Raw genomic sequence first — 52385 nt, forward strand, 5'->3', positions numbered from 1 at the left:
GCCCGCGGGTCGCCGGCGCGATCGGACGCGCGGGCGTCGCACTCGAGCGCCGCGCCGCTGCAGCCATCCTCACCGCGCGCTACATCCCGTTCGCGCGCATCGCGGTCAACCTCGTCGCCGGGGCGAGTGGCCTCCGCCCCCGTCGGTACCTTCCGATCACCGTCCTCGCAGGGCTCGCCTGGGCACTGTGGAACGTGGGCGTCGGAGCCGTCGTCGGCCGGTTCCTCCCGGATCAGCCGGTACTCGCGACCGCCGTCTCGATCGTCGTCGCCGTCGGCCTGGGCGTGACCGTCGACCGGATCAGCGCGGCCCTGGCCGCACGACGGCGACGGACGCAGGCCTCACTCGACGAGCTCGCCCCGCGCCTTCTTGCCGACGATGGAGTGCCGCCGGCTGTAGGCGAAGTAGATGATGAAGCCGAGCGCCAGCCAGACGAGGAACCGCACCCAGGTGAGCGTCGTCAGGTTGAGCATGAGCCAGACGCAGAGCACCGCTGAGAGGATCGGGAGGAACGGCGACCACGGGACGCGGAACGCGCGTGGCAGCTTCGGGTACTTCTTCCGCAGGACGATCACGGCGATGCTGACGAGCACGAACGCGGAGAGCGTGCCGATGTTGATCATCTCCTCGAGGATGCCCACGTCGGTCAGGCCGGCGATCAGCGCGACGAGCGCGCCGACGATGAGCTGCACCCGCATGGGTGTCTTCCGCTTCTCGGAGGTGACACTGAGTGAGCGCGGGAGCAGGCCGTCGCGGCTCATGGCGAAGACCACGCGGGCGAGGCCGAGCAGGAGCACCATGATGACGGTCGTCAGGCCGGCGAGGATGCCGATCGAGATCACCTGCGCCGCCCAGTCCGCGCCCACCGCGATGAACGCCGTCGCGAGCGAGGGGTCCTCAGCCTCGGCGAGGGTCGTGTACGGCACCATGCCGGTGAGGACGAGGCTCACACCGACGTAGAGGACGGTCACGATGGCCAGGCCACCGAAGATGCCGCGCGGCAGGTTGCGCTGCGGGTTCTTGACCTCTTCCGCGCTCGTGGCGACGACGTCGAACCCGATGAAGGCGAAGAAGACGAGTGAGGCACCCGCGAGCAGACCGAAGACGCCGTACTGCGCGGGCGCTGCCCCCGTCATGAAGGAGAACAGCGACTGCGACCAGGCGTCGGACGCCCCGCCCTTCGTCGGGACCTCGTCGGGGATGAACGGCGTGTAGTTCGCCGCCTTGACGAAGAAGGCGCCGACGACGATGACGAAGATGACGATCGCGACCTTGATGATCGTGAAGACGCTCGCGACACGCGAAGACAGCTTCGTCCCGAGGACGAGCAGGGTGGTGAAGATCGCGACGATGACGAACGCGCCCCAGCTGACCTTGAGCCCGAAGACGTCGAGCTCGCTCGGCACGTCCCAGCCCCAGAGCAGGAAGACGTTGCTGAGGTAGATGCCCCAGTACTTGGCGATGACGGCGGCCGCCGTGAGCATCTCCAGGATGAGGTCCCATCCGATGATCCACGCGAGGAGCTCACCGAGGGTGGCGTAGGTGAAGGTGTAGGCGGAGCCGGCGACGGGCACCGTGGAGGCGAACTCCGCGTAGCACATGATGGCGAGGGCACAGGTGACGGCCGCGAGGATGAACGCGAGCGACACGGACGGGCCCGCGTAGTTGCCCGCAGCCTTGGCTCCGACGGAGAAGATGCCGGCACCGACCGCGACCGCGACACCCATGATCATGAGGTCCCAGGTGCCGAGGGTGCGCTTCAGGCTGCGCCCTTCGACGCTGGAATCCGCGAGGGAGTCCTCGATGCTCTTCGTCCGCCAGATGCTCATGGTGCTCCTTGCCGTGGTGCGGTACCTCGTGGCCTCGCTCGAAGCCGACTCTCGACCTTGCCAGATGAGCAGGCTGAGGTCGAGTCGCAGACGGGATGTTCTCCAGCTGCAGCGTTCCTGATCGAACACGAACGGGCCGCCATCCCGGAGGATGACGGCCCGTCACGAAGAAGCTCGCGTTATCAGCGCCCTTCGACAGGCTCAGGGACCGTGGGTCTCGTGAGCTGGCGGAGGGTTCAGAGTGCTGCCTAGCGGCGGAGTCCGAGGCGCTCGATCAGCGAGCGGTAGCGCTCGATGTCGACGGCCTGGAGGTAGCCGAGGAGGCGGCGACGCTGTCCGACCAGGAGCAGCAGGCCACGACGCGAGTGGTGGTCGTGCTTGTGCTCCTTGAGGTGCTCGGTGAGGTCCTTGATGCGGCGGGTCATGACCGCCACCTGGACCTCGGGGGATCCGGTGTCACCTGGGTGGGTTGCGTACTCTTCGATGATCGCCTTCTTACGGTCTCCTTCAAGCGCCATAGTGGTGATCCCCTCTCTGTTCGTTGCGCGGTGCCCGTCGCCTGATGCGTGGGCTCTCTTGATCCGCGGCCGTTCGACGGCAACCTTGTGATTCTAGCAGGTTCACATCGTGGGAGGTTCGCGGTGCGTCGAGCGCCGCTTCGCGTTCGCCCGTTCCTCCGCTTCGCTGGCTGCAACCCGGCGTCGGCGACGCAGCACGAGGATGAGGGCGAGCGCGATGAGGTCCAGGATCAGGAAGGCGAGGAGCAACCAGACCCAGAGCGGCGGTCCGGCACCGGCGTTCGGCGCGGGTTCAGCCGCCGCCTCGGCCGCCTCGGCGGTCGTCGTGGAGTCGTAGACGAGTCGGACCGGGTCGCCGAGCGTGGCCCCGCCGTCGGCGTTCGTCGACACGAGAGCGAGGGTGATGTCGTACTCCCCCGCGTCCGCGCCGCGAAGCCACTGGGTCATGTTGATCCTGGTGGACCATCCGCCGTCGCTCCCGATCTCGATCGGCTGGCCGTCGAAGCGGAACTCGGTCGCCCCCGTCCCGCCGGTGGATTGCAGGTCGCACGACGCGTCATCGGCCGTGGAGCTGCTGAAGCAGGCCTTCGCCGAGTCGTAGAGGTCGATCGAGCGCCAGTAGGACAGCACGACGTCGGCACCTGCATCGGCGGTGCCGGTGACGTCGAATCCGCTCACCTGCTCACCGTCCAGGGTGTAGTCGACGCGGTAGACGGTGTCGCCGTCGGTCGGGCTCTCGATCGTGCCAGTGCCGGCGGCCGACGCGGGAGCGGATGCGGCGAGGGGCAGGACGAGGGATCCGGCGCCGATCGACACCGCCACCACGGCGAGCGCCGCGGTACGAGCGGCACGCTGCAGCAGCGAACCGAGTCGACGCGCTCCGGGGATCACCTGGCCACCATTCCCTCCGGCGACGCCGGACGGCGACGCACGCCACCAGTATCCCAAAGACCGCGGCGCCGAGCCTGGGAACGACGGAGGCGGGGACCGCACCGGGCGGTCCCCGCCCGCATCGGGGTGGTCGGACGCAGTCGTCCGATCAGGCCCCGAGACCGCCGAGCAGCTCGGAGAACGGGCGATCGAGGGCGAACGGGTCGTCCAGGCGCCCGGAACGATCCGAGGCCGCCACGAGTGCGCTCAACTCACCGGCCGCACGGTCGATCCGCGCCGGCAGGGCACCGACCTGCGCGTCGCCCGACCCCCAGTCCTCGGAGGCCGCGAACACGGCGGTCGGCACGGTCACCGCCCGCAGGTAGGCGAACAATGGACGCACGGCGTATTCGAGGGCGAGGGAGTGTCTGGCCGACCCACCCGTCGCACCGAGGACGACGGGCACCCCGGTCAAGGCGGTCGGCTCCACCACGTCGAAGAACGACTTGAACAAGCCGGAGTAGCTGGAGGAGAAGATCGGCGTCACCGCGATCACGCCGTCGGCGGCGGTCATGGCTTCGATCGCCTCGGACAACCGTGGACTGGGGAACCCGGTCAGCAGGTTGTTCGTGATGTCCTGCGCCAAGTCGCGCAGCTCGATCGACGTCGTCTCGACCGTGTACCCGTCCTGCTCGAGGCGCGCCACGGTGGCGTCGCGGAGGCGGTCGGCGAGGAGGCGTGTGGACGACGGTTGACTGAGGCCGGCCGAGACGACGGCGAGCGTGCGCTTCGCGGTCATCGGGTCGCCCCGACCGCCGCCGCGCCGAACGCCGAACCGGATGCGACCCGGCTCGTCTCGACCGCACCGGAGCGCGAAGCGAGTTCCGCCTCAGCGGCCGCGACCATCGACGCGTGCGTCGGCGCCTCCGGCACGTCGGCCGGACGGTCCTTCGCGAACTCCTTGCGCAGCACCGGCACGACCTCGCCGCCGAGGATCTCGAGCTGGTCGAGCACCGTCGCGAGCGGGAGCCCGGCGTGATCCATGAGGAACAGCTGACGCTGGTAGTCGCCGAAGGTCTCGCGCATCCCGGCGTACCGGTCGATGACCTGCTGCGGGCTGCCGACGGTGAGCGGCGTCTGCTCGGTGAAGTCCTCGAGCGTCGGCCCGTGACCGTACACGGGGGCGTTGTCGAAGTACGGCCGGAACTGGGCGACGGCGTCCTGCGAGTTCTTCGCCATGAACGCCTGACCGCCGAGTCCGACGATCGCCTGCGCGGCCGTGCCGTGCCCGTAGTGCTCGAACCGCTGACGGTACAGCTGGATGAGGCGCATGTAGTGCTCCTTCGGCCAGAAGATGTTGTTCGCGAAGAAGCCGTCGCCGTAGTAGGCCGCCTGCTCGGCGATCTCGGGGCTCCGGATGGAGCCGTGCCACACGAAGGGCGGCACGCCGTCGAGCGGTCGCGGTGTGGACTGGAAGCCCTGCAGCGGGGTGCGGAACTGGCCCTGCCAGTCGACGTAGTCCTCTCGCCAGAGGCGGTGGAGCAACGCATAGTTCTCGATGGCGAGGTTGATGCCCTCGCGGATGTCCTTGCCGAACCAGGGGTAGACGGGCCCCGTGTTGCCACGGCCCATGATGAGGTCGACCCGGCCGCCGGCCAGGTGCTGCAGCATGGCGTAGTCCTCGGCGATCTTCACCGGGTCGTTCGTGGTGATGAGCGTCGTGCTCGTCGAGAGGATGAGGTCCGTGGTCTTCGCCGCGATGTAGCCGAGCATGGTCGTGGGGCTCGACGGGACGAAGGGCGGGTTGTGGTGCTCGCCGGTCGCGAAGACGTCGAGACCGACCTCCTCCGCCTTCACGGCGATCGCGACCATCGCCTCGATGCGCTCGTGCTCGGTGGGCGTGATCCCGGTGGTCGGGTCGGTGGTGACATCCCCCACCGTGAAGATTCCGAATTGCATCATGCGCTCCCACTCGTTCTTTCATGCGTTTGCATGGATATCCAGGACAACGGCGTTCACACCCGCGCTATTCCCGGCCCGTTCGGCATCCTGTCCACAGCGCGCCGCGCGAGCCGTACGCCGTGTCGGCCAGCTATGGCAGGATCACCGCATGAACGGCTCACCGAACCCTTCGTCCAGCATGCCGACACCGGCCCCGCGGCACGTGTGCGGCATCGTCCCGCCCTGGTTGCTCGAGCGCATCGCCGAACTCGACGCTCCGCAGCTGGCACGCGCCGCCAGTGCCGCACGGTACTCGCTGCTCGCCACGCGACCATACCGCTTCCCCGAGCCAGGGTCGGAGCGGGCCGCTGATCCCGTGCGCAGCGCCACGGCCGGCAAGCGTCCGGTCGGCACCCCGGAACGCAGCATCCACGACGCCCGGCGGACCGAGACCCTCCCGGGCACGCTCGTCCGCTCGGAGGGTGAGCCCGCCACCACCGACGCCGCGGTCTCCGCCGCTTACGACGGCCTCGGCGACACCCACGCCCTCTTCGCCGAGGCGTTCGCACGCGACTCCATCGACGGCCGCGGGCTGCCGTTGCTCGCCACGGTGCACTACGGCGACGACTACGACAACGCGTTCTGGAACGGCGAACAGATGGTCTTCGGCGACGGCGACGGCGAGGTCTTCCGCAGCTTCACGAGCTCCCTGAGCGTCATCGGCCACGAGCTGGCCCACGGCGTGACGCAGTACACGGCGAACCTCGTCTACGAGGGGCAGCCTGGAGCGCTCAACGAACACGTGTCCGACGTCTTCGGCGCCCTCGTCGAACAGCATGCGCGCGGCGAGGACGCGGCATCGGCGTCCTGGCTCATCGGCGAAGGGCTCTTCACGGACGAGGTCGAGGGCAACGCACTGCGTTCCATGCTCGCCCCGGGCACGGCCTACGACGACGACGTCCTCGGGAAGGACCCGCAGCCGGCGCATTTCGACGACTACATCGAGACGACCGACGACAACGGAGGCGTCCACCTCAACTCCGGCATCCCCAACCGGGCGTTCGCGACGCTCGCCGTCGCCCTCGGCGGCAACGCCTGGGAGCGTGCGGGGCTCATCTGGTACGACACCCTCATCGGCGGCCTGTCGGAGCGCGCCGACTTCGCGACCTTCGCCGCGGCGACGATCGCTGCGGCCGCCGCCAGGTTCGGTGTGGACTCGGAGGAGCACACCGCGGTCGGGCAGGCGTGGGCGCTCGTCGGCATCGAGCCGTCCGCGTGAGCGTCGTGGCAGCGCCCGGGCTCGCGGAGTAGCATCGCGGCATGAAGGTCACGGTGACGAGGAGCGGCGGTGTAGCCGGTCTCACCCGACGCTGGGAGGTCGTCGTCGACGAGCAGCCCGACGTCGACCGGTGGATCGTCCTGCTCGACCGCCTCCCGTGGGACGACACCCCACAAGGACCACCGGTCCCGGATCGGTACGTCTACCGCATCAGATGTGCGCCTAAGGAGGCCACCCTCGGCGAGCAGCAGCTCACCGGTCCCTGGCAGGAACTCGTCGAACGGGTGCGCGCCGTCCAGCCGCCACGCGACTGACGATTCCTCGCCAGTCGGGTGACGCCGACGGCGTCAGTGCTGCGGGAAGCGCTCCGCCAGCAGTTCGATCGTCCGCTCACGTGCGGGCGCCGAGTTCGACGGCGTGCCCTCCCGTGCAGACCCGACGGGCGACACCATGACCTCGTCGACACCGAAGCGGTCGGCGAGACCCTGCAGCTCCGCCGCAGCCTGGTCGGCGTCGCCGATGATCCAGGCAGCGCGCATCTGCTGGACGAAACCGAGCTCGAGATCGCTCTGCTCGGTCGCGGCGGCCTCTTCGACGGTCGCGATGGGTCCGAGCGGCTTGCCGGAACGCAGTCTCGCCATCTGCTGCAGGTTGGGGAGCGCCAACGCTTCCGCCTCGGCGGCCGTGTCGGCGACCACTGCGTTCGCGGTCAGGAAGGTGCGAGGCGCGTCGAGATGTGCGGACGGCTGGAAACTCGACCGGTAGAGCTCGAGGGCCCGAGCCGTCCCCTGGCCGGAGAAGTGGTGCGCGAAGACGTAGGGCAGTCCGAGTGCTGCGGCGAGCGCCGCCGAGTAGTCGCTCGAACCGAGCAACCACACGTCCGGCACACTGCCGGCCTTCGGCGTTCCCCGCAGGGCGTACTCCTCGCCGGAGGTCATCCGCACGCTCGCACCGTCGACGCCGAGGAGGGCGACGATGTCCTGCACGTTGTTCGGGAACCGGTCGACGTCGCTCGTGTTGCCCGACTGGCGGAGCACGGCGGAGATGACCGGGTCGCTGCCCGGTGCCCGGCCGAGGCCGAGGTCGATGCGGCCGGGCGCGGACGCTTCGAGGAGCGCGAACTGCTCGGCGACGACGAGCGGCGCGTGGTTCGGGAGCATCACGCCGCCGGAGCCGACGCGGATTCGCTGCGTGGCGGCAGCCAGGATGCCGATGACGACCGCAGGGTTCGTCGATGCGACGGACGGCATGTTGTGGTGCTCGGCCACCCAATACCGGTGATACCCCAGCTCGTCGGCGCGCTTCGCCAGGGCGATCGTCGCGGCGAGTGCCGCAGCCGTGTCCTGGTCGGTGCGGACGGGGATGAGATCCAGTATCGAGAGTCGCATGGTCACCTTTCGTCGCGCTGCCGAACGGCGACAGACGCATCAGGGTGCAGCGCTCGGACGGCCTGACATATTCCGCCTCGGCGACCGCAGTGGATTCCCAGGGCGATCCAAGCCGGATGCCACACCTGACGCGTACGCTGGACGCCCGCGACCATGAAGGAGCACAGCATGGGATTCCTCGATCGACTGCTCGGACGCCCCGACTCCGATGGACCTGTCCAGGGGACGGGCGGCGCGAGCCCGGCCTCGGCCCCCGCACGGACGGAGGACGAGATCGCCGTCGAACGCTACCGCTACCTCCTGCGGACCGCGCCGCCGGAGACCATCGAACAGGTCCACCAAGAGGCCTTCACGAAGCTCACCCCCGAGCAGCGGGGCATCCTGTACCGACAGCTGTCGGAGGACGCCCCGACCGGTGAGGCACCGGCAGACGACTCCCCCAAGGCCCTCGCGCGTTCGGCCACCCGGGCCGAAGTGCGGCAGCCCGGGACCCTCGAGCGCACCCTCGGTCCGCAGGGCGGCGGGATGAGCTTCGGCAGCATGCTGGCGAGCTCCATGCTCGGCACCATCGCCGGTGTCGTGGTCGGTTCGGCCATCGCGCAGGCGTTCATTCCGGACACCGTCGGAACCGATGCCGCAGCCGATGCCGGCGGCACCGATCAGAGCGGTGCCGAGGCAGGGGCGGGAGACGGCGCGGCGACCGACGCCTCCGCAGCCGACACCTCCGCCGACGGCAGCGGCTGGGGTGACGGTGGATTCGGCGACTTCGGCGGCGGCGGCGGCGGCGACTTCGGATTCTGAGGCCTGACGGCACCCTCGGCGCGCCGACGCGTGTCCGTCAGCGCCGCTGACCACCCGCGGTACGCGCCGGAGCGGCTGTCCGGAGTTCCACGGCCCGCTGGGCGAGCAACTCGATGACCGCTTCGATCCGTGATTCACGGTGTGTGTCCTTCGAGCGCTCGACCCACAGCGCGAGTTCCCGTTGCGCGCTGTTCGGCAAGCCGCGGAAGAACGCCAATCTCCCCGCGTCATCGATCGCTTCTTCGAGGTCCGGCCGCAGCCGCACCACCGTACCGGTCGCCGACAGCGGCGCGGCTCCCACATCAGCGTGTCTGCCCATGCCGCAACGGTAGTGGCTCGGGCCTCAGCCGTCGAGCGGGTCGCTCAGGCGAGTTCCCACGACGCGACGCCACCGCCGACGACGACGAACACCGGGTGCGGCTGCGGTCGCCAGACCTTCGCCCACCGGGACGCGACGTCGGGGCTGCGTCCGAGCAGGTGCCGTCGCAGGTTGCCCCATTCGTAGTCGAGCTGGCCGTCGGTCACGACGAGGGGTTCCGGGAGGACGCCGGCCGCGACGACACGCGCACGGTCGAAGACGATGTCGCGCTCCTGCGCCTCGTCGGCGACACCGTTGAGGTAGGCCGCGATCGCCTCCAGCGGTTCGTCGGCCTCGAGGAAGCGCTGGAGCTGCGGGTGTGCACGAAGGCTCGATCCGGGCTCCTGCAGGACCCGCTGGGCGATCAGCCCCTCACGCCAGGACGAGGTCAGCGCCTGGGCGTCGAAGTACCGGGGATGGATCGACCAGAGACGCATGTCTCCATCCTGCCCGAGGGCGCTGACAACCGACTCCGGGCAGCCCCTGCCCTCGCCGCGGAGCCCTGCCGCGACGCGCGTAGGCTGAGGTGCATGTCTGAGCGCGCTCCATCCCGTCACCCGATGCCCCGGTGAGCGCTGCACCCGGATCCGGGCGGCGCGGGCTCCTCGTCGATCTGAGTCCGCTCCGGGAGAGTCCCGCCTTCGCCCGGCTGTGGATCGGCGGCGCGATCACCGGGATCGGCGGTCAGATGACCATCGTCGCCGTCGGGCTCCAGGTCTACGACCTCACCGCATCGACGTTCGCCGTCTCACTCGTGGGCGTCATCGCCCTCATCCCGATGATCTGCTTCGGGCTCTACGGGGGCATGCTCGCGGACGCGTTCGACCGACGCACGGTCGCCCTGACGGCCGCCGTGGTCACGTGGGTGTCGACGGCGATCATCGCGGTGCTCGCCTGGAGTGGCTCAGAGGTGGTCTGGCCCCTGTACCTCCTCACGACGATCAACGCCGTGTCGACGACCATCGTCGGGACGACGCGGCAGGCGATCCTCCCCCGGCTGCTGCCGGCCCGCCTCCTGCCGTCCGCCGCGGCGTTGTCCGGCATCGCAGCGGGTGTCATGGTGACGGTCGGACCAGCACTCGCCGGCGTCCTCGTGGCCGGCGTCGGATTCCGCTGGACCTACACGATCGACGTCGTGCTGTTCGTCGCCGCCTTCCTCGGGATCGCGTCGCTGCCGAAGATCCTGCCCGAAGGCGGCGTCAGCCGGCTCCCGGGCCTCGCGAGCCTGGTCGATGGCTGGACCTTCCTCCGGACGGCCCCCAACGTCCGGATGACGTTCATCGTCGACATCGTCGCGATGACGTTCGGCAACCCGCGGGTGCTCTACCCCGCCGTCGGCACCCTGTTGCTCGGCGGCGGCGCGATCACCGTCGGGGTCCTGACCGCGGCCGGCGCGGTCGGCACCCTGCTGTCGAGCCTCGTCTCCGGACGACTCGGCCGGATCGACCGCCAGGGCCGCGCCATCGAGCGGGCCATCATCGTCTACGGGCTCGCCATCGCCTGCTTCGGCGCGGTCCTCGCGTGGGTCACGTTCTCCGGAGGCGCGGCGCACGATGCCGCCGACGCGAACCTCCCGGCCATCGTGATCGCGGCGATCGCCCTCGCCGTCGCCGGAGCGGCCGACAACATCAGCTCGATCTTCCGGATGACGATCCTCCAGGCGGCCGTGCCGGATTCCGTCCGGGGCCGGCTGCAGGGCGTCTTCACCGTCGTCGTGACCGGCGGACCCCGCGTCGGCGACCTCTACATCGGCCTCGCCGCGTCGGCCTTCGCGCTCTGGGTGCCGGCGCTCGCCGGCGGGCTCCTGGTCGTCGTGCTCGTCTGGACACTCGTCCGCGTCCAGGGGGCCTTCCGTCGCTATGACGCCCGGACGCCGACGCCGTAGCGCCTAGGCGGGAGCCGTGGCGATCGAGAAGACGTCGCGACCGCTGAGCGAGGCTCGGCCGGGCAGACCCTCGAGCTCGAGCACCAGCCCGAGCCCGGCCACCTCGTATCCGGCGCGCTCGATGAGGTTGACCGCCGCACCGCAGCTGCCGCCCGTCGCGAGCACGTCGTCGAGGATGAGCACGCGCGTCCCGGCCGGCAGCTGCTCGGTGCGCAGCTCCAGGGCGGCGGCGCCGTACTCGAGGCCGTAGTCCTCGCGGAGCACCTCACCCGGGAGCTTGCCCGCCTTGCGGATGGGGACCAGTCGCGTGTGGGTCGCGTACGCGACGGCCGCGGCGAGCAGGAACCCACGGGCCTCGACACCGGCGACGGCGTCGAAGCGACCCTCGAAGCGCGCCGCCAGCTCGTCGATGATCGCGCGGAAGGCGTCGGCGTCGGCGAAGACCGGGGTCAGGTCGCGGAACAGGATGCCGGGCGTCGGGAAGTCCGGAATGGTCGCCGTCAGGCGGTCGACGTACTGGGTTGCGGTGGTCATGTGGTCCTCGTTCGGTCTGGGAGACATGCGACACCCCTCGCCTCCGCGACACGTCGGTCGAGAGAGACGAGGGGTGACCTGCGGATGGTTACTTGACGCCCAGGAGGTCGATCACGAAGACGAGCGTCTGGCCGGAGAGCTGGTGGCCACCGCCGGCCGGGCCGTAGGCGAGCTCCGGCGGGACCGTGAGCTTGCGGCGACCGCCGACCTTCATGCCGGGGATGCCGTGCTGCCAGCCCTGGATGAGGTTGCGCAGCGGGAAGTTGATGGACTGCCCGCGGCTCCAGGAGGAGTCGAACTCCTCGCCGGAGTCGTAGCCGACGCCGAGGTAGTGGACGTCGACGGTCGAGGAGGCCTGGGCCTCGTCGCCCTCGCCGAGGAAGATGTCCTCGATGACGAGTTCGGTGGGGGCCGGGCCCGTGGGGGCGTCGACCTCGGGCTTGGTGCGTGCTGAATCGGTCATGACTCCATCCAAGCAGTTCCGCCCGATCGGTTCATGCGGATTTCGCTGAGCGCGTGACGTCCCGGGCCGGCCCCTGGTGGCGTGGTCGTGGCGCCGCACCCGGTACTTGGGGGTTGCGGGTCGCCGCTCCCGGGTGCATGCTGTGTGCAGATCAACTCATCGCCCGGGCGACTCGCAGGCATTGCCGCAGCACCGGGCGATGAGTCTGTCCGGTGCCGTCGCCCGAGGATCCGCCTCGCATCCCGTTCCGTCGTGTCCGGGCACCCGCAGCTCGGACCGGTATGTCCACAACGCCCGCGCCCGACGCGCCTGCGATACCGTAGACGGGTGAAGTTCGCCCATTTCGTCGCCACAGACCACCAGCCGAGTACCCCCGCAGAGCCGCGGGTCCGACTCGCCGTCATCAGCGACACCGGGGCGGTGTTCCTCGACGAGATCCTCGAGGACGCCCCGCGCGACCTCCAGGAGCTCATCGAGCGCGGCCCGGCCGAGCTGGACCGTGTACGGAGCTTCGTCGAGACGTCGCTCGCCCACGGTGTCAGCGGAGAACCCCTCGACGGGCTTGTCCACGCATCCGCGGTCCTCCGTCCGCCGACGATCCTCGCGGTCGGGCTCAACTACTCGGCGCACTCGCAGGAGCTCAACCTCAAGACCGACAACGCCCCCACCATCTTCGGCCTGTGGGCGAACTCGCTCACCGGTCACGAGGGCACCACGAGCTGGCCAGCGGCGATCAGCGAGCAGGTGGACTACGAGGCGGAGCTCGGTGTCGTCATCGGCCGGGCCGCTCGCGACGTCGATGCGGCCGACGCCCTCGGGTACGTGTTCGGGTACACCGTCGTCAACGACATCACCGCCCGCAACATCCAGTACTCCGAGGCGCAGTGGTCGCGCTGCAAGTCCTTCGACGGGTTCACCCCGACCGGCCCGGTCGTCGTGACCGCGGACGAGATCCCCGACCCGCAGGAGCTCCACATCTCGACCGTCCTCGACGGCGTGACGCTCCAGGACTCCTCGACCAGTCACATGGTCCGCAGCGTCGCGACGCTCATCGAACACTTGTCGGGCTCCGCGACCCTCCTGCCCGGAACGCTCATCTCGACGGGCAGCCCGGGCGGCGCGGGATACTCGCGCGACCCGCAGGTCTTCCTGACCGACGGCGCGACGGTCACCGTGTCCGTCGAAGGCGTCGGATCGCTCACGACGCACTGCACGGTCACCGCCGGGTAGCGACTCCCCCACAGCACACGACGAAGCCGTCCGGACCCTGGTCCGGACGGCTTCGTCGTGTACAGCCGCGTCGGTCAGCGACTCGGGTCGGAGTCCGCGCCCGGGATCGGCAGGTCGATGATCGGGATGGCCGAGGTGATGGCCTCGATCCCCGAGAGCCGCGCGGGCGAGAGCTGCTTCGTCACCTCGTCGCGCGTCATGAGGTTGGCCTCGACCACGAGGTCCGCGACGTTGCGGCCCGTCAGCAGCGCGGTCTTCGCGAGCGCCGCAGCCGACTGATACCCGATGAACGGGGTCAGGGCGGTGATGACGCCGACGGACGCGCCGACCATCACCTCGAGCCGTTCCTCGTTCGCCGTGATGCCGTCGATGCAGTTCACCCGCAGCGTCTTGCACGCCTGTGCCATCCAGACGATGCTCTGCAGCAGCGAGTGGGCGATGACCGGTTCGAAGGCGTTGAGCTGCAACTGCCCGGCCTCGGCCGCCATCGTGACCGTCATGTCGGCGCCGACGACGCTGAACGCCACCTGGTTCACGACCTCCGGGATGACCGGGTTGACCTTGCCCGGCATGATGCTCGATCCGGCCTGTCGGGGCGGCAGGTTGATCTCGCCGAGGCCTGCCTGCGGACCGCTCGACAGCAGACGCAGGTCGTTGCAGATCTTAGAGAGCTTGATGGCACTCCGCTTCAGGGTGCCGCTGAACGACATGAACCCGCCGGCGTCGCTCGTCGACTCGATGAGGTCGGGTGCCGTGGTGAGCGCGAGGCCCGTGATCTGGTTGAGGTGACGGACGACGGCCTCCGCGTAGCGCGGGTCGGCGGTGATCCCCGTTCCGATCGCGGTGGCGCCGAGGTTGACCTCGGCGAGCAGCCAGAGGGTCTCGTGGAGGCGGTCGTAGTCCTCGTTCAGCGTCGTGGCGAAGCCGTGGAACTCCTGCCCGAGGGTCATCGGGACGGCGTCCTGGAGCTGCGTGCGCCCGACCTTGAGGACGTGGGAGAACTCGACGGACTTCGCGCTGCACGAGTCGCGCAGCAGGCCGAGCTCCGTCAGGAGGAACTGCAGCGAGAACGCGAGCGCGATCTTGATCGAGGTCGGGTAGACGTCGTTGGTGGACTGCGACCGGTTGGTGTCGTCGAGCGGGTGCAGGAACTGGTATTCGCCCTTGGCGTGGCCAGCGAGCTCGAGCGCGATGTTCGTGATCACCTCGTTCGCGTTCATGTTCGTCGACGTACCTGCGCCGCCCTGGATCACACCCACGATGAACTCCTCGTGGAAGTCACCGTCGATGATGATTTGGCACGCGCGGTCGATGAGGTTCGCCTTCGCCGGGTCGAGGACCCCGATCTCGGCGTTCGCGCGGGCGGCGGCCTGCTTGACGCTCGCGATGGCGACGACGAGGTCGGGGTAGACGGAGATCGGACGCTTCGTGATGGGGAAGTTCTCGAGCGCGCGTGCCGTGTGGATGCCCCAGTACGCGTCGGCCGGGATCTCCATTGAACCGAGTGAATCCGACTCCGTCCGAGTCTCGTCGCTGTTCGTCCTGTCCGCCATGTCGTCGTCTGCTCCAAGGGTGGTGGGGGTGCTGCTGCTGGTGGTGCTGATCGTCACTCGTGGCTCCGTTGCCTGGTGGGTGGATGTCCCTTCCAGCGTAGCCGGGTGCGATCCGCGATGCCTCTGCGGTGTCTTGGACCCGAGACGGTTCCGTGCCTGCGGTTCAGCGACCGTGGGTCACCGCTTGCGCGAGAACGCCTCCAGCCGCTCGGCCGGGCTCAGGGCGGCCATGCGGTCGATGAACGCCGCACTGAAGGTGTCGGCGGTGGTGTAGTCACCGAGTGGGACCGTGGAGTGGGTGATGCGGTCGTCGTAGACGTGCACGAGGTTGAAGGACTGACCGCCGAACATCCCGTTCACCTCCACGGACGGGAGCGAGAGGTTCATCGAGTAACAGCTCGCGCTGGCGACCTGGACGGGGATGCCGGCGAAGGTGCTCGAGGTGGAGTAGTGCAGATGGCCGCCCAGGATGGCCCGGACGTCGCTCCCGCGCAGCACGGCCTCGAGCCGGTGCTGGTCGCGGAGCTCGAGGATGTCGAAGAACGGGATACTCGACGGCACCGGCGGGTGGTGCATGGCGAGGATGCTGCCGAGCGGCGCCGGCGTGGCCAGCACCGACTCCAGCCACTGCAGCTGGCTGTCCTCGAGCTCGCCGTGGTGCCACCCCGGGACGGTCGAGTCGAGGCCGATGACGCGCAAGCCGCCGAAGTCCCAGACGGCGTCGAGCGGCTGCTCCCCTGCCGGCAGGTCGAGGAGCTCCGTCCGCATGACCGATCGTTCGTCGTGGTTGCCCATGAGCCAGACGATGGTGGTGCCGAGTCGCTCGGCGACAGGCTCGACCCGCTCCCGGAGCCGACGGTAGGCGTCGGCCTCTCCGAGGTCCGCGAGGTCGCCCGTGAACACCATCGCGTCGGGCCGGAGCTGCATGCGCTCGATCTGACGGAGGGCCTGCTCAAGGTTGGCCTGCACGTCGACCGCGTCGTAGAGGCGTCGGCCGTCGGCCAAGAGGTGCGGGTCGCTCAGATGGACGATGACCCTGTCGGGAGCCGGGTACTGACCGAAACGGACGTCGGAAGTCATGGTCCGAGTCTAGGAGTCACCGCCGACGTGCTCCGCCGCGGTCGACCACCCGAGGGCGGCCGACCGCGGACGGTCAGGACGCGACGCCGAGGAGCTGCTCGATGGGTCCGCGGGCGAAGAAGACGAGGAACCCGGCTGCGACGACCCACAGCAGCGGGCTGATCTCGCGCGCCTTCCCGGACAGGGAGCGGAGCACGACCCAGGCGATGAAGCCGGCGCCGATGCCGTTGGCGATCGAGTAGGTCAGCGGCATGACGACGACCGTCAGGAACACCGGGAGCGCGACCGAGAACTCGGTCCAGACGATGTCCTTGATCTGCGACATCATGAGCGTCCCGACGATGACGAGCGCGGCGGCGGCGACCTCGGAGGGCACGATCTGCGTGAGCGGCGTGAAGAACATGGCGAGCAGGAACAGCGCGCCGGTCACGAGGTTCGCGAGGCCGGTCCGTGCCCCTTCGCCGATGCCCGCACCGGATTCGATGAAGACGGTCGAGGAGGAGGACGAGGTCGCGCCACCGGCGACCGCACCGACACCCTCGACGATGAGCGCCGAGCGGAGTCGCGGGAAGTCGCCCTTGGCGTCCGCCACACCGGCCTCCTTCGAGAGCCCGGTCATCGTGCCCATGGCGTCGAAGAAGTTCGTGAACACGAGGGTGAAGACGAGCATGAGCGCGGCGAGGACGCCGATGCGCTCGAAGCCGCCGAAGCTCACCTGGCCGAGCAGGCTGAGGTCGGGCACCCCGACGACCTGGGTGGGCAGGGTCGGGACGCTGAGGTTCCAGCCACCGGGGTTCTCGCCGCCGTTGGAGGCGCCGACCTTGAAGACGGCCTCGGCGATGATGGCGATGATCGTGGAGGCGACGATGCCGATGAGCAGGGCGCCCTTGATCTTGCGTGCGACGAGCACCCCCGTGAGCAGCAGGGAGATGACGAACACGGCGGTCGGCACGGTGGCGACCGAGCCCTCGATCCCGAGGCCGACGGGCGGCGAACCGGCGCCCGTCGAGCGGACGAAGCCGGCGTCGACGAAGCCGATGAACGCGATGAAGAGGCCGATGCCGACCGTGATCGCGATCTTCAACTGGATGGGCACCGCGTTGAAGATCATGGCGCGGAGTCCGGTCGCCGCGAGCAGGACGATGATCAGCCCGTTGATGACGACGAGGCCCATCGCCTCGGCCCAGGTGACCTGACCGACGACGCTGACCGCGAGGAACGAGTTGATGCCGAGGCCGGCCGCGAAGGCGAACGGCAGCCGCGCCACGAGACCGAAGAGGATCGTCATGACGCCGGCGGTCAGGGCGGTCACGGCGGCGACCTGGGCGAAGCCGAGCTCGCCACCGGTGACGTCGGCCGAGCCGCTCAGGATGATCGGGTTGAGGATGACGATGTAGGCCATCGCGACGAAGGTCACGAGGCCGCCGCGCACCTCGCCTCCGACGGTCGAACCGCGCTTGCTGATCTCGAAGAAACCGTCGAGACGCTCTCGGAACGAGCGCGGAGCGGTGGGCGTCGTGGTCACTGGACCTCCTGGGTCTGCATCGAAGCAACCAGCGTACCGGCACGGCGGACCGCCCCGCGACGACCGGGATGCGAGGGTGCCGCTACGATCGGCTGGACCCCTTACCCAGCACCCTCCTCACGGAATCGAGCTCACATGGCGCTGCCCTGGACTCTGCACGGCGACGGCAAGCACGTCCCGACCCACGCGATCGTCGGCCCCGGAGAACGGCTCACCTGGCCGCGGACCATCGGCCTCGGCATGCAGCACGTCGTCGCGATGTTCGGCGCCACGTTCCTCGTCCCCGTGCTGACCGGGTTCCCGCCCACCACGACGCTGTTCTTCTCGGGTGTGGGCACCATCCTGTTCCTCGTCATCACCAAGAACCGCGTGCCGAGCTACCTCGGCTCGTCATTCGCCTTCATCGCCCCCATCTCCGCCGCGGTCGCGAGCCAGGGCATGGGCAGCGCCCTCTTCGGCATCCTCGCGGTGGGGCTCCTCCTGGCGCTCGTCGGCGTCATCGTGCAGGTCACGGGCACCGGGTGGATCGATGCGCTCATGCCGCCGGTCGTCGCCGGTGCCATCGTCGCGCTCATCGGGTTCAACCTCGCCCCCGCCGCGAAGAACAACTTCGTGGCCGCTCCGACCACCGCCCTCGTGACGCTCGCGGCCGTCATCCTGTCGACCGTCGTCTTCCGCGGGATCCTCGGCCGACTGTCGATCGTCATCGGTGTCGTGGTCGGGTACATCGTCGCGGCGATCCGTCAGGAGATCGACTTCTCGAAGATCGCGGACGCCGCGTGGGTCGGCCTCCCCGAGTTCCACCTCGCGGACAACCCGATCTCGAACCCGGCGGTCTGGGCGGTCCTCCCGGCGTTCCTCCCCGTCGTGCTCGTCCTCATCGCCGAGAACGTCGGGCACATCCGGGGCGTCGCGCAGATGACCGACGCCTCGGTGAACAAGCAGACCGGTCGCGCGCTCCTGTCCGACGGTCTGGCGACGATGCTGGCCGGCTTCGGCGGCGGTTCGGGCACGACGACCTACGGCGAGAACATCGGCGTCATGGCGGCGACTCGGGTCTACTCCACGGCGGCCTACTGGGTCGCCGGTCTGTTCGCGGTCCTCCTCGGCCTCTCCCCCAAGGTCGGTGCGGTCATCAACACCATCCCGGCGGGCGTCCTCGGCGGCGTCACGACGGCCCTGTACGGACTCATCGGGATCATCGGCGTGAAGATCTGGCTCGACAACAAGGTCGACTTCTCGAAGCCCGTCAACCAGTTCACCGCGGCGACGGCGCTCATCATCGGCATCGCGGACTTCACCTGGGTGGCGGGTGGCGACGTCAGCTTCAACGGGATCGCGCTCGGCACGATCGCCGCGATCGTCATCTACCACGTGATGACGACCATCGGTCGCTGGCGGAAGACCGCCTGACCCGTCCGGTGCGGGTGCGTCAGCGCGGTGCGCTGGCGTCAGCGCGGGTCGTACGCGTGAGCGCGGGTCTCTCGAGCCCCGCGCTCACGTGTGTGACGCGCGGTCACGCCGGGTAGGTGCGGTTCGCGTCAGCGCACCGCGCTGGCGCCCCCACACGGATCGGTCCCGGACCGGTGGCCCGCGCTCGCGTCAGCGCGGTGCGCCGGCGGATCCGAGGGGTCAGCCCTGGTGGAAGAACGGCACGATCAGGTAGATGCCGAAGAGGACCGCCGCCGCACACAGGGCGAAGCAGGCGTAGGCGCCGGCGCGGGCCAGGTTCTGCTGCGCCGGAGTCAACGGGTTCTTCCGAGCGGCCTTCGCGGCCCGCTTCGCCGCCTTCGCGGCCTCCTCCGGCGTGATGACCGTGATCGCGTCGGTGAACTCGGCCGGCGCCACCACGGGCACGCGCCCGGCGGTGGTCAGGAGCCGGAGCCCGAGGGAGTAGAGACTGACGATCGCGGTCGCACCGACGAGCGACGTCGCGAAGACGATCAGGAATGCTGCCCAGTCGATCACTTCTTCACCTTCTTGGGCTTGGGGTTGCGCTTGATCTTGACCGCACGACCGGAGTCGGCGACCTCACTGACGACGTTGCTGTGGTCGACCTGGTTCCGGCGCGAGATGAGGAAGATGGTGAGGATGACACCGACCCCCACCACGGCGTCGATGATGATGCCGACGAGGCCGAGGTGGGCGACGGCGGCGGCGAGTGCCCCGACGATGCCGGCCGCGGGCAGGGTCATCAACCAGCCGAGGGCGATGCGCCCGGCGGTCCCCCAGCGCACCTTCGATCCGCGTCGCCCGAGACCGGAGCCGATGACGGAGCCGGAGGCGACCTGCGTGGTGGAGAGGGCGAAGCCGAGGTGGCTCGACGCGAGGATCGTGGCGGCGGTGCTCGTCTCGGCCGCGAAGCCCTGCGCCGGCTTGACGTCGGTGAGTCCCGTGCCGATGGTCTTGATGATCCGCCAGCCACCCATGTAGGTGCCGAGCGCGATGGCGAGGGCGCAGACGACGATGACCCAGAGCTCGGGGCCGGTGCCGACCGCCTGCACCCCGACCGCGATGAACGTGAGCGTGATGACACCCATGGTCTTCTGTGCGTCGTTCGTACCGTGCGCGAGGGCGACGAGGGACGAGGAGAAGATCTGCGCGTACCGGAACCCGTCGCGGCCATCGGGCTTGCCGTCGTAGCGGCGCGTGATCCGATAGGCGAGCTTCGTCGCCGAGTAGGCGACCAGACCCGCCGTGACGGGGGCGATCAACGCCGGGAGGATGACCTTGGAGAGCACGACACCGAAGTCGATCGAGCCGAAGCCGGCGCCGACGATCGCCGCGCCGATGAGCCCGCCGAACAGCGCATGGCTGGAGGACGACGGCAGGCCGAGGAGCCAGGTCAGCATGTTCCAGACGATCGCGCCGATGAGTCCGGCGAAGATCAGCTCCGGTCCGATCCGGATGCCGCCCTCGCCCTCTCGGATGAGCCCGCCCGAGATGGTCTTCGCGACCTCCGTGGACAGGAACGCACCGACGAGGTTGAGGATCGCGGCGAGCAGCACGGCGGTCTTCGGTTTGAGGGCGCCCGTGGCGATCGGGGTCGCCATGGCGTTCGCCGTGTCGTGGAACCCGTTCGTGAAGTCGAAGAACAGTGCCAGTGCGATGACCAGCACGACAGTCAGGGTAACGAGTTCCACTGGTGTCTTTCTCGAGGCGGAGCGAATACGGACACAGTGCTCCCCGACGAGATGTTTGGGGGGAATTCACGTGCTGGCTACGGGCGGTTCACCCGCCGTACACGATCCTTACACCCTGCCCGGTCGAGGTCAACTCGACGCCGATCAGCGCCCTCCGCCGCCTCCGCCGCCTCCGCCGCCGCCGGCGAAGCCGCCGCCCGTCGAGCCGCCGGACGAGCTCGCTCCCCCACTGGTCGACCAGGACGCCGACGTACTCGACGCCGATCCGGAGAAGCCGGAGAACGCGTTCGCGAACATCGCCGCCTGGAACGGGGTGTTCGAGGCGTACCACGACGGCGCACTCCCGGCCTGCTCGTAGCGGATACCGAGTTCCTTGGCCCACTCGCGCTCCACGCCCCAGAGTACGGCGAAGGGCAGGAGCCGTTCGGTGACCCGGACGAGCTGGCCGGGGTCGCCGAGGTCCACCCGTTCGGCACCGTCGGGGCTCTGCAACATGCGGAAGCGGTCCTGCTCCGCCAGCGCCAGGTAGTCGCGGAGGCCGAGCAACTCGTCCCGCGCATCGGCACCGGTGGCGGTGAGCGGTTTCGGTGCGATGGCCAACACGATCCCGGCGAGCAGCGCGATCCCGGTCACGAAGAGCGCGGCGACCGACCAGCCGTTGTCCGCTCGCTGGGAGTAGGCGACCCCGAAGAAGACGATCCCGGCGACGCCCAGGACGGCGAGCGCCCCCACGATGATCCACGCCCGCCCGGAGGAGACCGAGCGTCGGAGGCCGAGGTCGAGGGCGTTCCGCTTGGCGGCCGCGAGTTCCGCGGTGACCGCCTTGCCGAGCGCCGGGTCGACCTCCTTCATCTCCCGCGGTCGGTTCCGGTCGGGGAAGAGCGCGGTGAGCACGCGCCGTTCCTGCTCATCCGTCGGGCTGTCGTCGAGGTACTGCAGGGAGTAGTCCTTCTTGCCCGGTCCGTCCACGATCCGGAGCTTGCCGCGGACGGCGAGGCTGACGATCTCGGCGGCCATCGACGAGGCGGCGCGACCGGCGAGGTCGCCCGCCAGCAGGAGGTTCATCTGCTTCGGGGCGGAGTACTGCGGCACGATGACGCCACGACCGGGGTGGTCCCTCCAGAAGCGCAGTCGGATCCACAGGAGTGCTCCGAGCCCCGCGGCCGACAGCGCGCCGAGGACGATCGGGACGATGGAGAAGACCGGCGCCTCGCCGGGGCGGGCCGGTTGGACGAACGTGCCCGGTTCGAACCCGATCGCGACCGTCAGCGTCTGCCGGGCCTGCAGCGGGACGGAGGAGGTCGTGAAGACGTCTCCGTCGGCGTCCTCCGCTTGGGAGAGGTCGCACGGCGAGCTGTCGTCCGGATCCCCGCGGTAGCAGGCGCCGTCACCGGTGAGCGCGTCGGCGATGTCGGGCGCGACCCGCACCGTCATGCTGGCGTCGGCGAACGGCTGGTTCCAGCCGGTCCCGGGCGCGTCCCAGTAGAACTCGTCGGAGCGTGTGTCGCGATAGGCGCCGACGACGCCGCGCTGCGTGTAGGTGATGACGTAGCTCTGCGTGCCGCGCACGTAGTCGTCCGTCCCGAGCGACAACTCGAGGAAGTCGCCGTCGCGGTCGGTCTCCCACTCCACGGGCGCACCGTCGGCGTCGGTCACCGAGACGATCTCCGTGTGCAGTGGTGCCCGGTCGAACTCGTCCGGGATCGCTCGGATGATGCCCTTGTTCTGGTCGGAGTCGGGGAACTCCGCGACGAAGGTCTCGACCGCGCGCAGCTCGGCTTGACCGTCGCCGCCACGGCTCAGGGTGTAGTCGCCGTCGAAGGACGCGAAGGTGAAGTCGGACACGTCGGTCCGAGCGTCGGCCGCGGCGGGCGGCGTGCTCGCCAGGGTCGCGACGAGTGGTGCACCCACCGCCAGGGCCAGGGCGACGAGGAGCACCCGCGACGAGCGGGCACGGACCGGGGACAGGCGACGACGTCTGGGCTTCACCCGGCCAAGTCTAGGAGGGGTGCCGGCGGGCGCGCGGACGCGCCCGCCGGGACTCACATCTCCTCGTGGGTGTTGGGGTCGCCGTCGAAGAGCCTGCCGTCCGTCCGCCCGAGTGCGGTGATCGCCTGCACCTCGGTGTCGCTGAGCTCGAAGCCGAAGACGTCGATGTTCGTGCGCTGGCGTTCCGGGGAGGCGGACTTCGGGATCGGGAGCACGCCACGCTGGTGGTGCCAGCGCAGGACGACCTGCGCTGGCGAGACGTCGTGCGCCGCGGCGGCCGCTGCGACGGGTTCCTCGGCGAACGGCGCCTGTGCCTTGCCGAGCGGGCTCCACGCCTCGGTGACGATGCCGTGCTCGCGGTGGAAGGCGAGGAGCTCCTCCTGCGGGAAGTACGGGTGCAGCTCGACCTGGTTGACGGCCGGCAGCACACCCGTCTCGTCGGCGAGGCGGGTCAGGAACTCCTCGGTGAAGTTCGAGACGCCGATGCTGCGGACGAGGCCCTCGCGCTGCAGCTGGATCATGGCCTTCCACGACTCGACGAAGCGGCCGACGGAGGGGTTCGGCCAGTGGATGAGGTACAGGTCGATGTGGTCGAGGCCGAGCGAGGCCAGGGATCCGCGGCACGAGGTGATGGTCTCCTCGAAGCCGTGGTCGCGGCCGGGCAGCTTCGTCGCGACGACGAGTTCGTCACGGGAGACGTCGGTCTCGCGGACCGCGGCGCCGACGGCGTCCTCGTTGCGGTAGTTCACGGCGGTGTCGATCAGTCGGTAGCCCGCGTCGATAGCGGACAGCGTGGCGTCGGTGCCCTCGCGGCCTCGCAGGGGGTACGTGCCGAAACCGATCGCGGGGACGCTCGAACCGTCGTTGAGCGCGAATGTTGGGATGGTCGTCATCACCCCACGCTAGACCCGGCGGCCCTCGGATGGCTCCGAGCGGGCTGGGAGGGCGCGCCTCGACTAGCGTTGGACCATGGCGAAGCTCTCTGCCCCCCGTGCCCAGACCCGACCGACCGAACGCACCCACCACGGCGACACCGTGGTGGACCCGTACGAGTGGCTCCGTGAGAAGGAGTCACCGGAGGTGATCGCACACCTGGAGGCGGAGAACGCCTACACCGAGCAGGAGACGGCCCATCTGGCCGGACTGCGCGAGCGCATCTTCCAGGAGATCAAGGGACGCACGCTCGAGACCGACCTCTCGGTCCCGACCCGTTCCGGTGCGTGGTGGTACTACGGCCGCAGTGTCGAAGGCCGCCAGTACGGCATCCAGTGCCGCATCCCGGTCGCCGACCCGGAGGACTGGACGCCGCCGACCCTGCCCGAGGGCGGCGCGGCCCCCGGCGAGCAGATCATCCTCGACGCCAACGTCGAGGCGGAGGGCCACGAGTTCTTCTCCCTCGGCAGCTTCGACGTGTCGGACGACGGCACGCGACTGCTCTACGGCGTCGACGTCGAAGGCGACGAGCGGTACACCGTCCGTGTCCGGGACCTCGCGAGTGGCGTCGACCTCGACGACGAGCTCCTCGGGACCGCGGGCGGGGCGGAGTTCTCCCCCGACGGCACCGCCATCGTCTACACGACGGTCGACGAGAGCTGGCGCCCCGACACCGTGCACCTGCACCGGGTGGGGACGTCCCAGGACGACGACACGGTCCTCTTCCACGAGCCCGACGAGCGGTTCTGGGTCGGCGCCGGATTCACCCGCAGCCGCGCGCTGCTCCTGATCGAGGCCGGCTCCTCGGTCACGAGCGAGACCCGGCTCGTCCCCGCCGACGCACTGTCCGAGGAAGCGCGGATCGTCTGGCCGCGGACCGACGGCGTCGAGTACAGCGTCGAACACCGGGTGGCCGACGGCGCAGACCGGCTGCTCATCCTGCACAACCGGGACGCGCCGGACTTCGAGCTCGTCGAGGTGCCACTCTCGGATCCGCTCGGCACGGCGCGGGTCGTCGTCGCGCACAGCAGCGAGCGCCGGCTCGAGGACGTCGAGGCGTTCGAGGCCGTGACCACCGTCTCCTATCGGCGCGACGGCCTCACGCGTATCGGCCTGCTCGACCCGACGAGTGGCGACATCGACGAGATCGCCTTCGACGAACCGCTGTCCACCGTGGGCTGGCACGGCAACAACGAGTGGGCTCAACCGATGCTCCGGTTCGGATACGGGTCCCTCGTGACGCCGTCCACGGTGCTCGAACTCGACGTCCGGTCCGGCGAACGCTTCGTGCGCAAGCAGCAGCCGGTCCTCGGCGACTACGACCCGGCAAACTACGAGCAGTTCCGGGAGTGGGCGACTGCCGAGGACGGGACCCGCGTGCCGATCTCCATCGTGCGCCGGGTCGGTGTCCAGGGGCCAGGGCCGCTCCACCTCTACGGGTACGGCTCGTACGAGGCCAGCATGGACCCGTCCTTCTCGATCGCGAGGCTGTCGATGCTCGACCGCGGCGTGACCTTCGCGATCGCCCATGTGCGCGGCGGCGGCGAACTCGGGCGCCACTGGTACGAGGACGGCAAGAAGCTCCACAAGCAGAACAGCTTCAGCGACTTCGTCGACGTGGCCGACCACCTCATCCGCGAGGGCTGGACGACGCCTGCCCGGCTCGTCGCCGAGGGCGGCAGCGCCGGCGGCCTCCTCATGGGCGCCGTGGCGAACCGTGCTCCCGACCGCTTCGCCGGCATCCTCGCCGGCGTCCCGTTCGTCGACGCGCTGACGAGCATCCTCGACCCGTCGCTCCCCCTGACGGTCATCGAATGGGACGAATGGGGCGATCCGCTCCACGACCCCGAGGTCTACGCGTACATGAAGGCGTACAGCCCCTACGAGAACGTCGACCCGGCGAAGCGCTACCCGCGCATCCTCGCGACGACGAGCCTCAACGACACCCGCGTGCTGTACGTGGAACCCGCGAAGTGGGTGGCCCGCCTGCGGGACGCCGGTGCACCGGCACTGATGAAGATCGAGATGAGCGCCGGGCACGGCGGGGTGAGCGGCCGCTACAACGCGTGGCGTGAGCGCGCCGAGGAGCTCGCCTGGCTGCTCGATGTGCTCGAACTCACGGACACCGATCCGGCCTGATCGGAAGCGACGACGCCCCTGCTCCGTCCGGAGCAGGGGCGTCGTCGGTGCGGCGCGTGTCTAGCCGAAGAGGATCGCCGCTTCGTCGTAGCGCTCCTGCGGCACGGTCTTCAGCTTGCCGAGCGCCTCTTCGAAGCGGCAGTTGACGAGTTCGGTGCCGCGGAGTGCGATCATCGTGCCCCAGTCGCCGGCCATGACGGAGTCGATGGCGGCCATACCGAGGCGGGTGGCGAGCACGCGGTCGTAGGCGCTCGGGACGCCACCGCGCTGCAGGTGGCCGAGCACGGTCGCGCGGGACTCGATGCCCGTGCGGCGCTCGATCTCGGGTGCGAGCACGTCGGCGATGCCGCCGAGACGGGGACGGTTGAACGCGTCGAGTCCCTTCTCGGAGTGCGCGGTCTCCATGGTGTCGAGCGTGAAGCCCTCGGACACGACGATGATCGGGGCGCGACCGCGCTGGTAGACGCTGTCCGCCCACTCGCAGATCTGCTCGATCGACTGCGGCTGTTCCGGGATGAGGATGGCGTGGGCACCCGCCGCCATGCCGGCGTGCAGGGCGATCCAGCCGACGTGCCGGCCCATGACCTCGATGACCATGCACCGCTTGTGGGACTCGCCAGTCGTCCGGAGCCGGTCGATGGCCTCGGTCGCGATCTCGACGGCGGTGTCGAAGCCGAAGGAGTAGTCGGTGGCGTCGAGGTCGTTGTCGATCGTCTTCGGGACGCCGACGATCTTGAGGCCGGCGTCGGTGAGCCGCTTCGCAGCGGCGAGCGTGCCCTCTCCGCCGATGGCGATGAGCGCGTCGATGCCGAGCCGGTCCATGGTGTGCTGGACGTTCTCCGGGCCGCCGTGCGGTCCTTCGAACGGGTTGGTGCGGCTCGTGCCGAGGATGGTGCCACCCTGCTTGGCGAGACCACGCACGCTGTGGCGGTCGAGCGGCATCGTCAGGCCCTCGACGACTCCTCGCCAGCCGTCGCGGATGCCGATGAACTCCTGGTTGTGGATCTTCGTCCCCTTGAGGACCGCTCCTCGGATGACCGCGTTCAGGCCGGGGCAGTCGCCGCCGCTCGTGAGCACACCAATTCTCATATCAACAGTCCTCATGGGGATCGGGGCACCTCAGGTGCCGGGAGTCATCCCCGACAATACCGTCTCGCCGACGGTGCTTCATCCGGCGTGGGCGGTCCTCCGGCCCAGAGGGTCGGTGCCTCGTCCACCGGGGTTAGGCTGCTGGGATGAGTGCCGACGACTACCTGCCCGCCGATGGCGGCATCACGATGTTCTCCACGACCTGGTGCGGGTACTGCGCCCGACTGAAGCACCAGCTGTCCGCAGCCGGCATCCCGTTCACCGAGGTCGACATCGAGCAGGTCCCGGGGACCGCCGACCTCGTCGCCTCGCTGAACGGCGGCAACCAGACGGTCCCGACGGTGATCTTCCCCGACAGCTCGACCGCGACGAACCCGTCGCTCGCTCAGGTGAAGGCGGCACTCGGCGTCTGACCAGCCGACGACGTCCGGCCGGGCGACCCGTGGTCACCCGGCCGGACGAACCGGACGTCAGGCGCCCAGCGCCTCGCGGAGCAGGTGGACGAGGGCGTTCAGCTGCACCGAGTCGACCGACGCGACGTCCTGGTCGCTGCCGTCGAGCGCGCGAGCGGCCAGGCCCTGCTTGCTGTCGATGAGTTCCGCGACCTTCGCGTCGATCGTGTGCGCGGCGATGATCCGCCAGGCGGTGACCGGCTCCTCCTGACCGATGCGGTGCACGCGGTCGATCGCCTGGGTCTGCTCGGCGGCCGTCCAGGACAACTCGGCGAGCACGACGTTGGACGCGGCCTGCAGGTTGACCCCGACGCCGGCGGCGGTGAGCGAACAGACGGCGACCGCGACCTCCGGATCGGTGTTGAACGCGTCGATCGCGGCCTGACGCGCCTGCGCGGTCTGGTCGCCGCGGAGCGACACCGTCTTCAAGCCGCGACCCGCGAACAACTGCTCGGCCGCGTTCATGACGTCGATGTGCTTCGCGAAGAACACGACCTTGCCCACGGACCTCGCGAGCTGCGCCGTGTAGTCGGCGGCGAGGACGGCCTTGGCCTGACCGATCTTGCGGATCATGGTGAACACGTTCTCCGTGCCACCGGCGGCCTTGGACTCGTCGAGCTCGGCCTGGGCGACCATGCGCATGAGGTCGGTGTTCGGCTCGTGCAGCGCGTCGACGCGCTCACCACGCGACTCCAGGACCCGCACGTAGCGGGACTTGAGCCGTTGCCCGAGCTCGGCCTCCGCGTCGCGGATGGACCGGATCGCCTCGTCGTCGAGCTCGACCGGGAGGTCGGCGACGCGCTTGGCCGGCAGGTCCTTGGCGACGTCGAGCTTCTTGCGGCGCACGATGCCCATGTCGATGACGGCGGACCGCGCGGCGGCGTAGAAGGCGTGCTCGGCCGGGGTCAGACCGGTGTCCTCGAGCCGCTCCATGAGTTCGGCGGTCGGCTTGCCGTCCTTGATCCAGCCGAGGAACTGCCAGATGGCGTTGAAGTCCTCGACGTCGTTGATGAGCGGCGTACCCGTCAGCGCGAGCAGCAGCGGGTCCTGGCCGGGCGTCGCTTTCCGGATCCGGTTCGCGAGTGACAGCACGTGCTGCGAGCGCTGGGAGTGGAGGTTCTTGATGAAGTGCGCCTCGTCGACCACCATGCCGCGGAAGCCGAGCGTCCCGAGCCAGGCGAGGTGGCGGTCGAGGACCTCGTAGTTCACGATGATGACGTCGGCGAAGGCGTCGAGCGCCTGGCCGTCGCCGTGGATGACCGTGGCGCGTCGGTGCGGCGTCCAGCGCTCGACCTCGCGCGCCCAGTTCATCTTGACGACGTTCGGGACGATGACGAGGAGTGGGTACGCCTCGGCGACCGAGGCGGCGAGGACCGACTGCGCGGTCTTGCCGAGGCCCGGCTCATCGGCGAGCAGGAAGGAACGGTGTCCTTCACGGACGCTCTCGACGAAGCGCGCCTGGTGCTTCATGACCTCGAGGCCGCGCGGCGAGAGCCGGTCGAGCTTCGGGGCCTCGGGCAGGTCCATCGAGGCCGCTCCCCCGCCGGAACCGAGCTCGAACGCCTTATACAGGGGGCCCATGAGCTCCCAGCTGTCGAGTCGTCGACGCACGGTCGGCTGCGGTGCCGCCTGGCTGAAGTCCGGGGCGAGGAACGGATTGGCCAACTGACGTGCCTTGACCGACTGCGGGATGACCTGCTTCTCGGCGAGCTCGGCCGGGACGACGGATTCCACGACGGGCTTCTCGACGGTGATGATGAGTTCGTCGGCGCTGAGTTCGGCGCCCGACTCGAGGAGCCAGTCGCGCCGGAGCCGCTGCGCGACGGGGCTCGTCGCGGCGTCGGCCTCGAGGAGCTGGATGAGCGAGGTGTCGCGCGCCGCCGTCTTGGCGAGGATGGTCGCCACACCGTCGAGACGCTTCAGGAGCTCGGCCCGCGTGGCGTCGCTGTAGCTCGTGTCGGCCTTGACCCTGGCACGTTCCTCGCGGACGAGGAAGGCGATGACCTGGTACTTGGTCCGGTTGGTTGGCCCGACCTTGCCCTTCTGCGCCTTCGCCTCGACCTCGCGCACCTTGCGGGCGAGGATGGGGATGATCGGCGCGTCGTCGTCGTGACGCGACGAGGACCCTCTGGGGTTCGAGCGGCCAGATGAACGGGTGCTGGAACGCCCCTGGGAACGGCGTTGCTGGCCGGTGTGCGGCATGCTCCTCCTGAGCAGTCGAAGAGCCTCATCGGCCGAGGGGCCGGAAGAGACGGGCGCCGGGCCCGACTGGTCGTCGTGGAGCAACAGAGCGTTGCACGAGACCGACACGGGCGCCCGACGGGCGTGTGCCCAGTCTACGCCATCGGCCGCATCGGTCGCGAGCGCTCAGTCCGGCGCGCTGTCGACGAGTCCGAACCGCTCGAGTTCGGCGTCGTCGAGCATGCGCGAGCGGATGAGGAAGCGCTGCCCCGTCGGGGCCTCGACACTGAACCCGCTGCCGCGCCCTTGCACCACGTCGATCGTCAGGTGCGTGTACTTCCAGTACTCGAACTGGGAACGCGACATGTAGACCTCGACGGGCGCGTCGAGCCCGGGCACGTCGAGCGTGTCGAGCAGGACGTCGACCGCGCCCGTGCGGAACATCCCGACGGGGTAGCACATGGGCGAACTCCCGTCGCAGCAGCCGCCGGACTGATGGAACATGAGCGGTCCGTGCAGCGCGGTCATCTCCCGCACCAGTGCGGCCGCAGCGTCGGTGACGTCGACCCGTCCGGTCATGGTGTCCTCCTTCGTCGTGTCGTGGATCCGGCCCCGCCCCTCCGCCGGTCCCTGAGCCTGTCGAAGGGCGCCCTTCGACAGGCTCAGGGACCGGATGGGGACTCAGGGACCGGATGGGGGCTCAGGGACCGGGGATGTCGATCAGAAGAAGCCCATCGGCCCCTCCGCGTAGCTCACGAGCAGGTTCTTCGTCTGCTGGTAGTGGTCGAGCATCATCTTGTGGTTCTCCCGGCCGATGCCCGACTGCTTGTACCCGCCGAACGCCGCGTGCGCCGGGTACTGGTGGTAGGTGTTCGACCAGACGCGTCCCGCCTCGATGGCCCGCCCGGCCCGGTACAGCGTCGTCGCCTCACGGCTCCACACACCGGCGCCGAGGCCGTAGAGGGTGTCGTTCGCGATGGAGATCGCCTCGTCGTAGTCGGCGAAGCTCGTGAGCGCGAGCACGGGCCCGAAGATCTCCTCCTGGAAGATCCGCATGTCGTTCGTCCCCTCGAAGACGGTCGGCTGGACGTAGAACCCGCCGCTCAACTCACCGCCGAGGTCGGCGCGCTCGCCGCCGATGAGCAGCTTCGCGCCGCCCTGCTTGCCGATGTCCATGTAGGAGAGGATCTTCTCGAGCTGGTCGTTCGACGCCTGGGCACCGATCATCGTGTCCGTGTCGAGCGGATTACCCTGCTTGATCTTGCCGATGCGGGCCAGCGCGTCGCCCACGAAGCCGTCGTAGATGGAACGCTGGACGAGCGCCCGACTCGGGCAGGTGCAGACCTCGCCCTGGTTCAGGGCGAACATCGTGAAGCCCTCCTGCGCCTTCTCGTAGTACTGGTCGTGCTCGCGCGCCACGTCCTCGAAGAACACGTTCGGGCTCTTGCCGCCGAGCTCCAGCGTCACCGGGATGAGGTTCTCGCTCGCGTACTGCATGATCAGGCGACCGGTCGTGGTCTCACCGGTGAACGCGATCTTCCGGATCCGCGGGTGGGAGGCCAGCGGGGCGCCGGCCTCGATGCCGAAGCCGTTGACGACGTTGAGCACCCCGGCCGGCAGCAGGTCCTTCACGAGGTCGACGATGAGGTGGATCGACGCCGGGGTCTGCTCGGCCGGCTTCAGCACGACGCAGTTGCCTGCTGCGAGCGCCGGTGCGAGCTTCCACACGGCCATGAGGATCGGGAAGTTCCAGGGGATGATCTGTCCGACGACGCCGAGCGGTTCGTGGAAGTGGTAGGCGACCGTGTCATGGTCGAGTTCCGAGATGCCGCCCTCCTGCGCACGGATCGCCCCGGCGAAGTACCGGAAGTGGTCGATCGCCAAGGGGATGTCGGCGGCCAGGGTCTCGCGGACCGGCTTGCCGTTCTCCCAACTCTCGGCGACGGCGATCTCCTCGAGGTGCTCCTCCATGCGGTCGGCGATGCGATTGAGGATCACCGCGCGCTCGGCGACGCTCGTCTTCGACCAGGCGGGGAACGCTTTCCATCCCGCCTCGACCGCTCGGTCCACGTCGGCCGCGGTGCCTCGGGCGATCTCGGTGAACACGGCTCCGGTGACCGGGGTCTGGTTCTCGAAGTACTGACCGTTCGCGGGCGGGACGTACTCGCCCCCGATGAAGTGGTCGTAGTGGGGGGCGTAGCTGAACACGGCACCTTCGGTACCCGGGTTGGCGTAGACGGTCATGTCACTCCTTGTCGACGACGTTGTCGGTGTCGCACCGCTCAGGTGCGTGCCGTCGACGCTAGTCGGCCGGAGGTTGCAGGAGGTTGCGTCGAGGACCGCGGACCGGATCGGCCGTCAGGACGCCGAGAGGTCGGCGTCGATCGCCTCGATGCGGGCGACGAGGCCAGCACGCTTCGGTGACCGCGGCGGCAGCAGTCGGAGGCAGGCGTGCAGGACCTCGACGTCGTCGGGCGCGGCCGCGGTCCGGATGTAGTCGTGCAGCAGGTCCGCCGAGGCGTCGGTCAGCATCGCCTCGCGGAGGCGCGTCGCGACCCGGTCGCGGAGGTCGATGACACCGGGGGCGGTGGAGTCCGGCAGGAGCGGACCCGGGTACGCGGCGAGCGCTGCGCGGTGGGCGCCGCGGTCGAGAAGGGACAGCACCTGGTGGGCGTCGAGCTGGAGCGGGGTGGTGAGCCGGTACGGCCGCGAGGCCGGCACGAGTGTCGGCGCGGTCCCGCCGAGCACCTTCCGCAGCCGGACGAGCTCCGCCCGGAGGGTGACCGACGCCTCGTCCGCGTCGTAGAGCAGCCCGGCGAGCGCGTCGGCGCTGAGGCCCTGGTGGTGCCAGGCCAGCAGGGTCAGGATCTCGGCGTGCCGTCGGCTGAGTTCGGTCGGGCGGCTCGCCCCGTGTCCGACCAGCAGGCCGGTGTCACGGCCGAGCACCTGCAGGCCGGGCCGCACCGTGGTCGTCCGGCGGGGTGTGTCCGTGCGTGGGCGACCGGCGAACCGACGGTCGGCGACCGCGCGCAGCCGCTGCACCATGATCTCGGACTCGACGGCGGCCGCGGTCGCCTCCATGAGCGGCAGTGCATGCGAGGCGACCGCCTGCGGGCCACCGGTGATGTCGATCACGCCGATGATCTGCCGGGTCTCGGGATCGTGCACCGGGACGGCCGTGCAACTCCACGGGTGCACGAGGCGGTTGAAGTGCTCGGCCGCGTGGATCTGGATGCCGTGGTCGAGTTCGAGCGCGGTGCCCGGTGCGCTCGTCCCCACCTCCCGCTCCGACCACCCGGCACCCTCGACGAAGAGCATGCCCTCCGCCCGTCGCCGCAGATGGCGGTCCCCGTCCACCCAGAGCAGTCTGCCCATGGCGTCGCCCACCGCGACGAGCATGCCGGAGTCGTCGTCCGCGTCGTTGACCAGCAGCTTGGTGATCACCGGGAGGACGCCGGCGAGCGGGTGTCCGAGCCGATGGTCGCGCAACTCGTCCTCGTCGAAGGCGAGCTCCGGCATGAGGTTGTCCGGGTCGAGATGACGGCCCATCGACCGTTCCCACGACTCGCGGACAAGCCGTCGGACGAGTCCGCGCTGCGCTTCGGCACGCGCCGGGGCCGCCAGCCACGGACTGGACACCTCACCACCACCCATCCACGTCGACCGGTTCTGCGGACAGTGTATCCGCCGCAGCCCGCCGGTCGACGGGTAACCTCAGGCGGCCGGACGGAACCGGCGGAGGCGCAGGCTGTTGAGCACGACGAACACGCTGGAGAACGCCATCGCCGCACCCGCGATCATCGGGTTGAGGAGGCCGAGGGCGGCGAGCGGGATCGCCGCCACGTTGTACGCGAACGCCCAGAACAGGTTGCCGCGGATGATCCCGAGCGTCCGTCGGGAGAGCCGCACGGCGTCGATCGCCGTGGCGAGGGAACCGGAGACGATGCTGAGGTCGGCTGCACCCTTGGCCGCATCCGTGCCCGTCCCCATGGCGATCCCGAGATCGGCCGTGGCGATCGCCGCGGCGTCGTTCACCCCGTCGCCGATCATCGCGACGCGGTGACCCGCCGACTGGAGCCGTTCGACGGCGGCGACCTTGTCGGAGGGGCTCGCGTCGGCGATCACCTCGGTGATCCCGACCTCGGCCGCGACCCGCGCTGCGACGGCCGCGTTGTCGCCGGTGAGGAGCACCGGTGTCATCCCCCGGGACACGGCACGTCCGATGGCGGCGCGGGCCTCCGGCTTCACGGTGTCGGCGACCTCGACGACGCCGCGGACCTCGCCGTCCCAGGCGACGACCACCACGGTGCTCGCACGCTCCGCGGCTGCAGCCAGGGCGCTCGCCGCGTCCGGCCCGATGCGGAAGCCCTGGTCCTCCGCGAAGGCGGGACGTCCGGCCAGCACGCTTCCGCCGTTGATCGTGCCGGTGACGCCGAGACCCTCGAGGCTCGCGAAGTCCGAGACCACCGGACGAGCTGCATCGCGGCGGGTCGCTTCCGCGACGATCGCCTCGGCGATGGGGTGCTCGGATGCCGCTTCGAGCGCCGCGCCGAGCGCGAGCACCTCGTCCGTCGCACCGGCCGCCCAGACCTCCCTGACGCTCATCCGCCCGGACGTGACGGTCCCCGTCTTGTCGAGCAGGATGCGGTCGATGCCGCTCGCCCGCTCGAGCGCCTCCGGTCCGGCGATGAGGATGCCGAGCTGCGCGCCACGCCCCGTCCCGACGAGGAGGGCCACCGGGGTCGCGAGTCCCAGCGCACACGGGCAGGCGATGATGAGGACGGCGACCGCGGCGGTGAACGCCGCCTCCATGGTCGAGCCGGTGAGCGCCCACACGATGGCGGTGCCGAGGGTGATCACCAGGACGACCGGGACGAACACGCTCGAGACGCGGTCGGCGAGCCGTTGGACCCGGCTCTTCCCGAGCTGCGCCGCCTCGACCGCCTGAGCCATGCGCGCCAGCTGCGTCTCGGCGCCGACGGCCGTCGCCCGCACGACGAGACTGCCGCCGCGTGCGATCGTGCCACCGATGACCCGCGAGCCTGCCGTGAGCTCGACCGGGACGGACTCCCCCGTCACGAGACTCTCGTCGACACTCGCCGCCCCCTCGACGACGATTCCGTCGGTGGCGACGGACTCGCCGGGACGCACGAGGAAGTGGTCTCCGACGAGCAGCTGCTCGATCGGGATACGTTCCTCGGTGCGGGTGGGCGCCATGAGGTCGGTGGGGTCCGGCGCACGGTGCCGGAGCACGGAGACCTCGGAGGCGCCCAGCGTCATGAGGTCGCGGAGTGCCTCGCCGGCGGCACGCTTCGACCGCTGCTCGATGAGGCGGCCGGCGAGCAGGAAGACGGTCACGCCGGCGGCCACCTCGAGGTACAGCGCGCTCGACGGGTCGGCGTCGGGTGCGAAGAAGGTGAACTCGTGCCGCATGCCCGTCATCCCGGCCATGCCGAAGAAGAGCGCCCAGACGGACCACAGGTACGCGGCCCCCGTCCCGAGCGTGATGAGGGTGTCCATCGTCACCGAGCCGTGCCGCAGCGTCACGAACGTCGCCCGGTGGAACGGGTACCCACCCCAGAAGACGACCGGCGTCGCGAGGGTCAGCGAGAGCCACTGCCAGTGGTCGAACTGCCAGGCGGGGATCATCGCGAGCAGCACGACGGGCAACGCCAGCACCGCACTGACGACGAGGCGGGTACGGAGCGTCGTCACGGTCGCCGAGGGGTCCGACGGCGGTCCCGACGTCGGAGTCTGCTCCCGGTTCGCCGCGGCGCGTTCGTCAGCGGGCGGACGCACCGTCGCCGTGTAGCCGGCCTTCGCGACGGCCGCGACCAGCTCGTCCGCGGTGACGGTGGAGGGCGCGGTCACCGTCGCCCGTTCGGTCGCGAGGTTGACCTGCGCCTCGACACCGTCGAGCGCGGTCAGCCGCTTCTCGACGCGTGCCACGCAACTCGCGCAGGTCATGCCCTCGATGTCGAGGTCGAGCTGGATGAGTGGAGCGCTCATCAGCGACGACCCACGAGGGTGTAGCCGGCTTCCTGGACACCGGCACCGATGGCCGCCTCGTCGGCCGATGAGGCACCCGAGACCGTGACCGTCCCCGCGTCGAGATCCACGGCGACCCCGTCGACGCCGGAGAGCGCGGAGAGCTCGGTCGTAACGGCGGACACGCAGTGCGCGCAGGTCATGCCGTCGACCCGGTAGGTGGTGGTTGCGGTGGTTTCGGACATGCGTCCTCCTCAGTGGATCGGAGCCTTCACTATACCCCCAGGGGGTACCCCTTGCAACCGTCCGCGGGACGCGATCGCCGGGTCAGCCGAGCAGGTCGAGCGCCCGCACCGCCGCCCGCTCCTCCTCGAGTTCCGCCACGGAGGCGTCGATGCGGCGCTGCCAGACGGGCGCGACGTCGAGCCCCTCGACCACCTCCCAGCGTCCGTCGACCGAGCGGGCCGGGAACGAACTCACGAGCCCCTCCGGCACGCCGTACCAGCCCTCCGACGGAAGCGCCACGGAGGTCCAGCGTTCCGGCCGGCCCGGGATCGCCGTGCCGTTCACCCAGTCATGCACGTGGTCGATGGCGGCGGCAGCGGCCGAGGCGGCGGACGACGAGCCGCGCACCGCGATGATCTCCGCACCGCGCTTCGCCACCCGTGGGATGAACTCGTCGGCGATCCACTCCTCGTCGACGAGTTCGAGGGCCGGACGACCTCCGACCGTCGCGTGGGAGAGGTCCGGCACCTGGGTCGCCGAGTGGTTGCCCCAGATCACGACGCCGTCGATCTCGGACACGGGTGCGCCGGTCTTGGCGGCCAACTGCGCGACGGCACGGTTGTGGTCGAGTCGGGTCAGGGCGGTGAACCGTTCGGCCGGCACCCCGCCTGCCGCCGACTGCGCGATGAGTGCGTTCGTGTTGGCCGGGTTGCCCACCACCAGGACGCGCACGTCGTCGGCCGCGCCGGCTCCGATCGCCGCGCCCTGCGGTGCGAAGATCCCGCCGTTGGCCGCGAGGAGGTCGGCTCGCTCCATGCCCGGACCACGTGGACGGGCACCGACGAGCAGGGCGACGTCCACCCCGTCGAAGGCGCGCGACATCTCGGTCGTCGCCTCGACCCCCGCCAGGAGCGGGAACGCGCAGTCCTGCAGTTCCAATGCCGTCCCCTCGGCCGCTCCGAGACCCTGCGGGATCTCGAGCAGGCGCAGGACGACGGGCCGATCCGGCCCCAGCAGCTGACCTGACGCGATGCGGAAGAGCAGGGAGTAGCCGATCTGGCCTCCGGCTCCGGTGACGGTGACGACGGTGGGTTCGCTCATACGCCCACGCTACTTCGCGGCCTCCGGCGTGGGTCGGGAGGCCTGCATGTCCGCCTCTGCGGAGTCCACTGCGTCGTGCTCCTCGGGAGACACCGGGCCAACCCGGCTCTTCCGCTGGGCCGAGGTCTCGGACGGCAGCGCGACCGCCGCCTCCGTGATGCGGTTCGCCATCCCGTTGAAGATGATCCCGTGGAAGGGCAGGATCGCGAACCAGTAGAGGCGTCCGCCGAGCCCCTTCGGGAAGAAGACGGCGCGCTGCCGGTAGACCGAGCCGTCGCCGACCGGGGTCGCGCTCATCTCGAGCCATGCCAGACCGGGCACGCGCATCTCGGCGCGCAGGCGCAACATCCGACCGCGTTCGAGGTACTCCACGCGCCAGAAGTCGAGGGCGTCCCCGACGCTCAGGTGCTGCGGATCGTCGCGACCACGTCGCAACCCGACACCACCGACGAGCTTGTCCATCCAGCCACGGATCGCCCACGCCAACGGGAAGGAGTACCAACCGTTCTCGCCGCCGATGGACTCGATCACCGAGAAGAGACGGTCGGCGCTCGCGGAGGTCTTCCGTTCCTTGAGATCGATGTAGACGGTGTGTCCGGCCCAGTCGGGGTCGCTCGGCAGCGGGTCGCTCGGCGCGCCGTCCACGGTCGCGTTCCGCCAGGAGGTCTCGACCTCACCGTCGCGCATGCGCTGCAGCGCGAGGCGCACCGCGCGTCGGTACCCCGTCAGACCGCCCTCCGGCGGCGGGATGACCGCGTCGATGTCGTGGTCGCCCATGACGCAGTCGACGAGCAGCGACTCGATGATCGGCGACGCGAGCCGGCGCGGGATCGGGGTCACGAGGTTCACCCACTGCGAGGCCAACCACGGGGTGAGGACCGGGAGCGGCGCGATCGGGCGCTGCGGGAGGCCGGCCTCGACCGCATAGCCGTTCATCATCTGTCCGTACCGGAGGACGTCGGGGCCGCCGATGTCGAAGGCCCGGTTCACGTCGCGGTCGACCTCGGCGCTCGCCAGCAGGTAGTGCAGGACGTCACGGACCGCGATCGGCTGGATGAAGTTCCGGACCCAGCGCGGTGCCGGCATGTACGGCAGGATGTCCGTCAGATGGCGGATCATCTCGAAGGAGGTCGATCCCGAACCGATGACCACGCCGGCCTGCAGGACGATCGTCGGAACGCCCGAGGCGAGCAGGATCCGCCCGACCTCGGTGCGGGACCGCAGGTGCTTCGACAGCTCGACGCCCTCGGGGTGCAGGCCACCGAGGTAGACGATGCGCGACACCCCTGCCGCGGCAGCGCCGGCGGCCACGTGCTCGGCGGCGTCGAGCTCCGTCTGCTCGAAGTCGCCCTTGCCGCCCATGGAGTGCACGAGGTAGTAGACGACGTCGACGTCCACGCAGGCCAATGCGACCTGAGCCGCGTCACCGAGATCACCCTCGACGACCTCCACCTGATCGCGCCAGGGCACGTCGGTGAGCTTCTGCGGCGAGCGCACGAGCACCCGGACCGTGTACCCGGCCTCCAGCAGCCGCGGCACGAGCCGCCCGCCGATGTAGCCGGTGGCACCCGTGACGAGCACGCGCTTCGGAGTCGATGATTCGGTCATGGATGCAACGTTACGACGCGTCGACGACAGCGGCGCCCGGCTGTACAGCCGGGCGCCGCTGTGCAAGCACCCCGTGGGCGTTGCGATCCGCTAGAGGAGCGCCTTCGTGTGCCAGACGGTCTTCACCTCGGTGAACGCGGTGATCCGGTCGAGACTCGCGGGGACCGAGCCCCGGGAACCGTTCGGGCGGACCACCCGCTTGAGCGTCTCGGCCGCGAGGACCTCGAGCTCGATCCAGTCGAGCTCGCCGGCGCCGGCGAGGTCGATCGCGTTGACGTCGGCGTGCGATGCGAGCCACGGAGCCATCTCAGCCGGCGATCCGGTCAGCACGTTCACGACACCGCCGGGGACGTCACTCGTGGCGAGCACCTCGGCGAGGCTGATCGACGAGAGCGGCAGGCGCTCGCTCGCGATCACGACGGTCGTGTTCCCCGCGACCAGCGCTGGAGCGACGACGCTCACGAATCCGAGGAGCGACGAGTCCTGCGGCGCGATGAGCGCGACGACGCCAGTCGGCTCCGGAACCGAGAGGTTGAAGTACGGACCCGAGACGGGGTTCGCTCCCCCGACCACCTGGACGTACTTGTCCGCCCAGCCCGCGTACCAGACCCAGAGGTCGATGGCCTCGTCGACCTGTGCTGCGGCCTTCGCCTGCGAGACGCCTTCAGCCTGGACGATCTCCTCGATGAACTGCGCCCGCCGACCCTCGAGCAGCTCGGCGATACGGTACAGCACCTGCCCGCGGTTGTAGGCGGTGGCACCAGACCAGCCGGCCAGCGCCGATCGTGCGGCGACCACCGCGTCGCGGGCGTCCTTCCGCGAGGCGAGCGATGCGTTCGCGAGGAACTCCCCCTTGGCGTTCGTCACCTCGTACGTCCTTCCGGATTCGCTGCGTGGGAACTTGCCGCCGATGGCGAGCTTGTAGGTCTTCGGGATGGTGAGCCGGCTCATCGCTGGGCTCCCTTCTTGGCAGCCTTGGGAGCTGCGGTGGGGGCGGACACTGCGGAACCGGCCGGCGCGAGGTAGGCACCGAGCCCGTGGCGACCACCCTCGCGGCCGTACCCCGACTCCTGGTACCCGCCGAACGGGCTGGCTGGATCGAACCGGTTGAAGGTGTTCGCCCAGATGACGCCGGCGCGGAGCTTGTCCGCGACCGCGAGGATCCGGCTGCCCTTGTCGCTCCAGATCCCGGCCGACAGTCCGTACGGGGTGTTGTTCGCCTTCGCGATGGCCTCCGCGGGCGTCCGGAAGGACATGACCGAGAGGACCGGCCCGAAGATCTCCTCGCGGGCGATCCGGTGACTGGTGGACACGTTCGTGAAGATCGTCGGCGCGAACCAGAACCCGTTCTCGGGCAGCTCGCAGTCCGGGCTCCACCGTTCGGCGCCTTCGAGCTCGCCGATGTCCGAGAGCTCGCGGATGCGGGCCAACTGCTCGGCCGAGTTGATCGCGCCGACATCCGTGTTCTTGTCGAGCGGGTCGCCGACGCGCAGCGTCTGCAGACGGCTCTTCAAGCGGTCGACGACCTCGTCGTGGATGCTCTCCTGGACGAGGAGCCGTGATCCGGCGCAGCAGACGTGACCCTGGTTGAAGAAGATGCCGTTGACGATGCCTTCGATGGCCTGGTCGATCGGTGCGTCGTCGAACACGATGTTCGCGGCCTTGCCACCGAGCTCGAGCGTCAGGCGCTTGTCGCTGCCGGCGATGGTCTTCGCGATCTCGCGCCCGACGGCGGTCGACCCGGTGAAGGCGACCTTGTTGACGTCGGGGTGGCGCACGATCGCCGCGCCGGTCGCTCCGGCACCCGTGACGATGTTCACGACACCGGCCGGCAGCTCGGCCTGCTGGAGGATCTCAGCGAAGATGAGTGCCGTGAGCGGCGTGGTCTCGGCCGGCTTGATGACGACCGTGTTGCCGGCGGCGAGCGCCGGTGCGACCTTCCACGCGAGCATGAGGAGCGGGAAGTTCCACGGGATGACCTGCCCGGCCACGCCGAGGGCACGGGGGTTCGCGCCGAGGCCCGCGTAGTCGAGCTTGTCGGCCCAACCGGCGTAGTAGAAGAACCAGGCGGCGACGAGCGGGACGTCGACGTCGCGGGACTCCTTGATCGGCTTGCCGTTGTCGAGGCTCTCCGCCACGGCGAGCTCGCGGGCGCGCTCCTGGACGAGGCGCGCGATCCGGAAGAGGTACTTGCCGCGGTCGGCGCCCGACAGCTTCGACCACACGCGGTCGTAGGCACGCCGCGCGGCGGTGACGGCGCGATCGACGTCGGCGTCACTCGCCGCGGAGATCGTCGCGATCGACTGCTCGGTGCTCGGTGAGATCGTCTGGAAGGTCCCGCCCGTGCCCTCGGTGAACTCCCCGTCGATGAAGAGGCCGTACTCGGAACGGAGGTGGAGGACGGAGGTGGACTCCGGGGCTGGTGCGTATTCGAGGAAGCTCATGATGTCCTAGTCGATGGTGACGTAGTCGGGGCCGGAGTAGTGGCCGGTGGTGAGTTTCTGACGCTGCAGGAGCACGTCGTTGAGGAGGCTCGAGGCACCGAATCGGAACAGGTGCGGCTGGAGCCACTCCTCGCCGACCGTCTCCGCGACGGTCACGAGGTACTTGATCGCGTCCTTCGAGGAACGGATGCCGCCGGCGGGCTTCACACCGATCTGCTCACCGGTGAGGCGGTGCCAGTCCCGGACGACCTCGAGCATGAGGAGGGTCACCGGGAGGGTCGCGGCGGGCGCGACCTTGCCGGTGGACGTCTTGATGAAGTCGCCGCCCGCGAGGATGGCGAGCCAGGAGGCGCGCTTCACGTTGTCGTAGGTGTTCAGCTCGCCGGTCTCGAGGATGACCTTGAGGTGCGCCGAGGTGCCGTCGCTCCGACGGCAGGCCTCCTTGACCGCGACGATCTCGTCGAAGACCTGGCCGTACCGGCCGGAGAGGAACGCACCCCGGTCGATGACCATGTCGATCTCGTCCGCTCCGGCGTCGACGGCGTCGGCCGTGTCCGCCAGCTTGACCGCGAGGGAGGCGCGTCCGCTCGGGAAGGCCGTCGCGACCGCCGCGACGTTGATGCCACCGGCGTCGTGTGCCGCACCCGGCTGCGTGTGCGCCGCGCCGAGTGCCTCGACGGCGTACGGCACCATGTCGCCGTAGACGCAGACCGCGGCGACGCGCGGGGTGGACGGATCCCCGGCGTCCGGGGTGATCGCCTTGGCCACGAGGGAGCGCACCTTGCCGGGGGTGTCGGCGCCCTCGAGGGTGGTGAGGTCGATGAGTTCGATGATGCGGTCGAGGGCCCAGGCCTTCGACGTCGTCTTGATCGAGCGCGTGCCGAGGTCCGCTGCGCGCTGTTCGAGCCCGACGGCGTCGACGCCCGCGAGGCCGTCGAGGTAGCGTCTGAGGCTGGCGTCGGTGACGGGGCCGTCGACGAGTTCGAGCGCCGTCGGCTTCGCCACGAGGTCGCCTGGTGGAGTGGTCATGGTGCGTTCCTTCCGAGCAGTTCCTGCTCCGGGGTGTGCTGCTTGGCGGATGATGGTTCGTGGTCGGCGAGGAGTGCCGTCGCGGTCGCCTCGTCGGTGACGAGCACGGTGCAGAGGCCGCTGCTGACGACGGCTCTCGCGACGGCGTGCTTCTGGGCTCCGGCGATGACCGCGATGCTGCGACCGGCACGCCGGAGCGCTTCGAGTCCGAGCCCGACCGTGCGCTCGTCGAGGGTGGGGTCGACGATCATGCCCTCGGCGTCGATGTAGCGCCCGACGACATCGCCGACGGCACCACGTGCGACCAGGACGTCGACGTCCGCGGCCGTGAGGTAACCGCTGTGGACGAGGGCGGAGTCCGGTCCGGCCACGCCGGCACCGTACAGGTAGGTGTCGGCCGCTGCGGCCGTGCTGAGCACCTCCGCGACGGTGCGGTCCGACTCGATGCTCAGCTTCGTCTCCAGGCGCTCGAAGATCGCCGGGCTCGGGAGCAGGGTGACGTCGCCACGGCCCTTCTCGGCGATCCGTGCAGCCGTGGCGGCCGCGGTGCCGACGCGCTGGTTGAGGCTCACGCCGCCGTTGATCTGCACGACGGAGAGCCCCGTCGCCCAGCCGTCGGACAGGTGGTCGGCGATGTCGCGGAGTGTCCTCCCCCAGCTCACGCCGAGCGTCCGCGGCACCGGTCGCATGGCACCGAGGTAGTCGGCCGCCGCGCGCGCGACGCGTTCGTGGAGGTCTGCACTGTCACTCGGACTCGGCACGACGACCGCGTCCGTGAGTCCGAAGCGCTCGCGGAGCGCCCGTTCGAGTGGGAGGCGGCGTGCGCGCGGGTGCACGATCTCGATGCGGATGTAGCCGAGTTCGCGGGCTTGGGCGAGGAGCCGACCGACCTTCCACCGCGTGATGCCGAGCAGCGCGCCGATCTCGTCCTGGGTCTTCGTCTCGTCGTAGTACAGCTCCGCGGCGCGCACCGCGAGCAGCTCGTCGCTTTCGATCACCTCGGGCCTCCTCCGGATCGTCTCCAGCCTAGGACGCCGTCACCACCCGGACAACGCCTGTTGGTACCCATGCTCAGATGAGCAGAGGCCGGTGCGCGGATGCGCATCGCCGCCGGGGATCCGTCCGGAGGTCGAAACAGACCGGTCAGCGACCGCGTGCTGCGAGGTCTGCCTCGATCGTCGTCGGTCGGCCGGTGATCCGGCCGGCGATGGCGCACAGCGCGCCCGTGGCCAGCAGGAGCAGCAACGGGACGGTCCACGATCCGGTCACGGCGTGCAACAGGCTCACGACCAGGGGGCCGAGTGCACCGAGGGTGTAGCCGACGCTCTGCACGAAGCCGCTCAGGGCGACCGCGCCCTCGTGGGTCGCCGTCCGCAGGTTGATGAGCACGAGGGCGAGCGGGAACAGCAGCGGGCCGAGCCCGGCCAGCAGCACCCACAGCCACGTGAGCGTCGCCGGCCACAGGAGCAGCCCGAGATAGCCGAGCACGAAGCACGCGCTCGCGACGTAGACGAGGACGGCTACGTTCCGCAGCCTCGCGACGAGCATCGGGACGATCAAGCTCGCCGGGACACCCATCGCGGAGAAGAGCGAGAGCAGCAGGCCACCCTGGGCCGGGGTGACGCCGGCGACGTCACCGACGATGGTCGGGAGCCAGGTGAACATCGCGTAGGCGTTCAGCGACGAGGTGGCGAACACCGCCGCGATGGCCCACGAGATCGGCGAGCGGTGGACGAACACGCGCCCGGCGCGGGGCACCTCCTCGATCTCGGGGTCCGTCGCGGCGGCGGCCCGGGCATCCCGACGCTCCCGGACGATGAGCGTGATCCAGGGCAGCACGGCGAGCATGGCGACGATGGACCACACCCCGAGCGACACCTGCCACCCCGCCGCATCGGCGACCGGTACGGCGATCAGCGGCGGGATGAACGTGCTGACCGACAGGACCGTCGCATAGACGGAGGTGACGAGGCCGACGCGGTCGGGGAAGTACTTCTTGACCAGCGGTGGGAGCACGACGTTGCCGATGCCGATCCCGGCGAAGCAGAGCGCACTCCCGATCGCGAGGACGGCGAAGTCGGGGGCGAGCGAGCGCATGAGGTGCCCGGCCACGATCGACCCGAGTGCGATGAGCAGCACCGGCTCGAGGTGCAGCCGACGCACGAGTCGCGGGGTGAAGACGCCGAAGAGGGCGAAGCACAGTGGCGGCAGCATCCCGAGGAGCCCCAGCCCGACCGACCCCACGCCGATGTCGCCGTCGATCTCGGCGAAGATCGGCGACAGCGAGGTGACGGCCGTGCGGAGGTTCGCCGCGACCAGCACGATACCGACGAGCGCGAGGGCCCTCCCCCGCCACAGGGGCGGGGTTTCGGGAGTCACGCGCCCCAGTTCGGCGACGGCGCCACGACACGCTCGATCGGTGCGGCGTCCGAACCGATCACGCCGACCGCCCAGGACCGGGATTCGACTCCCGGCTCGTCCCCCACCGGCGGGATGGGCGTGACGTCGGCCCGGATGAACACCCCTGGCGTACCGCCAGGCAGGGTGTAGCGCTGGACATCCTCCGGTGCGGCTCCATCGGCACCCGAGACCTCCGCAGCCACGGCTTCGGTGTCGTCGCCCACAGCGTAGCCACCGACCACCTCGATCCGGACACCCGACTCCTCGGCGGACTCGACGAACACGACCGTCGCAGGGGTGTACGGCTCGCTCTGCTCGACGTCGCTCTCGACGACGGCCAGGCCACCCCAGGTGTAGCGGGTGCCGGGTGGGGTCTCGTTCCCAGCGGGATCGGCTGAGACGACGGGGTCTGCGCCGAACGCGGCCGTGAGGGCTGCAACGAGCGATGCGGCGGGGTCGAAGTAGCGCGCAGAGGCGATCAGCGTGTCGTCCTCCGCGACGACCTCCACGGTCTCCGCGCCGATCACGACGCGCGAGGCCACCGGCGCGGGTGCCGCCGTGGGTGTGGACGACGTTGCGGTCGTCGTCGGGCTGGCACTCGGCGCAGCCGCTTGCGGCGCACAGCCGACGAGGAGCAGGAGACCCGCGACGAGCGCAGGCAGGACACGAAGACGTGAGTGCATGGTTGGATTCCCCCGGGTGATGTGGCCCGAACGGGCGTTCACCAGCCTATCGATCGGCACGTTCATGCGCGTCGGAGACACCCCGAGACGCGGCGCGTCGGCTAGGACAGCATGCGGCGCGCGCGCTCGACGTCGTCGGTCATCTGCACGATGAGCGGCTCGATCCCGGTGAACGCGACCATGCCGCGGATGCGCTCGACGAACTGCACCTCGACCTCGTCGTCGTAGAGGTCGAGATCGGTCTCGTCGAGGACGTAGGCCTCGACCTGCTTCTGCGGGACGCCGTCGAAGGTCGGGTTGTTCCCGACCGAGATCGCCGCCGGATACCGACGTCCTCGCCAGAACAGCCAACCCGCGTACACGCCGTCCGCGGGGATGAGACCCTGCGAATCGGGAGACAGGTTGGCGGTCGGGAAGCCGAGTTCCCGGCCACGCTTGGCACCGTGGACGACGACGCCCCGCACACCGGGCGGACGACCGAGGAGTCGCGACGCCTCGCGGACGTCACCCTCCTCGAGGAGTTCGCGGATCCAGGTGGACGACACCCGACGCCCGCCGCCGGGACGGACGTCGTCGACGACGCGCACGGAGAAGCCGTAGACCTCACCGAACGACTCGAGCGTGGCGACTGTTCCGAGGCCGCGATGGCCGAAACGGAAGTCTTCGCCGACGAGCACCGTCCTGGCGTGCAATGCTCCGACGAGGATCGAGGTGACGAACTCCTCCGGCGTGAGCTGGGCCAGTGTCTGGTCGAAGCGCAGCAGCAGGGCCGCGTCGACCCCGGCGTCCGCCAGGAGACCGAGCTTCTGCTCGTTGCTCACGAGCGACGCCGGGCAGCGGTCGGGGTTGATGAGACTCAGCGGGTTGCGGTCGAAGGTGACGGCGACGGAGCTGAGACCGGCTGCCGCGGCCTCCTCGAGGAGCGCGGCGACGACCGCACGGTGACCCGTGTGGACGCCGTCGAACTTGCCGATGGTGACGGCCGACGGTCCGAACGCGTCGGGGACCTGGTCGAGCTCGGTGAACGTGATCATTTGCCGGTACGCCGATGTCCGGCCAACCACCACAGTCCGAGGACCGGGAGGACGAGCGGGATGTAGACATAGCCGCGGCCGAAGCCGGACCAGACCGTGTCGTGGGGGAACAGCTCGGGATCGAGCAGGCTCAGCAAGCCGACGATCAGGACCCCGGCGAGCTCGAAGGAGATCGTGGCCCAGGCGATCCGCCGCCAGACGGCGCCTGGAGCGACGAGCGAGACGGTCGCCAGGATGTACACCACCGCGGCGACGGCCGAGAGCAGATAGGCCAGTGGCGCCTCGTCGAACTTGGTCGTGATCTGCACCACGGACCGGCCGGTGGCGGCGAGCGCCAGGATGCCGTAGACGGCGACGAGCACGACCCCGACACCACGGACGCGTGGGCGGGCTGGAGCGGTGGTGGGGAGAGGCATGACCCGACGATTCTATGCGACGCAGGCCCTCGCCCAGACACTTCGCGACGGTCACGCGAGCTGCGGTGCCGTCGTCCTCAACCGCCGTCGGTGCGCCGACGGTCAGCCGAGCTGGACGGTCCAGATCTGCTCCATGCGGTAGAGCATCACCGCGATCGCGAGACAGACGACGCCGAGGACGACCGTCGACCATCGGGTGCGCTCGACGAGCGCCCAGAACCCGCCGGCGATCGGCAGGATCATCGCGGAGACGAGGTAGGTGTAGAACTCGGGCACACTCCCCGTGGCGGTGTTCCCGAACGCGGGCGCGGCGATCGCCACCACCAGTTGCGCGATGAGGAGGACCTCGACGAGTGCCGTCGCCCCCATCGTCAGGTCGTTCGGCGCGCGCCCGGCGAACCCGAGCACGATGCAGAGGAGCCCGGCCACGACCGCGACCGCGATCTGGGCGAGGGTGAACCACTCGATCATGCCGATTCCTCCGCCGGGAAGTTCACGACCGACTTGAGCAAACCGCCACGGCGCTCGACGAGCCCCACCAGTCTGCCGTCCGGCGCGAGGGCGGCGATCGGACCGGTGTGGCCGGCCGGCAGCTCGCGTTCGAGCCGCTTCCCGTGGCCGAGGTCGACCGCCTCCTGCTCCGTGAGCTCGAGGGCACCGAACAGGCGCTTCGCGACGTCGGCCGGGTGCAACAGCGCCGTCTCAACGTCGAGGTCGTCGATCGTCGACGCGTCTGTGACGTCGAAGGGTCCGATCCGGGTCCGGCGAAGCGCGGTGAGATGGCCGCCGACGCCGAGGGAAGCCCCCAGGTCGCGGGCGAGGGCACGGATGTAGGTGCCGGAGGAGCAGACGACCCGGACGTCGACGTCGACGGCCGCACCATCCCGACGGATGGCCAGCACGTCGAACGCACTGACGGTGACCGCACGGGACTTCAGCTCCACCTCGATCCCCTCGCGGGCCAGGGCGTAGGCGCGCTTCCCACCCACCTTGATGGCGCTCACCGTGCTCGGCACCTGCTCGATGTCGCCCGTCAGCGGACGGATCGCGGCGATGATCGCATCGTCGTCCACCGCTGCCACCGCGGCCTGGTCGGCGCGCTCGGTGACCTCACCTTCGGCGTCGTCGGTGGAGGTCGCCTCGCCGAGGCGGATGGTCGCCGTGTACTCCTTGTCGAGACCGACGATGAACGTCAGCAGTCGGGTCGACGAGCGCGTGCCCAACACGAGCAGCCCGGTGGCCATGGGATCGAGCGTTCCCGCATGCCCCACCTTGCGCGTGCCGGCGATCCGTCGCACCCGGGCGACCGCGTCGTGGGAGGTGTGCCCCTGCGGTTTGTCGATGAGGAGGATACCGGGACGGGCGGACGCCGACCCGGGTGCTGCTGTGCTGTTCTCGACCACCTTGCAACGGTACCAGCGGCGGTCGGCACCGCCGGGCGGCCGGAGCACCCCTGGGCGGCGGCGCTCAGCAGAAGTCGGCGAAGATCCGCCGTGGGTGCCGCTCGTCCGTGTTGTCCACGAGGGCGGTCGCCCGCGCGGTCGGGTCGTCGTCCTTGCGGTAGAGCGCCTGCCCGCCCACGTAGCGCGCGTTGGACGGCGCCGTCGGGTCGCCGTCGACGCCGAGGCGCTCGTGCAGCCGCTCGTAGGCCGTCGCCATCGGGACGTCGAGCCAGACCGACGCATGCCAGAGGCCGCGGAGCTCGGGACGGTTCAGGAAGACGCCGTCGACGATGAGGACGGCGTCCTGCGGGCCGGTCGTCCAACGCAAGGGAGCGCCGACGTCGCGCTGCTCGTCGAACCCGACGAGTTGGAAGCCGGCGCTGCCCGCCAGTCGGAAGGGTTCGACGAGCACCCGGCGGAACAGCGAATAGTCGAACGAGTCGAGCCAGTAGCCCTCGGCCGAGTCCCGCCCCCGCGCGTACCGTTCCTCGCGAGGACGGTGGAAGTCGTCGATCGAGGCACGGAACACCGCGCGTCCGGCCTCGTCGAACACCTCGGCCAGTCCGTCGGCGAACGCCGCCGTGCCGGAGCCGCTGACGCCGTCCACCGCGATGAGGGTGCGGCCTCGTGGGTAGTCCCGCTGGAACTGGTCTCGCAGCTGCCGGAGCAACTCGATCCGTGGTGTCGTGACGAGCTTCATGGCGCCGAGCCTACCCGCGCGGATCGTAGGCTGGTGCGGTGCCGCCCGAACCCTCCGACCTCGCCCCGCTCGTGACGGGATGGTTCCGCACCAACGCGCGCGACCTCCCGTGGCGACGCCCGGGGTTCCCCGCCTGGGGCACGCTCGTGTCGGAGTTCATGCTCCAGCAGACGCAGGTCAGCCGGGTGATCCCGCGGCTCGAGGAGTGGCTCGGGCGCTGGCCGACGCCCGCCGACCTGGCGGCCGAACCACCGGCCGAAGCCGTCCGCGCCTGGGGCCGACTCGGCTATCCGCGCCGAGCGCTCTGGCTCCATGCGGCGGCCACCCAGATCGCCGAACGGCACGACGGCATCGTCCCGTCGGACGTGGATCAGCTCCTGGCGCTCACCGGCATCGGCGACTACACCGCCCGCGCCGTCGCCGTCTTCGCCTATGGGGACCGGCACCCGGTGGTGGACACGAACACCCGACGGGTCATCGCCCGCGCCGTCCGCGGCCAAGGCGAGCCCGGCCCACCGAACGCCAAGGCGGACCTCCCCGCCATGGAGGCGCTCCTGCCGGAGTCCCGCTCGGAGGCAGCCGTCTTCAACGCAGGGTTGATGGAGATCGGCGCGGTGGTCTGCACGGCTCGAGCCCCGCGGTGCGAGGAGTGTCCGCTCCGCGAGGTGTGCGCGTGGCGCGCGGCGGGATACCCGGCCTACGACGGACCGGTCAAGACGAAGCAGAAGCAGTTCGCGGGCAGCGACCGACAGGTCCGGGGCATCATCATGGCCGAGCTCCGCTCGACCCACCGCTCACTGACGGACGAGGAGCTCCGGGCGCTCTGGCCCGACGGCGAGCAGTTCGACCGCGCACTCGCCGGACTGGTCGCCGACCGCCTCGCGGTGCGCGTCGACGGCGGGTACGCCCTCCCCCACGACTGACCGGTCCCTGAGCCCTGCCCGGTCTCTGAGCCTTATGCGGCCCCTCAGCCCGAACCGCCCCTGAGCCCCAAACGGCCCCTCAACCCCAAACGGCCCCTCAGCCTCAAACGGCCCCTGAGCCTGTCGAAGGGCGCACTTCGACAAGCTCAGTGACCGAACGAAGGAATCCGCACTTCGACAAGCTCAGTGACCGAACGAAGGAATCCCGTCGTCGACAGGCTCAGTGACCGGATGAAGGAATCCCGGTCCCTGAGCCTGTCGAAGGGGTTGTGCGAGGTGTCTAGTCCTCGGCGTCCACGTCGCGCGGCTTGACGTAGGGGTCCTCGTCGCCGGCGTAGGCGGCACCGGCGGCAAGCCCGGCCACCTCGGTGTCGCGGTTCTTCGCCTCGCGCAGCAGGTCTTCGATGTGCTGCGCGTTCTCCGGGATCGCGTCCAGGAAGAAGTCGAGGCTCGGGGTCAGCCGGGTGTTGATGTTGCGGCCGATCTCGGCACGCAACAGGCCCTTGGCGGACTCGAGCGCGGCCGAGGTGTCGGCGCGTTCCTCGTCGGAGCCGTACACCGTGTAGAACACGTTCGCGTGCTGGAGGTCGCCGGTCACCTGTACATCGGTGATCGTCACGAAGCCGAGCCGCGGGTCGCGGATGCCCTTGTCGAGCCGTTTGGCGATGACTTCCTTGATGCGGTCCGCCAACTTGCGGGCCCTGGGGTTCTCTGCCATCTCGTCCTCCTCTGATGACCGTCGGGCGGAGGGCCGCCCGACGGATGCTGCACACACAATACAAGCAGGAATCCCCGCCGCCCTCCCGGAGGAGGACGACGGGGACCGGCCGAGCGGACTAGCCGCGCGGCTTCTCCTTCATTTCGATCGTCTCGATCTCGTCACCGATCTGGATGTCGTTGAACTTGCCGAGACCGATACCGGCCTCGAAGTCCGTACGCACCTCGGTGACGTCGTCCTTGAACCGACGCAGCGATTCGATCGCCAGGCTGTCGCCGACCACGACGCCGTCGCGGATGACCCGCGCCTTGGCGTTCCTCGTGATCGTGCCCGAGCGGACGATGACACCCGCGATGTTGCCGAACTTGGAGGAACGGAACACCTCGCGGATCTCGGCGACACCGGACTGGACCTCTTCGTACTCGGGCTTGAGCATGCCGGTGAGGCTCTGCTCGACGTCCTCGAGTGCGTTGTAGATGACCGAGTAGAACCGGACGTCCACACCCTCACGGGCCGCACGCTCGCGGGCCTTCGGGTCGGGGCGCACGTTGAACCCGATGATGATCGCGTTGTCGATCGTGGCGAGGTTGACGTCGGACTCGGTGACCGCACCGACACCGCGGTGGATGATCCGCAGCTGGACGCTGTCGTCGACGTCGATCTTGAGCAGCGACTCCTCGAGTGCCTCGACGGCACCGGAGACGTCACCCTTGATGATGAGGTTGAGCGACTCGACCTTGCCCTCTTCGAGTGCACGGGTGAAGTCCTCGAGCGAGATGCGCTTGCGAGCCTTGGCCAGAGCGGCGTTGCGCTCCGCGGCTTCACGCTTCTCGGCGATCTGACGCGCGGTGCGGTCCTCCTCGGTGACGAGGAAGGTGTCGCCGGCCCGAGGAACACTCGAGAGGCCCTGCACCTGGACGGGACGCGAGGGACCCGCCTCGGCGACGGTGTCGCCGTTCTCGTCGACCATCGCACGGACGCGGCCGTAGGCGGTACCGGCGACGATCGCGTCACCGACGCGGAGCGTACCCGACTGGATGAGGACGGTCGCGACGGAACCGCGGCCCTTGTCGAGCTTGGCCTCGATGGCCACACCGCGTGCATCCTTGTTCGGGTTGGCGCGCAGGTCGAGACCGGCGTCCGCGGTGAGCAGCACGGCGTCGAGGAGGTCCTTGATGCCGGTGCCGGCACGAGCCGAGACGTCGACGAACATGACGTCTCCGCCGTACTCCTCGGCGACGAGGCCGTATTCGGTCAGCTGCTGGCGCACCTTGGCCGGGTTGGCGTCGGGCTTGTCCACCTTGTTGACCGCGACGACGATCGGCACGTTGGCCGCCTGCGCGTGGTTCAAGGCCTCCACCGTCTGCGGCATGATGCCGTCGTCGGCCGCGACCACGAGGATCGCGATGTCGGTGACCTGCGCACCACGAGCACGCATGGCGGTGAACGCCTCGTGACCAGGGGTGTCGATGAAGGTGATCGGACGCTCGATGCCCTCGTGCTCCGCGACGACCTGGTACGCACCGATGTGCTGCGTGATGCCACCGGCCTCACCGGCGACGACGTTCGCGTTGCGGATGGCGTCGAGGAGGCGGGTCTTACCGTGGTCGACGTGACCCATGACGGTGACGACGGGAGGACGGATGGCGAGGTCCTCGTCGGACTCGTCCTCCAGCTCCTGGTCGAGGTCGATGTCGAAGCCCTCGAGGAGCTCCCGGTCCTCGTCCTCGGGCGAGACCATCTGGATCTTGTAGCCGAGCTCGGAACCGAGCACGTCAAAGGTCGCCTCGTCGAGCGACTCCGTCGCCGTCGCCATCTCACCGAGGTGGAACAGCACGGTGACGAGGTTGCCGGGGCTGGCGTCGATCTTGTCGGCGAAGTCCGAGATGGACGCGCCACGACGCAGACGGATGATGGTGTTGCCGTCGCCGCGGGGGACGCTCACGCCGCCGAGCGACGGGGCTTCCCGCAGCTCGAATTCGGCCCTCTTCGTCCGCTTCGACTTACGTGCCTTGCTCTTGCCGCCACCGCGACCGAAGGCACCTGCGGTACCACCGCCGGGTCCGCGACCACGACCGCCGCCGCCACCAGGGCGACCCGCGAATCCACCGGCTGGTGCACCACCGGGGGCACCACCGGGACGGAAGCCGCCACCGGCGCCACCGGGACGGAAGCCGCCGCCACCGGCGGGACGACCTGCGCCACCCGGACGACCGGGGCCACCGGGACGCTGACCCTGTCCGACGCCCGGACGGGGCGAGCCGGGGCGCGGAGCCTGCGGACGCGGGATGTTGCTGGGGTTCGGACGCTGACCCATGCCCTGAGCCGCTGCGAACGGGTTGTTCCCCGGACGCGGCGTGCCGGTCGGGCGCTGGCCCATGCCCTGCGAGGACGCGAACGGGTTGTTCCCCGGACGCGGAGCACCGGGACGGGGGCCGCCCGGCTTCGCGGCGTCGCCGGAGGGCGAGTCGCCGGCGGTCGGAGACGCGGGTGC

General features: G+C 69.9%; 48 protein-coding genes and 1 pseudogene. 10 read left to right on the forward strand and 39 right to left on the reverse strand.

Annotation, left to right across the window (positions count from 1 at the left end; translation table 11 throughout):
• Positions 1-83 precede the first annotated feature (83 nt).
• A pseudogene (locus IFT89_RS20780) lies at positions 84-149 on the forward strand (hypothetical protein); the annotation flags it as partial.
• A gap of 192 nt (positions 150-341) precedes the next feature.
• Here the strand turns inward: IFT89_RS20780 and IFT89_RS20245 are convergent.
• The 5 genes from IFT89_RS20245 to IFT89_RS09980 all read right to left on the reverse strand — a co-directional run bounded on the left by IFT89_RS20245 (position 342) and on the right by IFT89_RS09980 (position 5176).
• Positions 342-1829 carry an amino acid permease gene (locus IFT89_RS20245; protein ID WP_202938854.1) on the reverse strand — a complete coding sequence of 496 codons (1488 nt, stop codon included), beginning with the start codon at positions 1827-1829 and terminating at the stop codon, positions 342-344.
• Between the two features lie 248 nt (positions 1830-2077).
• Positions 2078-2347: a 30S ribosomal protein S15 gene (rpsO, locus tag IFT89_RS09965; RefSeq protein WP_056012204.1), complete on the reverse strand. Its 270-nt coding sequence runs from the start codon at positions 2345-2347 to the stop codon at positions 2078-2080.
• Between the two features lie 102 nt (positions 2348-2449).
• A complete protein-coding gene (locus IFT89_RS09970) occupies positions 2450-3238 on the reverse strand; it encodes a hypothetical protein (RefSeq protein ID WP_202938855.1) in 789 nt (262 codons plus the stop codon).
• Between the two features lie 148 nt (positions 3239-3386).
• Positions 3387-4016 carry an FMN reductase gene (locus IFT89_RS09975; RefSeq protein WP_194645604.1) on the reverse strand — a complete coding sequence of 210 codons (630 nt, stop codon included), beginning with the start codon at positions 4014-4016 and terminating at the stop codon, positions 3387-3389.
• Complete coding sequence (locus tag IFT89_RS09980) at positions 4013-5176, reverse strand: LLM class flavin-dependent oxidoreductase (protein ID WP_079707385.1); 1164 nt, start codon at positions 5174-5176, stop codon at positions 4013-4015. Before IFT89_RS09980 ends, IFT89_RS09975 begins: the two co-directional genes overlap by 4 nt.
• 151 nt (positions 5177-5327) lie before the next feature.
• On the opposite strand from IFT89_RS09980, the gene IFT89_RS09985 reads away from it, so the two are divergent.
• Together IFT89_RS09985 and IFT89_RS09990 are read left to right on the forward strand one after the other, a co-directional pair.
• Entirely contained in the window at positions 5328-6437 is a 1110-nt protein-coding gene (locus IFT89_RS09985) for a M4 family metallopeptidase (RefSeq protein WP_228501989.1), read from the forward strand.
• Between the two features lie 41 nt (positions 6438-6478).
• A complete protein-coding gene (locus IFT89_RS09990; protein ID WP_064294474.1) occupies positions 6479-6751 on the forward strand; it encodes a protealysin inhibitor emfourin in 273 nt (90 codons plus the stop codon).
• A 33-nt stretch (positions 6752-6784) separates the two neighbouring features.
• On the opposite strand, the gene IFT89_RS09995 is transcribed toward IFT89_RS09990, so the two are convergent.
• Positions 6785-7825 carry an LLM class flavin-dependent oxidoreductase gene (locus tag IFT89_RS09995; RefSeq protein ID WP_202938856.1) on the reverse strand — a complete coding sequence of 347 codons (1041 nt, stop codon included), beginning with the start codon at positions 7823-7825 and terminating at the stop codon, positions 6785-6787.
• A 168-nt stretch (positions 7826-7993) separates the two neighbouring features.
• On the opposite strand from IFT89_RS09995, the gene IFT89_RS10000 reads away from it, so the two are divergent.
• A complete protein-coding gene (locus IFT89_RS10000) occupies positions 7994-8626 on the forward strand; it encodes a hypothetical protein (protein ID WP_202938857.1) in 633 nt (210 codons plus the stop codon).
• A 37-nt stretch (positions 8627-8663) separates the two neighbouring features.
• Here IFT89_RS10000 and IFT89_RS10005 read toward each other — a convergent pair whose 3' ends face one another.
• Both IFT89_RS10005 and IFT89_RS10010 read right to left on the reverse strand, forming a co-directional pair.
• Positions 8664-8945, reverse strand: a complete 282-nt coding sequence (locus IFT89_RS10005; RefSeq protein ID WP_085513075.1) for a YdeI/OmpD-associated family protein — start codon at positions 8943-8945, stop codon at positions 8664-8666.
• A 44-nt stretch (positions 8946-8989) separates the two neighbouring features.
• On the reverse strand, positions 8990-9421 hold the full coding sequence (locus tag IFT89_RS10010) for a pyrimidine dimer DNA glycosylase/endonuclease V (protein ID WP_086473901.1): 432 nt from the start codon (positions 9419-9421) through the stop codon (positions 8990-8992).
• Between the two features lie 131 nt (positions 9422-9552).
• Between IFT89_RS10010 and IFT89_RS10015 the strand changes: the two genes are divergently transcribed.
• Positions 9553-10869 (forward strand): MFS transporter, encoded by a 1317-nt coding sequence (locus tag IFT89_RS10015; RefSeq protein ID WP_202938858.1) that lies wholly within the window; start codon positions 9553-9555, stop codon positions 10867-10869.
• Positions 10870-10872: 3 nt separating this feature from the next.
• Here the strand turns inward: IFT89_RS10015 and IFT89_RS10020 are convergent, their stop codons facing one another.
• Positions 10873-11403, reverse strand: coding sequence for an adenine phosphoribosyltransferase (locus IFT89_RS10020; protein ID WP_124769542.1), 531 nt, complete (start codon positions 11401-11403; stop codon positions 10873-10875).
• 88 nt (positions 11404-11491) lie between these two features.
• Entirely contained in the window at positions 11492-11866 is a 375-nt protein-coding gene (locus IFT89_RS10025; protein ID WP_137243256.1) for an FKBP-type peptidyl-prolyl cis-trans isomerase, read from the reverse strand.
• 327 nt (positions 11867-12193) lie between these two features.
• On the opposite strand from IFT89_RS10025, the gene IFT89_RS10030 reads away from it, so the two are divergent.
• Positions 12194-13096 carry a fumarylacetoacetate hydrolase family protein gene (locus IFT89_RS10030; protein WP_192006596.1) on the forward strand — a complete coding sequence of 301 codons (903 nt, stop codon included), beginning with the start codon at positions 12194-12196 and terminating at the stop codon, positions 13094-13096.
• Between the two features lie 74 nt (positions 13097-13170).
• Here IFT89_RS10030 and IFT89_RS10035 read toward each other — a convergent pair whose 3' ends face one another.
• The 3 genes from IFT89_RS10035 to IFT89_RS10045 all read right to left on the reverse strand — a co-directional run bounded on the left by IFT89_RS10035 (position 13171) and on the right by IFT89_RS10045 (position 17254).
• Entirely contained in the window at positions 13171-14649 is a 1479-nt protein-coding gene (locus IFT89_RS10035; RefSeq protein WP_086474295.1) for an aspartate ammonia-lyase, read from the reverse strand.
• Positions 14650-14826: 177 nt separating this feature from the next.
• Entirely contained in the window at positions 14827-15729 is a 903-nt protein-coding gene (locus tag IFT89_RS10040) for a phosphodiesterase (RefSeq protein ID WP_191941368.1), read from the reverse strand.
• Between the two features lie 73 nt (positions 15730-15802).
• Complete coding sequence (locus IFT89_RS10045; RefSeq protein WP_137243259.1) at positions 15803-17254, reverse strand: NCS2 family permease; 1452 nt, start codon at positions 17252-17254, stop codon at positions 15803-15805.
• A gap of 135 nt (positions 17255-17389) precedes the next feature.
• Here IFT89_RS10045 and IFT89_RS10050 point away from each other — a divergent pair, with 135 nt between their 5' ends.
• Positions 17390-18667: a uracil-xanthine permease family protein gene (locus IFT89_RS10050; RefSeq protein ID WP_202938859.1), complete on the forward strand. Its 1278-nt coding sequence runs from the start codon at positions 17390-17392 to the stop codon at positions 18665-18667.
• 219 nt (positions 18668-18886) lie between these two features.
• Here the strand turns inward: IFT89_RS10050 and IFT89_RS10055 are convergent, their stop codons facing one another.
• The 4 genes from IFT89_RS10055 to IFT89_RS10070 all read right to left on the reverse strand — a co-directional run bounded on the left by IFT89_RS10055 (position 18887) and on the right by IFT89_RS10070 (position 23279).
• The gene (locus tag IFT89_RS10055; protein ID WP_086473906.1) at positions 18887-19222 is read right to left on the reverse strand and encodes a peptidase; all 336 of its coding nucleotides are present in this window, start codon (positions 19220-19222) and stop codon (positions 18887-18889) included.
• Positions 19219-20397, reverse strand: a complete 1179-nt coding sequence (locus tag IFT89_RS10060; RefSeq protein WP_079707130.1) for an inorganic phosphate transporter — start codon at positions 20395-20397, stop codon at positions 19219-19221. Before IFT89_RS10060 ends, IFT89_RS10055 begins: the two co-directional genes overlap by 4 nt.
• A 144-nt stretch (positions 20398-20541) precedes the next feature.
• Positions 20542-22386: a DUF2207 domain-containing protein gene (locus IFT89_RS10065; protein WP_202938860.1), complete on the reverse strand. Its 1845-nt coding sequence runs from the start codon at positions 22384-22386 to the stop codon at positions 20542-20544.
• A 53-nt stretch (positions 22387-22439) separates the two neighbouring features.
• Positions 22440-23279 (reverse strand): aldo/keto reductase, encoded by an 840-nt coding sequence (locus IFT89_RS10070; protein WP_202938861.1) that lies wholly within the window; start codon positions 23277-23279, stop codon positions 22440-22442.
• A 76-nt stretch (positions 23280-23355) separates the two neighbouring features.
• On the opposite strand from IFT89_RS10070, the gene IFT89_RS10075 reads away from it, so the two are divergent.
• Positions 23356-25458 carry a S9 family peptidase gene (locus IFT89_RS10075; RefSeq protein WP_202938862.1) on the forward strand — a complete coding sequence of 701 codons (2103 nt, stop codon included), beginning with the start codon at positions 23356-23358 and terminating at the stop codon, positions 25456-25458.
• Positions 25459-25518: 60 nt separating this feature from the next.
• On the opposite strand, the gene IFT89_RS10080 is transcribed toward IFT89_RS10075, so the two are convergent.
• The gene (locus tag IFT89_RS10080) at positions 25519-26547 is read right to left on the reverse strand and encodes a 6-phosphofructokinase (protein ID WP_064294489.1); all 1029 of its coding nucleotides are present in this window, start codon (positions 26545-26547) and stop codon (positions 25519-25521) included.
• A 146-nt stretch (positions 26548-26693) separates the two neighbouring features.
• On the opposite strand from IFT89_RS10080, the gene IFT89_RS10085 reads away from it, so the two are divergent.
• Positions 26694-26960 (forward strand): mycoredoxin, encoded by a 267-nt coding sequence (locus IFT89_RS10085; RefSeq protein WP_192018576.1) that lies wholly within the window; start codon positions 26694-26696, stop codon positions 26958-26960.
• 57 nt (positions 26961-27017) lie between these two features.
• On the opposite strand, the gene IFT89_RS10090 is transcribed toward IFT89_RS10085, so the two are convergent.
• The 19 genes from IFT89_RS10090 to IFT89_RS10180 all read right to left on the reverse strand — a co-directional run bounded on the left by IFT89_RS10090 (position 27018) and on the right by IFT89_RS10180 (position 48250).
• Positions 27018-29201: a DEAD/DEAH box helicase gene (locus IFT89_RS10090; protein WP_159879123.1), complete on the reverse strand. Its 2184-nt coding sequence runs from the start codon at positions 29199-29201 to the stop codon at positions 27018-27020.
• Positions 29202-29366: 165 nt separating this feature from the next.
• On the reverse strand, positions 29367-29759 hold the full coding sequence (locus IFT89_RS10095; RefSeq protein WP_079707135.1) for a DUF779 domain-containing protein: 393 nt from the start codon (positions 29757-29759) through the stop codon (positions 29367-29369).
• 141 nt (positions 29760-29900) lie between these two features.
• Entirely contained in the window at positions 29901-31424 is a 1524-nt protein-coding gene (gene exaC, locus IFT89_RS10100; protein WP_202938863.1) for an acetaldehyde dehydrogenase ExaC, read from the reverse strand.
• Positions 31425-31538: 114 nt separating this feature from the next.
• Complete coding sequence (locus tag IFT89_RS10105; RefSeq protein ID WP_161578599.1) at positions 31539-32729, reverse strand: GAF domain-containing protein; 1191 nt, start codon at positions 32727-32729, stop codon at positions 31539-31541.
• Between the two features lie 165 nt (positions 32730-32894).
• Positions 32895-35189, reverse strand: coding sequence for a heavy metal translocating P-type ATPase (locus tag IFT89_RS10110; RefSeq protein ID WP_202938864.1), 2295 nt, complete (start codon positions 35187-35189; stop codon positions 32895-32897).
• Positions 35189-35413 carry a heavy-metal-associated domain-containing protein gene (locus IFT89_RS10115; protein WP_137243265.1) on the reverse strand — a complete coding sequence of 75 codons (225 nt, stop codon included), beginning with the start codon at positions 35411-35413 and terminating at the stop codon, positions 35189-35191. Before IFT89_RS10115 ends, IFT89_RS10110 begins: the two co-directional genes overlap by 1 nt.
• A gap of 82 nt (positions 35414-35495) precedes the next feature.
• Positions 35496-36494 carry a malate dehydrogenase gene (locus IFT89_RS10120; RefSeq protein ID WP_191941373.1) on the reverse strand — a complete coding sequence of 333 codons (999 nt, stop codon included), beginning with the start codon at positions 36492-36494 and terminating at the stop codon, positions 35496-35498.
• A 9-nt stretch (positions 36495-36503) separates the two neighbouring features.
• Positions 36504-38102 (reverse strand): SDR family oxidoreductase, encoded by a 1599-nt coding sequence (locus tag IFT89_RS10125; RefSeq protein WP_202938865.1) that lies wholly within the window; start codon positions 38100-38102, stop codon positions 36504-36506.
• 90 nt (positions 38103-38192) lie between these two features.
• Positions 38193-39053: an aldehyde dehydrogenase family protein gene (locus tag IFT89_RS10130; protein ID WP_202938866.1), complete on the reverse strand. Its 861-nt coding sequence runs from the start codon at positions 39051-39053 to the stop codon at positions 38193-38195.
• A complete protein-coding gene (locus tag IFT89_RS10135) occupies positions 39050-40546 on the reverse strand; it encodes an aldehyde dehydrogenase family protein (protein ID WP_124769557.1) in 1497 nt (498 codons plus the stop codon). The genes IFT89_RS10130 and IFT89_RS10135 overlap by 4 nt, the downstream gene beginning before the upstream one ends.
• A 6-nt stretch (positions 40547-40552) precedes the next feature.
• Entirely contained in the window at positions 40553-41575 is a 1023-nt protein-coding gene (deoC, locus tag IFT89_RS10140; RefSeq protein WP_071262338.1) for a deoxyribose-phosphate aldolase, read from the reverse strand.
• Entirely contained in the window at positions 41572-42573 is a 1002-nt protein-coding gene (locus IFT89_RS10145; RefSeq protein WP_137243268.1) for a sugar-binding transcriptional regulator, read from the reverse strand. Before IFT89_RS10145 ends, deoC begins: the two co-directional genes overlap by 4 nt.
• A gap of 145 nt (positions 42574-42718) precedes the next feature.
• A complete protein-coding gene (locus tag IFT89_RS10150; protein ID WP_307783491.1) occupies positions 42719-43954 on the reverse strand; it encodes an MFS transporter in 1236 nt (411 codons plus the stop codon).
• Positions 43951-44658, reverse strand: a complete 708-nt coding sequence (locus tag IFT89_RS10155; protein ID WP_202938867.1) for a hypothetical protein — start codon at positions 44656-44658, stop codon at positions 43951-43953. The genes IFT89_RS10150 and IFT89_RS10155 overlap by 4 nt, the downstream gene beginning before the upstream one ends.
• Positions 44659-44759: 101 nt before the next feature.
• Positions 44760-45692, reverse strand: a complete 933-nt coding sequence (locus tag IFT89_RS10160; protein WP_079707151.1) for a bifunctional riboflavin kinase/FAD synthetase — start codon at positions 45690-45692, stop codon at positions 44760-44762.
• Complete coding sequence (locus IFT89_RS10165; RefSeq protein WP_064294503.1) at positions 45689-46108, reverse strand: hypothetical protein; 420 nt, start codon at positions 46106-46108, stop codon at positions 45689-45691. Before IFT89_RS10165 ends, IFT89_RS10160 begins: the two co-directional genes overlap by 4 nt.
• Positions 46109-46210: 102 nt before the next feature.
• On the reverse strand, positions 46211-46579 hold the full coding sequence (locus IFT89_RS10170) for a hypothetical protein (RefSeq protein ID WP_064294504.1): 369 nt from the start codon (positions 46577-46579) through the stop codon (positions 46211-46213).
• A complete protein-coding gene (gene truB, locus IFT89_RS10175) occupies positions 46576-47511 on the reverse strand; it encodes a tRNA pseudouridine(55) synthase TruB (protein ID WP_202938868.1) in 936 nt (311 codons plus the stop codon). Before truB ends, IFT89_RS10170 begins: the two co-directional genes overlap by 4 nt.
• A gap of 64 nt (positions 47512-47575) precedes the next feature.
• On the reverse strand, positions 47576-48250 hold the full coding sequence (locus IFT89_RS10180) for a uridine kinase (protein WP_137243271.1): 675 nt from the start codon (positions 48248-48250) through the stop codon (positions 47576-47578).
• Positions 48251-48288: 38 nt separating this feature from the next.
• On the opposite strand from IFT89_RS10180, the gene IFT89_RS10185 reads away from it, so the two are divergent.
• Complete coding sequence (locus IFT89_RS10185; protein WP_307783492.1) at positions 48289-49173, forward strand: A/G-specific adenine glycosylase; 885 nt, start codon at positions 48289-48291, stop codon at positions 49171-49173.
• A 280-nt stretch (positions 49174-49453) separates the two neighbouring features.
• On the opposite strand, the gene rbfA is transcribed toward IFT89_RS10185, so the two are convergent.
• Both rbfA and infB read right to left on the reverse strand, forming a co-directional pair.
• Positions 49454-49891, reverse strand: coding sequence for a 30S ribosome-binding factor RbfA (rbfA, locus tag IFT89_RS10190; protein WP_079707157.1), 438 nt, complete (start codon positions 49889-49891; stop codon positions 49454-49456).
• Between the two features lie 118 nt (positions 49892-50009).
• Positions 50010-52385 (reverse strand): translation initiation factor IF-2 (gene infB, locus IFT89_RS10195; protein WP_202938869.1); only part of this gene is annotated, 2376 nt, incomplete at its 5' end.

Source organism: Plantibacter sp. CFBP 13570, assembly GCF_014841395.1.
Classification (GTDB): Bacteria; Actinomycetota; Actinomycetes; order Actinomycetales; family Microbacteriaceae; genus Plantibacter; species Plantibacter auratus.

Excerpts from the sequence above, each read along its gene's own strand:
- rbfA (WP_079707157.1), bottom strand. The coding sequence starts at position 49,891 with ATGGCAGAGAACCCCAGGGCCCGCAAGTTGGCGGACCGCATCAAGGAA.
- IFT89_RS09975 (WP_194645604.1), bottom strand. The coding sequence starts at position 4,016 with ATGACCGCGAAGCGCACGCTCGCCGTCGTCTCGGCCGGCCTCAGTCAA.
- IFT89_RS10135 (WP_124769557.1), bottom strand. The coding sequence starts at position 40,546 with ATGAGCTTCCTCGAATACGCACCAGCCCCGGAGTCCACCTCCGTCCTC.
- IFT89_RS10120 (WP_191941373.1), bottom strand. The coding sequence starts at position 36,494 with ATGAGCGAACCCACCGTCGTCACCGTCACCGGAGCCGGAGGCCAGATC.
- IFT89_RS10130 (WP_202938866.1), bottom strand. The coding sequence starts at position 39,053 with ATGAGCCGGCTCACCATCCCGAAGACCTACAAGCTCGCCATCGGCGGC.
- IFT89_RS10020 (WP_124769542.1), bottom strand. The coding sequence starts at position 11,403 with ATGACCACCGCAACCCAGTACGTCGACCGCCTGACGGCGACCATTCCG.
- IFT89_RS10170 (WP_064294504.1), bottom strand. The coding sequence starts at position 46,579 with ATGATCGAGTGGTTCACCCTCGCCCAGATCGCGGTCGCGGTCGTGGCC.
- IFT89_RS09990 (WP_064294474.1), top strand. The coding sequence starts at position 6,479 with ATGAAGGTCACGGTGACGAGGAGCGGCGGTGTAGCCGGTCTCACCCGA.
- IFT89_RS10005 (WP_085513075.1), bottom strand. The coding sequence starts at position 8,945 with ATGGGCAGACACGCTGATGTGGGAGCCGCGCCGCTGTCGGCGACCGGT.
- IFT89_RS09985 (WP_228501989.1), top strand. The coding sequence starts at position 5,328 with ATGAACGGCTCACCGAACCCTTCGTCCAGCATGCCGACACCGGCCCCG.
- IFT89_RS09980 (WP_079707385.1), bottom strand. The coding sequence starts at position 5,176 with ATGCAATTCGGAATCTTCACGGTGGGGGATGTCACCACCGACCCGACC.
- IFT89_RS10085 (WP_192018576.1), top strand. The coding sequence starts at position 26,694 with ATGAGTGCCGACGACTACCTGCCCGCCGATGGCGGCATCACGATGTTC.
- IFT89_RS10110 (WP_202938864.1), bottom strand. The coding sequence starts at position 35,189 with ATGAGCGCTCCACTCATCCAGCTCGACCTCGACATCGAGGGCATGACC.
- IFT89_RS10050 (WP_202938859.1), top strand. The coding sequence starts at position 17,390 with ATGGCGCTGCCCTGGACTCTGCACGGCGACGGCAAGCACGTCCCGACC.
- IFT89_RS20245 (WP_202938854.1), bottom strand. The coding sequence starts at position 1,829 with ATGAGCATCTGGCGGACGAAGAGCATCGAGGACTCCCTCGCGGATTCC.
- IFT89_RS09995 (WP_202938856.1), bottom strand. The coding sequence starts at position 7,825 with ATGCGACTCTCGATACTGGATCTCATCCCCGTCCGCACCGACCAGGAC.
- IFT89_RS10180 (WP_137243271.1), bottom strand. The coding sequence starts at position 48,250 with ATGAAGCTCGTCACGACACCACGGATCGAGTTGCTCCGGCAGCTGCGA.
- IFT89_RS10000 (WP_202938857.1), top strand. The coding sequence starts at position 7,994 with ATGGGATTCCTCGATCGACTGCTCGGACGCCCCGACTCCGATGGACCT.
- deoC (WP_071262338.1), bottom strand. The coding sequence starts at position 41,575 with ATGACCACTCCACCAGGCGACCTCGTGGCGAAGCCGACGGCGCTCGAA.
- IFT89_RS10090 (WP_159879123.1), bottom strand. The coding sequence starts at position 29,201 with ATGCCGCACACCGGCCAGCAACGCCGTTCCCAGGGGCGTTCCAGCACC.
- IFT89_RS10165 (WP_064294503.1), bottom strand. The coding sequence starts at position 46,108 with ATGCCTCTCCCCACCACCGCTCCAGCCCGCCCACGCGTCCGTGGTGTC.
- exaC (WP_202938863.1), bottom strand. The coding sequence starts at position 31,424 with ATGACCGTCTACGCCAACCCGGGTACCGAAGGTGCCGTGTTCAGCTAC.
- IFT89_RS10125 (WP_202938865.1), bottom strand. The coding sequence starts at position 38,102 with ATGACCGAATCATCGACTCCGAAGCGCGTGCTCGTCACGGGTGCCACC.
- IFT89_RS10035 (WP_086474295.1), bottom strand. The coding sequence starts at position 14,649 with ATGGCGGACAGGACGAACAGCGACGAGACTCGGACGGAGTCGGATTCA.
- IFT89_RS10010 (WP_086473901.1), bottom strand. The coding sequence starts at position 9,421 with ATGCGTCTCTGGTCGATCCATCCCCGGTACTTCGACGCCCAGGCGCTG.
- IFT89_RS10105 (WP_161578599.1), bottom strand. The coding sequence starts at position 32,729 with ATGGGCCGTCATCTCGACCCGGACAACCTCATGCCGGAGCTCGCCTTC.
- IFT89_RS10155 (WP_202938867.1), bottom strand. The coding sequence starts at position 44,658 with ATGCACTCACGTCTTCGTGTCCTGCCTGCGCTCGTCGCGGGTCTCCTG.
- IFT89_RS10075 (WP_202938862.1), top strand. The coding sequence starts at position 23,356 with ATGGCGAAGCTCTCTGCCCCCCGTGCCCAGACCCGACCGACCGAACGC.
- rpsO (WP_056012204.1), bottom strand. The coding sequence starts at position 2,347 with ATGGCGCTTGAAGGAGACCGTAAGAAGGCGATCATCGAAGAGTACGCA.
- IFT89_RS10160 (WP_079707151.1), bottom strand. The coding sequence starts at position 45,692 with ATGATCACGTTCACCGAGCTCGACCAGGTCCCCGACGCGTTCGGACCG.
- IFT89_RS10070 (WP_202938861.1), bottom strand. The coding sequence starts at position 23,279 with ATGACGACCATCCCAACATTCGCGCTCAACGACGGTTCGAGCGTCCCC.
- IFT89_RS10040 (WP_191941368.1), bottom strand. The coding sequence starts at position 15,729 with ATGACTTCCGACGTCCGTTTCGGTCAGTACCCGGCTCCCGACAGGGTC.
- IFT89_RS10080 (WP_064294489.1), bottom strand. The coding sequence starts at position 26,547 with ATGAGAATTGGTGTGCTCACGAGCGGCGGCGACTGCCCCGGCCTGAAC.
- IFT89_RS10025 (WP_137243256.1), bottom strand. The coding sequence starts at position 11,866 with ATGACCGATTCAGCACGCACCAAGCCCGAGGTCGACGCCCCCACGGGC.
- IFT89_RS10115 (WP_137243265.1), bottom strand. The coding sequence starts at position 35,413 with ATGTCCGAAACCACCGCAACCACCACCTACCGGGTCGACGGCATGACC.
- IFT89_RS10095 (WP_079707135.1), bottom strand. The coding sequence starts at position 29,759 with ATGACCGGACGGGTCGACGTCACCGACGCTGCGGCCGCACTGGTGCGG.